Origin of the sequence: Pseudomonas sp. IPO3747 (assembly GCF_013385245.1) — a bacterium.
Taxonomy (GTDB): Bacteria; Pseudomonadota; Gammaproteobacteria; order Pseudomonadales; family Pseudomonadaceae; genus Aquipseudomonas; species Aquipseudomonas edaphica.
In genome coordinates this window covers 234,122-291,792 of record NZ_JACAQL010000009.1, presented here as the reverse complement: position 1 = coordinate 291,792, position 57,671 = coordinate 234,122, and the positions used below count along the sequence as shown (strand labels likewise).

General features: G+C 60.6%; 49 protein-coding genes and 1 pseudogene (1 of these 50 cut by a window edge). 12 read left to right on the top strand and 38 right to left on the bottom strand.

What is annotated here, in order from left to right; all coding sequences use genetic code 11:
- The 18 genes and pseudogenes from mdoH to hutC all read right to left on the bottom strand — a co-directional run.
- Positions 1–1,630, bottom strand: a pseudogene (gene mdoH / locus HX790_RS14535) (glucans biosynthesis glucosyltransferase MdoH); it reaches 1,015 nt to the left of the window's first position.
- A complete protein-coding gene (locus HX790_RS14530) occupies positions 1,623–3,311 on the bottom strand; it encodes a glucan biosynthesis protein G (RefSeq protein WP_170039139.1) in 1,689 nt (562 codons plus the stop codon). The pseudogene mdoH and the gene HX790_RS14530 overlap by 8 nt, the downstream one beginning before the upstream one ends.
- A gap of 323 nt (positions 3,312–3,634) precedes the next feature.
- On the bottom strand, positions 3,635–4,072 hold the full coding sequence (gene dtd, locus HX790_RS14525) for a D-aminoacyl-tRNA deacylase (RefSeq protein ID WP_176991723.1): 438 nt from the start codon (positions 4,070–4,072) through the stop codon (positions 3,635–3,637).
- Positions 4,069–5,040, bottom strand: a complete 972-nt coding sequence (gene pip, locus HX790_RS14520; protein WP_176991722.1) for a prolyl aminopeptidase — start codon at positions 5,038–5,040, stop codon at positions 4,069–4,071. The genes dtd and pip overlap by 4 nt, the downstream gene beginning before the upstream one ends.
- 104 nt (positions 5,041–5,144) lie before the next feature.
- A complete protein-coding gene (locus HX790_RS14515; protein ID WP_176991721.1) occupies positions 5,145–6,074 on the bottom strand; it encodes an alpha/beta hydrolase in 930 nt (309 codons plus the stop codon).
- A 152-nt stretch (positions 6,075–6,226) separates the two neighbouring features.
- Positions 6,227–7,162 carry a choline ABC transporter substrate-binding protein gene (locus HX790_RS14510; protein WP_176991720.1) on the bottom strand — a complete coding sequence of 312 codons (936 nt, stop codon included), beginning with the start codon at positions 7,160–7,162 and terminating at the stop codon, positions 6,227–6,229.
- A 216-nt stretch (positions 7,163–7,378) separates the two neighbouring features.
- The gene (gene hutG / locus HX790_RS14505; protein WP_138450420.1) at positions 7,379–8,179 is read right to left on the bottom strand and encodes an N-formylglutamate deformylase; all 801 of its coding nucleotides are present in this window, start codon (positions 8,177–8,179) and stop codon (positions 7,379–7,381) included.
- Positions 8,180–8,190: 11 nt separating this feature from the next.
- Positions 8,191–9,396, bottom strand: a complete 1,206-nt coding sequence (gene hutI, locus HX790_RS14500; protein WP_017138608.1) for an imidazolonepropionase — start codon at positions 9,394–9,396, stop codon at positions 8,191–8,193.
- Positions 9,397–9,411: 15 nt separating this feature from the next.
- Positions 9,412–10,821 (bottom strand): amino acid permease, encoded by a 1,410-nt coding sequence (locus tag HX790_RS14495; protein ID WP_176991719.1) that lies wholly within the window; start codon positions 10,819–10,821, stop codon positions 9,412–9,414.
- Between the two features lie 220 nt (positions 10,822–11,041).
- Positions 11,042–12,580, bottom strand: coding sequence for a histidine ammonia-lyase (hutH, locus tag HX790_RS14490; RefSeq protein ID WP_099549489.1), 1,539 nt, complete (start codon positions 12,578–12,580; stop codon positions 11,042–11,044).
- Positions 12,581–12,611: 31 nt separating this feature from the next.
- A complete protein-coding gene (gene hutH, locus HX790_RS14485) occupies positions 12,612–14,135 on the bottom strand; it encodes a histidine ammonia-lyase (RefSeq protein ID WP_138450425.1) in 1,524 nt (507 codons plus the stop codon).
- Positions 14,136–14,266: 131 nt separating this feature from the next.
- A complete protein-coding gene (locus tag HX790_RS14480) occupies positions 14,267–15,091 on the bottom strand; it encodes a glycine betaine/L-proline ABC transporter ATP-binding protein (RefSeq protein ID WP_017138612.1) in 825 nt (274 codons plus the stop codon).
- A complete protein-coding gene (locus tag HX790_RS14475) occupies positions 15,088–15,939 on the bottom strand; it encodes a proline/glycine betaine ABC transporter permease (protein WP_017138613.1) in 852 nt (283 codons plus the stop codon). The genes HX790_RS14480 and HX790_RS14475 overlap by 4 nt, the downstream gene beginning before the upstream one ends.
- A 72-nt stretch (positions 15,940–16,011) precedes the next feature.
- On the bottom strand, positions 16,012–16,977 hold the full coding sequence (locus HX790_RS14470) for an ABC transporter substrate-binding protein (RefSeq protein ID WP_017138614.1): 966 nt from the start codon (positions 16,975–16,977) through the stop codon (positions 16,012–16,014).
- Between the two features lie 69 nt (positions 16,978–17,046).
- A complete protein-coding gene (locus HX790_RS14465; protein ID WP_017138615.1) occupies positions 17,047–18,492 on the bottom strand; it encodes a cytosine permease in 1,446 nt (481 codons plus the stop codon).
- A 170-nt stretch (positions 18,493–18,662) separates the two neighbouring features.
- Positions 18,663–20,366 (bottom strand): urocanate hydratase, encoded by a 1,704-nt coding sequence (hutU, locus tag HX790_RS14460; RefSeq protein ID WP_176991718.1) that lies wholly within the window; start codon positions 20,364–20,366, stop codon positions 18,663–18,665.
- A gap of 323 nt (positions 20,367–20,689) precedes the next feature.
- The gene (locus HX790_RS14455) at positions 20,690–21,250 is read right to left on the bottom strand and encodes a HutD family protein (RefSeq protein ID WP_176991717.1); all 561 of its coding nucleotides are present in this window, start codon (positions 21,248–21,250) and stop codon (positions 20,690–20,692) included.
- The gene (hutC, locus tag HX790_RS14450; protein WP_256734687.1) at positions 21,247–21,957 is read right to left on the bottom strand and encodes a histidine utilization repressor; all 711 of its coding nucleotides are present in this window, start codon (positions 21,955–21,957) and stop codon (positions 21,247–21,249) included. The genes HX790_RS14455 and hutC overlap by 4 nt, the downstream gene beginning before the upstream one ends.
- A gap of 147 nt (positions 21,958–22,104) precedes the next feature.
- Here hutC and HX790_RS14445 point away from each other — a divergent pair, with 147 nt between their 5' ends.
- Positions 22,105–23,469: a formimidoylglutamate deiminase gene (locus tag HX790_RS14445; RefSeq protein WP_176991715.1), complete on the top strand. Its 1,365-nt coding sequence runs from the start codon at positions 22,105–22,107 to the stop codon at positions 23,467–23,469.
- A gap of 73 nt (positions 23,470–23,542) precedes the next feature.
- Here the strand turns inward: HX790_RS14445 and HX790_RS14440 are convergent, their stop codons facing one another.
- From HX790_RS14440 to HX790_RS14415, 6 genes are all read right to left on the bottom strand, one after another.
- Positions 23,543–24,112: a lipocalin family protein gene (locus tag HX790_RS14440; RefSeq protein WP_017138620.1), complete on the bottom strand. Its 570-nt coding sequence runs from the start codon at positions 24,110–24,112 to the stop codon at positions 23,543–23,545.
- 30 nt (positions 24,113–24,142) lie between these two features.
- A complete protein-coding gene (locus HX790_RS14435; RefSeq protein WP_017849914.1) occupies positions 24,143–24,397 on the bottom strand; it encodes a hypothetical protein in 255 nt (84 codons plus the stop codon).
- 260 nt (positions 24,398–24,657) lie between these two features.
- Positions 24,658–25,668 carry a class 1 fructose-bisphosphatase gene (locus tag HX790_RS14430; protein WP_003237460.1) on the bottom strand — a complete coding sequence of 337 codons (1,011 nt, stop codon included), beginning with the start codon at positions 25,666–25,668 and terminating at the stop codon, positions 24,658–24,660.
- A gap of 96 nt (positions 25,669–25,764) precedes the next feature.
- Complete coding sequence (locus tag HX790_RS14425) at positions 25,765–27,108, bottom strand: DUF3999 domain-containing protein (protein ID WP_176991783.1); 1,344 nt, start codon at positions 27,106–27,108, stop codon at positions 25,765–25,767.
- On the bottom strand, positions 27,108–30,614 hold the full coding sequence (locus HX790_RS14420; protein WP_017138623.1) for a DUF2339 domain-containing protein: 3,507 nt from the start codon (positions 30,612–30,614) through the stop codon (positions 27,108–27,110). Before HX790_RS14420 ends, HX790_RS14425 begins: the two co-directional genes overlap by 1 nt.
- Positions 30,615–30,819: 205 nt before the next feature.
- The gene (locus HX790_RS14415) at positions 30,820–33,270 is read right to left on the bottom strand and encodes a glycogen/starch/alpha-glucan phosphorylase (RefSeq protein ID WP_017138624.1); all 2,451 of its coding nucleotides are present in this window, start codon (positions 33,268–33,270) and stop codon (positions 30,820–30,822) included.
- A 236-nt stretch (positions 33,271–33,506) separates the two neighbouring features.
- On the opposite strand from HX790_RS14415, the gene HX790_RS14410 reads away from it, so the two are divergent.
- Positions 33,507–33,941 (top strand): YkgJ family cysteine cluster protein, encoded by a 435-nt coding sequence (locus HX790_RS14410; protein WP_053253906.1) that lies wholly within the window; start codon positions 33,507–33,509, stop codon positions 33,939–33,941.
- A gap of 185 nt (positions 33,942–34,126) precedes the next feature.
- On the opposite strand, the gene typA is transcribed toward HX790_RS14410, so the two are convergent.
- Together typA and thiI are read right to left on the bottom strand one after the other, a co-directional pair.
- Complete coding sequence (gene typA, locus HX790_RS14405; RefSeq protein WP_003217997.1) at positions 34,127–35,947, bottom strand: translational GTPase TypA; 1,821 nt, start codon at positions 35,945–35,947, stop codon at positions 34,127–34,129.
- A gap of 139 nt (positions 35,948–36,086) precedes the next feature.
- A complete protein-coding gene (thiI, locus tag HX790_RS14400) occupies positions 36,087–37,541 on the bottom strand; it encodes a tRNA uracil 4-sulfurtransferase ThiI (RefSeq protein ID WP_065930794.1) in 1,455 nt (484 codons plus the stop codon).
- 334 nt (positions 37,542–37,875) lie between these two features.
- On the opposite strand from thiI, the gene glnA reads away from it, so the two are divergent.
- Positions 37,876–39,282 carry a glutamate--ammonia ligase gene (gene glnA, locus HX790_RS14395; protein ID WP_017138628.1) on the top strand — a complete coding sequence of 469 codons (1,407 nt, stop codon included), beginning with the start codon at positions 37,876–37,878 and terminating at the stop codon, positions 39,280–39,282.
- 70 nt (positions 39,283–39,352) lie between these two features.
- Here glnA and HX790_RS14390 read toward each other — a convergent pair whose 3' ends face one another.
- Positions 39,353–39,592 carry a DUF6124 family protein gene (locus HX790_RS14390; RefSeq protein WP_017138629.1) on the bottom strand — a complete coding sequence of 80 codons (240 nt, stop codon included), beginning with the start codon at positions 39,590–39,592 and terminating at the stop codon, positions 39,353–39,355.
- A gap of 347 nt (positions 39,593–39,939) precedes the next feature.
- On the opposite strand from HX790_RS14390, the gene HX790_RS14385 reads away from it, so the two are divergent.
- The 3 genes from HX790_RS14385 to ntrC all read left to right on the top strand — a co-directional run bounded on the left by HX790_RS14385 (position 39,940) and on the right by ntrC (position 43,467).
- A complete protein-coding gene (locus tag HX790_RS14385) occupies positions 39,940–40,575 on the top strand; it encodes a chorismate mutase (RefSeq protein WP_370589419.1) in 636 nt (211 codons plus the stop codon).
- A gap of 373 nt (positions 40,576–40,948) precedes the next feature.
- Entirely contained in the window at positions 40,949–42,034 is a 1,086-nt protein-coding gene (glnL, locus tag HX790_RS14380) for a nitrogen regulation protein NR(II) (RefSeq protein ID WP_017138631.1), read from the top strand.
- Entirely contained in the window at positions 42,031–43,467 is a 1,437-nt protein-coding gene (ntrC, locus tag HX790_RS14375) for a nitrogen regulation protein NR(I) (RefSeq protein ID WP_017138632.1), read from the top strand. Before glnL ends, ntrC begins: the two co-directional genes overlap by 4 nt.
- Positions 43,468–44,006: 539 nt before the next feature.
- Here the strand turns inward: ntrC and HX790_RS14370 are convergent.
- Entirely contained in the window at positions 44,007–44,447 is a 441-nt protein-coding gene (locus tag HX790_RS14370; RefSeq protein ID WP_017138633.1) for a hypothetical protein, read from the bottom strand.
- Between HX790_RS14370 and HX790_RS14365 the strand changes: the two genes are divergently transcribed.
- Positions 44,446–44,901 (top strand): tRNA (cytidine(34)-2'-O)-methyltransferase, encoded by a 456-nt coding sequence (locus HX790_RS14365; protein ID WP_065930799.1) that lies wholly within the window; start codon positions 44,446–44,448, stop codon positions 44,899–44,901. The two genes, HX790_RS14370 and HX790_RS14365, sit on opposite strands and share 2 nt — an antisense overlap.
- A gap of 149 nt (positions 44,902–45,050) precedes the next feature.
- On the opposite strand, the gene secB is transcribed toward HX790_RS14365, so the two are convergent.
- Genes secB through HX790_RS14350 form a run of 3 tightly spaced genes read right to left on the bottom strand, consistent with a single transcriptional unit; the run spans position 45,051 to position 46,242 of the window.
- Complete coding sequence (gene secB / locus HX790_RS14360) at positions 45,051–45,530, bottom strand: protein-export chaperone SecB (RefSeq protein WP_012721755.1); 480 nt, start codon at positions 45,528–45,530, stop codon at positions 45,051–45,053.
- Positions 45,531–45,572: 42 nt separating this feature from the next.
- Positions 45,573–45,827: a glutaredoxin 3 gene (grxC, locus tag HX790_RS14355; protein ID WP_017138634.1), complete on the bottom strand. Its 255-nt coding sequence runs from the start codon at positions 45,825–45,827 to the stop codon at positions 45,573–45,575.
- A 1-nt stretch (position 45,828) separates the two neighbouring features.
- Complete coding sequence (locus HX790_RS14350; protein ID WP_017138635.1) at positions 45,829–46,242, bottom strand: rhodanese-like domain-containing protein; 414 nt, start codon at positions 46,240–46,242, stop codon at positions 45,829–45,831.
- A 151-nt stretch (positions 46,243–46,393) separates the two neighbouring features.
- Between HX790_RS14350 and gpmI the strand changes: the two genes are divergently transcribed.
- On the top strand, positions 46,394–47,920 hold the full coding sequence (gene gpmI, locus HX790_RS14345; RefSeq protein ID WP_176991714.1) for a 2,3-bisphosphoglycerate-independent phosphoglycerate mutase: 1,527 nt from the start codon (positions 46,394–46,396) through the stop codon (positions 47,918–47,920).
- Positions 47,921–48,136: 216 nt separating this feature from the next.
- Here gpmI and HX790_RS14340 read toward each other — a convergent pair whose 3' ends face one another.
- Positions 48,137–48,649 carry a PBECR2 nuclease fold domain-containing protein gene (locus HX790_RS14340; RefSeq protein WP_099549497.1) on the bottom strand — a complete coding sequence of 171 codons (513 nt, stop codon included), beginning with the start codon at positions 48,647–48,649 and terminating at the stop codon, positions 48,137–48,139.
- Between the two features lie 242 nt (positions 48,650–48,891).
- On the opposite strand from HX790_RS14340, the gene HX790_RS14335 reads away from it, so the two are divergent.
- The 4 genes from HX790_RS14335 (at position 48,892) to HX790_RS14320 (ending at position 53,656) form a co-directional block, all read left to right on the top strand.
- Positions 48,892–50,187, top strand: a complete 1,296-nt coding sequence (locus HX790_RS14335) for a murein hydrolase activator EnvC (RefSeq protein ID WP_017138638.1) — start codon at positions 48,892–48,894, stop codon at positions 50,185–50,187.
- A gap of 30 nt (positions 50,188–50,217) precedes the next feature.
- On the top strand, positions 50,218–51,531 hold the full coding sequence (locus tag HX790_RS14330) for a S41 family peptidase (protein ID WP_017138639.1): 1,314 nt from the start codon (positions 50,218–50,220) through the stop codon (positions 51,529–51,531).
- Between the two features lies 1 nt (position 51,532).
- Positions 51,533–52,318, top strand: coding sequence for a divergent polysaccharide deacetylase family protein (locus HX790_RS14325; RefSeq protein WP_099549498.1), 786 nt, complete (start codon positions 51,533–51,535; stop codon positions 52,316–52,318).
- 63 nt (positions 52,319–52,381) lie between these two features.
- On the top strand, positions 52,382–53,656 hold the full coding sequence (locus HX790_RS14320) for a Vps62-related protein (RefSeq protein WP_176991713.1): 1,275 nt from the start codon (positions 52,382–52,384) through the stop codon (positions 53,654–53,656).
- Here the strand turns inward: HX790_RS14320 and HX790_RS14315 are convergent.
- The 6 genes from HX790_RS14315 to hisB all read right to left on the bottom strand — a co-directional run bounded on the left by HX790_RS14315 (position 53,609) and on the right by hisB (position 57,476).
- Positions 53,609–54,364, bottom strand: a complete 756-nt coding sequence (locus tag HX790_RS14315; RefSeq protein ID WP_017138642.1) for an ABC transporter substrate-binding protein — start codon at positions 54,362–54,364, stop codon at positions 53,609–53,611. The two genes, HX790_RS14320 and HX790_RS14315, sit on opposite strands and share 48 nt — an antisense overlap.
- A 66-nt stretch (positions 54,365–54,430) precedes the next feature.
- Positions 54,431–55,201 (bottom strand): imidazole glycerol phosphate synthase subunit HisF, encoded by a 771-nt coding sequence (hisF, locus tag HX790_RS14310; RefSeq protein ID WP_017138643.1) that lies wholly within the window; start codon positions 55,199–55,201, stop codon positions 54,431–54,433.
- A gap of 9 nt (positions 55,202–55,210) precedes the next feature.
- Positions 55,211–55,948: a 1-(5-phosphoribosyl)-5-[(5-phosphoribosylamino)methylideneamino]imidazole-4-carboxamide isomerase gene (gene hisA / locus HX790_RS14305; protein ID WP_176991712.1), complete on the bottom strand. Its 738-nt coding sequence runs from the start codon at positions 55,946–55,948 to the stop codon at positions 55,211–55,213.
- A gap of 39 nt (positions 55,949–55,987) precedes the next feature.
- Positions 55,988–56,245, bottom strand: coding sequence for a DUF2164 domain-containing protein (locus HX790_RS14300; protein ID WP_058421837.1), 258 nt, complete (start codon positions 56,243–56,245; stop codon positions 55,988–55,990).
- Positions 56,245–56,883, bottom strand: coding sequence for an imidazole glycerol phosphate synthase subunit HisH (hisH, locus tag HX790_RS14295; protein ID WP_017138644.1), 639 nt, complete (start codon positions 56,881–56,883; stop codon positions 56,245–56,247). The genes HX790_RS14300 and hisH overlap by 1 nt, the downstream gene beginning before the upstream one ends.
- Complete coding sequence (hisB, locus tag HX790_RS14290; RefSeq protein ID WP_017138645.1) at positions 56,883–57,476, bottom strand: imidazoleglycerol-phosphate dehydratase HisB; 594 nt, start codon at positions 57,474–57,476, stop codon at positions 56,883–56,885. The genes hisH and hisB overlap by 1 nt, the downstream gene beginning before the upstream one ends.
- Between the last annotated feature and the right edge of the window lie 195 nt (positions 57,477–57,671).

The following is a 57,671-nucleotide window of genomic DNA, read 5'->3' as shown; positions in this document are numbered from 1 at the left end:
CCGCCAGCAACGCCGTCGACAGCACCAGGAAGAAGAACCACAACGGCGCCGACAGGTAGGACATCACGCCGGTCAGGAACACCGCACGGTGCACCGGGTGCATGCCTTTGACCAGGAACAGGCGGAAGTTCATCAGGTTGCCGTGGCACCAGCGACGGTCACGCTTGAGCTCATCCAGCAGGTTCGGCGGCAGTTCTTCGTAGCTGCCCGGCAGGTCATAGGCAATCCACACGCCCCAGCCGGCACGGCGCATCAGCGCGGCTTCAACGAAGTCGTGGGAGAGGATCGCACCGGCAAACGCGCCTTTACCCGGCAACGGCGCCAGGGCGCAGTGCTCGATAAACGGCTTCATACGAATGATGGCGTTGTGACCCCAGTAGTGGGATTCACCCAACTGCCAGAAGTGCAGGCCAGCGGTAAACAGCGGGCCATAAACACGGGTGGCGAACTGCTGCATGCGCGCATACAGGGTGTCCATGCCCGACGCACGTGGCGCGGTCTGGATGATCCCGGCATCCGGCGTGGCTTCCATCAAGCGCACCAGGCTGGTGAGGCATTCACCACTCATCACGCTGTCGGCGTCGAGCACCACCATGTACTTGTATTCACCGCCCCAGCGACGGCAGAAGTCGTCGAGGTTGCCGCTCTTGCGCTTTACGCGACGGCGACGGCGGCGATAGAAGATCTTGCCGAAACCACCGGCTTCGCGGCACACATCAAGCCAGGCTTGCTGTTCAGCGATGCAGATATCGGCTTCGTTACTGTCGCTGAGCACGAAGAAATCGAAACGGTCCAGGTCGCCAGTGGCGGCTACCGATTCGAAAGTAGCGCGCAGGCCGGCAAATACCCGGGGCACGTCTTCGTTGCAGATCGGCATCACCAGCGCGGTGCGGGCATCCTTTGGAATCGGCTCGTCACCAGCACTTTTACCGGAGATCCGGTATTTATCGTGGCCGGTCAGCAGCTCCAGGAAGCCCATCAGCGCGGTCCAGAAACCGGCCGAGACCCAGCAGAACAGAATCCCGAACATGATCAGGATGCTGGTTTGCAAGGCGTAAGGCAGCACCTGGGTGGCCGTTTGCAGCAGGGTCTGGTTGCGGATTTCGTCGAAGTCGACCAGCGACCAGCCCTGGTACGGCATGATGCCTTTCATGTACCAGCCGGCCACAATGGTCTGGCCGAGCATCAGCACCAGCAGGATATAGCGACGGATCGAACCCACGGTACGCCAGCGTGCTGCCGGCAATACGCGCTCATCCTTCGGCGGGGCCGGAGGGTTGGTGCGACCGGTCATCCGGCGCCAACCACGCACCAGGATATTGGTACGCCATGGCTCCGGCACCACTTTGGTCCGACGGATCGGCGGCGTGGCCTTCAGGCAAACCCGACCGTTGGCGTCAAGCGCCAGCATCTCGGCGTCTTGCAGCTCTTCGGCGGTATTGAGCGTCAACCGGCGGCCGACCGAGGCTTGGGCAGCCTCGGTGGGTGCGTCGAAAGTCTTTGACGACAAGCGTTCGTGCAGCTCGCTGAAGGAGGTGCAGCCCGCCAGTTCGGCGCGCTGCTCTGCGGTCATCGGGAGGTGCGCCAGGTACTCGGACAGGGTCTCTGGCGTGGCTTGAGAATTACTCATCGGCAGGCAACTGATAGCTCCAGGTTTCGGTCAGGACGTGTTCGGTCTTTTCCGGCTCCGGATTGGCGGGGGCAGCCTCTGGCTGCTTGGCGTCCTTGTCTTTCGCTTCCTTGGCGTCTTTCCTGGCCTGTTTTTCGTGTTGCTTGGCCAGCAGCTTGTCGGCCTTGAGCACCTGGGTCGAAACCTTCTCAGGCTCAGGCTTCACGATGTCCTCAACCAGCGCGGCACGCATTTCGGTGGGCTTGCCTGCGTCCTTGATCTTCATGCGCAGGGTCAGGCGCCAGCCTTTGGTGTGCTCGTTGTAGCGCACGCTGTTTTCAACGATTTCGGCGTTGTCGCCCACGCTCACCTGGCTACGTACTGGCGCATCCGGTGGCAGGTTCTTCAGGGACGGGCCTTCGAAGTCCACCAGGTAGGCCACGCTGCCGTCAGGCTGGCGGATCAGGTTGGATTGCTTCACGTCACCGGTGGAGCGCAAGGTCTGCTTGACCCAGGCGCTGTCGGCCGGGTGCAGGTCTTTCTCGTCCATGGTCCAGTGCAAGCGGTAGCTGACGTCCAGCGGCTCGCCGACTTTCGGCAGCTCGGCCGGGCTCCAGAACGCAACGATGTTGTCGTTGGTTTCGTCGGCGGTCGGAATCTCTACCAGGTCGACAGAACCCTTGCCCCAGTCGCCTTCAGGTTCGATCCAGGCGCTTGGGCGCTTGTCGTAGTTGTCGTCCAGGTCTTCGTAGTGGCTGAAGTCGCGGCCACGTTGCAGCAGGCCGAAACCACGCGGGTTTTCAACGGCGAAGTTGCTGACCGACAGGTGTTTAGGGTTGTTCAGTGGGCGCCAGATCCACTCGCCATTGCCGGCATGGATCGACAGGCCGCTGGAATCGTGCAATTCACGACGGTAGTTGAGCACCTTGGACGGCTGGTTTGCGCCGAACAAGTACATGCTGGTCAGCGGGGCGATGCCCAGTTTGCTGACCTTGTCACGCAGGAACATCTGGGATTTGACGTCGACAATGGTGTCGGTGCCCGGGCGCAGGGTCAGGCGATAGGCGCCGGTTGCGCGTGGCGAGTCCAGCAGGGCGAAGATCACCAGCTGTTTCTCGCCCGGTTTTGGTCGTTCAATCCAGAACTCGGTGAAACGCGGGAATTCTTCACCGGACGGCAATGCAGTGTCGATCGCCATGCCACGGGCCGATAGGCCATAGGCCTGGCCTTTGCCGACGACGCGGAAGTAGCTGGCGCCGAGCATGGTCATGATTTCGTCTTGCTTGTCGGCCTTGTTGATCGGGTACAGCACACGGAAACCGGCATAACCCAGCTGTTCGGTGGCTTTAGGATCAAATTTCACGTCGCCGAAATCGAAACGATTTGGGTCGTACTTGATTTCCTGGACGCTGTCGGCGGTCACTTCGTTGATTTTCACCGGCGTGTCAAAGTGCATGCCCTGGTGATAGAAGGACAGCTTGAATGGCGTGTTCTGATCGGCCCACTCGGCTTTTTCGTTGCGGAAACGAATCTTCTGATAGTCCGCGAATTTCATTTCGCGAAATTCGTTCGGCAGATTGCTGCGCGGAGCTTCGTATTTCTGCCCGGCCAGCTCTTTTGCCTTGGCCGACACATCATCCAGACTGAATGCCCACAGTTGACCCGCCCCGAACAGGCAAAACAGGGCAGAGCCCGTTACCAGTGCGTTTCGTAACCGTTTGGCAGACAATTTTGGTGCATTACAGGGACTAACAATCACGAGCAACCCTCGCCGAAAACAGATCAAAAAACCAACGGCCAGCTATCTATATGCCAGGTTGGCGAGCATTGTTCCGACTCCTCTGGGTCAAAATGATTCCCCAAAGGCCGTCGGACAAGTCTCTACCTAAGTCAAAAATGGACCAATTTACGCTGATCCCCATAGCGCGCGATTATCTAGTAGCCCGCGAAACAACGCATCAGGGACAACGAAGTATTTGTAGCGAAACCCTGCGTTTTTAGGCATTAAAGTCGTTTTTAATACATTCATGTCTGTAAGAGGAAGGTCACAGGGCCATCATTGACCAAATGCACCTGCATATCAGCGCCAAAACGCCCCGATGCCACCTTGCCATGCAATTGTTGCGCTTGTAACAACAAGTGTTCAAAAAGCACGGCTCCCAGGGCCGGTGGGGCCGCTGTGGAGAAGCTGGGCCGCAACCCGCTTTTGGTGTCCGCCGCCAGAGTGAACTGCGATACCAGCAGCAAACCACCGCCAATGTCCTTCAAGGACAGGTTCATCTTGCCCTCATCGTCGCTGAACACCCGATAGTTAAGCAGCTTGTGCAACAGTTTGTCGGCACTCTCGGGCGTATCTGAAGGTTCCACGGCGACCAGCACCAGTAATCCCTGGTCTATCGAGCCTACGACTTCACCCGCCACCTCGACCCGGGCGCCACGCACCCGTTGCAACAGGCCCTTCATGCTTCTTCTGGCGGCAGATCAAGCAGGCGCCGTGCCATCTCGCCGGTCGCACGCACCAACGCATCGGTGATGCCCGGCTCGGATGCCGCATGGCCAGCCTCGCGAATCACCTGCAGCTCACTGTTGGGCCAGGCCTGATGCAGCTCCCAGGCATTATCCAGCGGGCAGATCATATCGTAGCGGCCATGGATGATGACCCCAGGCAGATGGGCGATCTTGTGCATATCGCGAATCAGCTGGTTGGGCTCCAGGAAAGAGTTATTGGTGAAGTAGTGGCACTCGATACGCGCAATCGACAGGGCGCGCTGCGGCTCGGAAAAACGCTCGACGTGCTGCGGGCTCGGGCACAGGCCGAGCATGCGCCCTTCCCAACCGGACCAGGCTTTGGCTGCGTGCATCTGGGCGATCTGGTCGTTGCCGGTGAGGCGCTTGTGGTAGGCGGCAACCATGTCGTGGCGCTCGTCCGCCGGGATCGGGGCAAGGTAGTCCTGCCAGTAATCCGGGAACATGCGGCTCGCGCCTTCCTGGTAGAACCAATGAATATCCTGCGGGCGGGCCAGTAAGATACCGCGCAGGATCAAACCATGCACACGCTCAGGGTGGCTTTGCGCATAGGCCAGCGACAGGGTCGAGCCCCAGGAACCACCAAACAGCACCCATTTGTCGATGCCCAGGTGTTCGCGGATGCGCTCGAGGTCGGCGACCAGATCCCAGGTGGTGTTGTTTTCAAGACTCGCGCGCGGCGTGGAACGCCCGCAGCCACGCTGGTCGAAGGTAACGATGCGGTACAGGTTCGGGTCGAAATAGCAGCGGCTCTGGGCATCGCAACCGGAGCCGGGGCCGCCATGGATGAAGACGACAGGCAAACCTTCGGGGGAGCCACTTTCATCGACGTACAGCGTGTGGGTGTCATCGACTGCCAGATCGTGCCGGGCGTAGGGTTTGATCTGCGGGTACCAAGTCTGCATTGCGCGCTCCATAGGGTGTCGGGTTCATCCCTGAGGGGACGTCTATTATTCTTGCCGTCTGGCATCATAAACCCGAATTGTGCAATGAGCATGTCCTTGAATACTTAGACCTGTGTCAGCCCTTCGCTCCTGAGGTAATGCAGCAGATAGTTATAAAGCTGATCCACCTCCGGGGCTTGGCCGCGCGCGCGCAAGCAACCGTGGACCAGACCTTTGCCGGGATACAGCACGGCGGGCACACCGGCCTGTTGCAGCCGTTCGGCATAGAGCATGCCGTCATCGCGCAACGGGTCGAACTGGGCCACGGCGATCAACGCCTTGGGCAAGCCGCCGAAATGCTCGGCCAACAAAGGCATGGCATAGGCCGATGGCGTGACCGCAGCATGCAGGTACATTGCCAGGTAGCAGTCGGTGTCGGCAGTACTGAGCAGCGGCGCGTCCATGCAGTCACGCCGCGAGGGCAAATCGGCAGGCCCGCCCAGGCCGGGGTAAATCAGCACCTGGGCCATGGGCAGCGGCTGGCCGTCGTCGCGCAGCCCCAGGCACAGCGCCGCCGCCAGATTGCCGCCCGCGCTGTCGCCCATCACCACCAGGCGTTGCAGGTTGATGGCGTGCGGCCCCTGCGCGGCCTGGATTGCCTGCCATACGGCGCGACAGTCTTGGTAGGCTGCCGGGAACGGGTACTCCGGCGCCAGACGGTAGTCGATGGCGATCACCAGGACCTGCAACGCGCTCGCCAGTTCGAAGCAGATGAAGTCGTGGGAGTCCAACCCGCCGACCACCCAGCCGCCACCGTGCATATAAAGGAGACAGGGCCAGCCCTCCGTCGGCGCTGGCGCCGTGGGTAGGTAACTGCGCACGCCTACACCGCCCAGGGAAAAGTCCGACAGTTGCAGCCCTTCAGGCTTCGGTGGCGTGAAGGCCTGGCACATACGGTCGTAGTTATGGCGCAAGCCCGCCAGCGAAGAGTCGTCACTGGTGAAGGATTCGGTTTTGGCGATGAAGGCGGCAAGCTGCGCTGAAATCGGATACATGCTCAATATCCCTGAGAATGGAGATCTAAACGTGGGAGCTGGCTTGCCTGCGATAGCAGTGTGTCAGTCACCTCTTCATTCACTGATACACCGCTATCGCAGGCCAGTCGAATCGTCGCACCGCAGCTCCCACATTTTGCCCGGCGGTGTTTTCAGGGTTTGAGGCTGGCCTGCACTGCCGCCACGCCATCGCTGCCATCAAACGCCTTGACCCCGGCCAACCAGCGCTGCAAATCCTCTGGGTGGTCACGCAACCATTGCCTGGCCACCTCCTGCGGCGACTGGCGTTCCATGATCGGCACCATCAACTGGCTTTCCTGGGCAGCGGTGAAGGTCAGGTTCTGCAACAAACGGTTGGCGTTGGGGCAGCGTTCGCCAAAATCCGGCGCGGTGACGGTGGAAACCGTGGCGCGACCTTCGTCCGGGCCGAACACATCTTCACTGCCGGTGAGGTAGGCCATTTTCATATTGATGTTCATCGGGTGCGGGGTCCAGCCGACGAACACCACGAACTCCTTGCGGTTCACCGCTCGCTGCACCGCCGCGAGCATGCCCGCTTCACCGGAAGCCACCAGTTTGAAGCCGCCCAGGCCGAAATGGTTGGTGTCGATCATCTTCTGTATATCGGTATTGGCGCCACTGCCCGGCTCGATGCCGTAGATCTTGCCGCCCAACTTGTCCTTGAAGCGGGCGATGTCGGCAAACGTCTTCAGCCCGGCATCCGCCACGTATTGCGGCACGGCCAGGGTGGCTTGGGCGTCGGCGAGGCTGGGCGTGTCGAACACCTTGACCTGCTTGGCGGCCAGGAACGGTGCGATGTTGTTATCCATCGCCGGTTTCCAGTAGCCGAGGAAGATATCCAGGCGTTTGTCGCGGATGCCGGCAAAAATGATCTGCTGCACCGCGCTGGTCTGCTTGCTGTCGTAGCCCAGGCCATTGAGCAGCACGTCGGCCATGCCTGAGGTAGCGATGACGTCAGTCCAGCTGACCACGCCCATGCGGACGGCTTTACAGGATGCAGGTTCTGCGGCCATGGCGTTGGCGCTGATCAAAGCCGCGCCGGTGAGGATCAACAACAGTCTTTTCATGGATGAGGTCTCACTGGGCAGCTTTTATTGTGGGAAGTGGCGTCTGGTGCGCCGTACCCACAACCTTACCCAGCGAGACCTGTGCTGACACGAACTGTGGCGACCGGCAGTTGCACTGGGGCGACCCGGAAGGCTCCATCGCAGGCAAGCCAGCTCCCACATTTTGATCTGTGAATACATCCAAATGTGGGAGCTGGCTTGCCTGCGATAGCGATATCAGCCGTAGCGCTTCTGCCCCCAGGCTAACAACCCTTCCAGCAACTGCTTCAACACAACCTGGGTCGGCGCAGCCAAATCAGGGCGATACCGGAACGGCTCAACCTCTTCCATATACGTGCTCTGGCACAGTTCCAACTGCACCGCATGAATATCCTGCGCCGGGTCGCCATAGTGGCGAGTGATATGCCCGCCCTTGAAGCGCCCGTTCAGCACATGGGTGAACTGCGGATGCTGAGCGCAGATGCCTTCCAGCTGGCTGGCCAGCTCGGGGTCACACGCCGCGCCGTTGAAGGTGCCGAGGTTGAAGTCCGGCAGCTTGCCCTCGAACAGGTGCGGGATTACCGAGCGGATCGAGTGCGCATCAAACAGCAAGGCATAGCCGAACTCGGCCTTGAGCCGGGCAAGTTCTTCTTGCAGGGTGCGGTGGTACGGCCCCCAGATCTTTTGCAGATACGTCACGCGTTCTTCTTCGGACGGCACCCGCCCTTCACGGAACAACGGCACACCCTCGAACAGGGTCGCCGGGTACAGCCCGGTGGTGGCGCCGGCGTAGAGCGGCTTGTCGTCGGACGGCCGGTTCAGGTCAATCACAAACCGCGAGTACTCGGCCGACAAGGTGCTGGCGCCCAATGCCTCGGCAAAGTCATACAGCGTGGGGATGTGCCAGTCGGTGTCCGGCAGGCTTTGCGCCTCGGGGATCAGCCCGGCTTCGACCGCAGGCGTCAGGCGCAACCCCGCGTGGGGCATGCTGATCAGCAGCGGCACACGGCCTTGTTTGAAACTCAGAACCTTATCCACAACAACACTCCTCAGACGGTGACGTCGACGCCATGGCGCACGACGCGTTTATCCAGCTCGCCGCCCAGCCAGTAAGCCAGGTCGGCGGGGCGATCAATCTGCCAGGCGACGAAATCCGCGACCTTGCCCACTTCCAGCGAACCGTGGGTGTCACCCATGCCCAGCGCGGTGGCCGCATGTTGCGTGGCGCCGGCCAAGGCTTCTTCCGGGGTCATGCGGAACAGGGTGCAGGCCATGTTCAGCATCAGGCGTACCGACAGCGCCGGCGAGGTGCCGGGGTTGAGGTCACTGGCGATGGCGATTTTCACACCGTGCTTGCGCAGCGCATCCATCGGCGGCAACTGGGTTTCACGCAGGAAGTAGAACGCGCCCGGCAGCAACACCGCGACAGTGCCGGACGCGGCCATGGCGATGGCGTCTTCTTCGGTCATGAACTCCAGGTGGTCCGCCGACAGTGCGTGGTAACGCGCCGCCAGGCTGGAGCCGTGCAATGAGGAAAGCTGCTCGGCGTGCAGTTTCACCGGCAAGCCCAACTGCTGGGCGACCTTGAATACACGCTCCACTTGCTCGGTGGAAAACGCCAGGTACTCACAGAAGGCGTCTACCGCATCCACCAGCCCTTCGGCCGCGAGCGCCGGGAGCATCTCGGTGCAGATGTGGTCGATGTAGTCGTCAGCGCGATCCTTGTACTCCGGCGGCAGCGCGTGAGCCGCCAGGCACGTGGCGCGCACGCTCACCGGCAGCACCTGGCCAAGGCGCCGCGCAACCCGCAGCATCTTGCGCTCGTTGGCCAGGTCAAGGCCGTAGCCGGACTTGATCTCCACCGTGGTCACGCCGTCACGCAGCAAACTGCGCAGGCGCTTTTCAGCGCTGGCAAACAATTCATCTTCCGTGGCGGCACGGGTGGCGCGCACGGTGCTGGCAATACCGCCACCCTTGGCAGCGATTTCGGCGTAGCTCACGCCTTCAAGGCGCTGCTCGAATTCGCCGCTGCGATTGCCGCCGAACACCGTGTGGGTGTGGCAGTCGATCAGCCCGGGGGTGACCCACGCACCTTGCAGGTCATGCACCTGGGCGTAATCCGCCACTGGCGCCTGGCTGCGGGGGCCGATCCACTCGATCAGCGAACCCGCGGTGACCATGGCGGCATCCTCGATGATCGAGTATTTGCCCTGGGCCATAGTTGCGACGTGGCAGTGTTGCCAAAGCGTTTTCATCAACGCCTCCCTAAGTTATCGATGAGACAAAGCCGGGTCGTAATGGACCTTGGCCCCCTGCCCGGCAGCGGTCTTGACCCACAGCAGGTAGGCGAGGACCAGCAACACGATCCAGACGGCGCCGACCAGCAAAGCGGCCTGGGTGTCCGGGAAGTAACCCAGCACGCCAAACACGAACAGCATGAACACAATGGCCGCCGCTGGCGCATACGGCCAGAACGGTACCGGGAATTTCAGCTCGGCCACCTGTTCCCTGGTCATGGAGCGGCGCATGGCGACCTGGGTAAACAGGATCATCAGCCACACCCACACGGTGGCGAAAGTGGCAATCGAGGCGATCAACAGGAACACGTTTTCCGGGATCAGGTAGTTGAGCACCACGCCGCCGAGCAACGACGCGCCCATTACCAGTACGGTCATCCACGGCACGCCTTGCTTGGACAGCTGCGCAAAACCCTTGGGCGCCTGCCCTTGCTGGGCCAGGCCATACATCATGCGGCCGGCGCCAAAAATGTCGCTGTTGATGGCCGAGACGGCGGCCGAGATCACCACGATATTGAGGATGGTCGCTGCCGAGCCGATGCCAAGGTTGCTGAAGATCTGCACGAACGGACTGCCCTGGCTGCCAATCTGTGGCCACGGGTAGATGGCCATCAGCACAAACAGGGTCAGCACGTAGAACAGCAGGATGCGCAGCGGCACCGCATTGATCGCCTTGGGGATCACGCGCTGCGGGTCTTTGGCTTCACCGGCCGTGATGCCGATGATTTCGATGCCGCCAAACGCAAACATCACCACCGCGAACGAGGCGATCAGGCCGCCAATGCCGTTAGGCATGAAGCCGCCGTGGGCCCACAGGTTGCTCAAGCCGCTGGCCTGGGTTTCGCCAGCAGAATGAATGCCAAACAGCATGATGCCAAAGCCGCCGAGGATCATCGCCACAATCGCGCCGACCTTGAGCAGCGACAGCCAGAACTCCATTTCGCCAAACACTTTGACGTTGCACAGGTTCAGGCCGCCGATCAAAAACACGATACCCAGCACCCAGACCCAGCGCGCGACCTCGGGAAACCAGAAGCCCATGTAGATGCCAAAGGCGGTGACGTCGGCGAGGCAGACGATGATCATTTCAAATGCGTAGGTCCAGCCGAGCACAAACCCGGCCATAGGCCCAAGGTAGGTGCTGGCGTACTGGCCGAAGGAGCCTGACACCGGATTGTGCACGGCCATTTCACCGAGAGCACGCATCACCATGAACACGGCAGCGCCGCCGATCAGGTAGGCCAGCAGCACGGCAGGGCCGGCCATTTGGATGGCAGAGGCGGAACCATAGAACAACCCGGTGCCGATCGCGGAACCGAGTGCCATGAAGCGAATATGTCGGGCGCTCAACCCGCGTTTCAAACCCTTTTCTTGCTGGTGCATTTCTCGTCCCTATTATTTTTATGAGGAGAAGATCGTTCCCACGCTCCGCGTGGGAACACATCCTGTGACGCTCCGCGTCACGACTCTTAAAGCGGACGCGGAGCGTCCAGGGCAAAATTCCCACGCAGAGCGTGGGAACGATCGTATGTCAGTCACACATGTTTCAACTAACAGATAGCTATCGCAGGCAAGCCAGCTCCCACACTGGGTTGCATTGCGGTTACAAGCTCGGCAGAAGCTTGGCCGGCACCAGCTCATTCAGGCAGCGGCTGGCGAGCAGTTCGCTGGCGGCATTGATGTCCGGGGCAAAGAAGCGGTCCTTCTCATAAAACGCCACTTTGTCGCGCAGGATCCCGCGGGCTTTTTCCAGCTTGGTCGAAGTCTTCAAGCCATCGCGCAGGTCCAGGCCCTGGCATGCCGCCAGCCACTCAACTGCGAGTACACCACGGGTATTTTCAGCCATTTCCCACAAACGCTTGCCCGCAGCCGGAGCCATGGACACGTGGTCTTCCTGGTTGGCCGACGTCGGCAGGCTGTCCACGCTATGAGGATGCGCCAGCGCCTTGTTCTCACTGGCGAGCGCCGCAGCGGTGACCTGGGCGATCATGAAACCGGAGTTCACCCCGCCATTGCCGACCAAAAACGGCGGCAGTTGCGACATGTGCTTGTCCATCATCAACGAGATACGACGCTCGCTCAGCGAGCCGATTTCGGCGATGGCCAGCGCCATGTTGTCGGCAGCCATGGCCACCGGCTCAGCGTGGAAGTTACCGCCGGAAATCACGTCGCCCTCGGCAGCAAACACCAGCGGGTTATCCGACACGGCGTTGGCCTCTACCACCAGCACTTCGGCAGCCTGGCGGAACTGGGTCAGGCAGGCGCCCATGACTTGCGGCTGGCAACGCAGGGAATACGGGTCTTGCACCTTGTCGCAGTTCTGGTGCGACTGGGACACCTGGCTGCTCTCGCCGAGCAGGTCGCGATAAGCCGCGGCCGCGTCGATCTGACCGCGCTGGCCACGGGCGGCATGGATACGTGCATCAAACGGCGAGCGCGAGCCCAATACCGCTTCCACGGTGAGTGCACCGCACGCCAACGCGCCGGCGAACAGGTCTTCGCCTTCGAACAGGCCGCGCAAGGCATAAGCGGTGGATACCTGGGTGCCGTTCAGCAGCGCCAGGCCTTCTTTGGCCGCCAGCGTCAGCGGCGTCAGGCCGGCAACTTTCAGCGCTTCGGTGGCTTCCAGCCATTCGCCCTTGTAGCGCGCCTTGCCTTCGCCCAGCAGCACCAGCGACATATGCGCCAATGGCGCCAAGTCGCCGGAAGCACCGACCGAACCTTTGAGCGGAATGTGCGGGTACACTTCGGCGTTGATCAGTGCGATCAGCGCGTCGATCACCTGGCGACGAATGCCGGAGAACCCACGGCTCAGGCTGTTGACCTTGAGCACCATGACCAGCCGCACCAGCGCGTCGCTGATCGGCTCACCGACGCCGGCGGCGTGGGACAGCACCAGGGAACGCTGGAGGTTTTCCAGGTCTTCACTGGCAATGCGGGTCGAGGCCAGCAGGCCAAAACCGGTGTTGATGCCGTAGGCGGTGCGGTTCTCGGCGAGAATCTGCTCCACGCAGGCCACACTGGCTTCGATCTGCGCCGTGGCGCTGTCATCCAGAGTGAGGGTTACCGGCTGCTGGTAGATGGCTCGCAGTTGGGCAAGGCTCAGTTGGCCTGGAATCAAATTTAGCGCAGTCACATTCATGCTCCTTTGAATTGTTCTTTTGAATAAGTGTTTAGTGCAAATGGGGAATTGCTGAGCGCAGCAAAGCGGTGTCTTTGAGCAGCGCGGCGGTGGCGGCAATATCTGGCGCCAACCAACGGTCTTGTTCGTAAGGTGCGACCTTTTCGCGTAGCAGACGCCAGGCGCTGTCAGTACCCGCGCCGAAACGCTGGCCCTTCAAAAACTCGAACGCCTGGGCTGCCAGCAGGTACTCGATGGCGAGAATCTGCGTGACGTTGGCCAACAGCTGATGCAGCTTGAGCGCGGCATTGGTGCCCATGCTCAGGTGGTCTTCCTGCAGGCCCGAGGTAACGAAATTGTCGAGCACCGCCGGTTGCGCCAGCTGACGGTTTTGCCCGCACAGCGAGGCGGCGACGTACTGCACGATCATCATCCCGGAGTTGACCCCAGGGTTGCTGACCAGGAACGCCGGCAAACCACTGACGTGCGGGTTGATCAGGCGGTCCAGGCGACGCTCGGCCACCGAGCCGATTTCGGCCATGGCGATGGCGAGCATGTCGGCCGCCAGCGCCACAGACTGCCCATGCGGGTTGGCCTGGGACACCACGCGGTAGTTGTCCGGCGTGCCGAGCACCAGCGGGTTGTCGGTGGCGCTGTTGAGTTCGGTCTCGATCTGGCGTGTGGCGTGTTCCACCTGATCACGCGCCGCACCGTGAATCTGCGGGATCGATCGGATGCTCAGCGCGTCCTGGGTGCGGATGCCTTTGCTGCTGGCGATCACTTCACTGCCGTCAAGCAAGGCACGCAGGTTGATGCCGACTTGCTGCATGCCTGGGTGTGGCTTGAGGGCGATGATGGCTTCGTCAAAGGCGTCGATCTGACCACGCTGGGCTTCGAAACTCATGGCGCCGATCACGTCGGCCCATTGCAGCAGGTGATGCGCGTCGGCCAGGGCCAGGCAGCTCAGGCCGGTCATGCACGGCGTGCCATTGACCAGGCACAGGCCGTCTTTGGCGCCGAGCACCACAGGCTGTAAACCTTCGGCTTTTAAGGCGGCTTGCGCCGTCACGATCTGGCCGCGATAGCTCACATCGCCAACCCCGAGCAAGGCCACGCCAATGTGGGCCATGTGGGTCAGGTAGCCCACCGAGCCCTGGGACGGCACTTGCGGCGTGATGCCATGGTTGAGCAACGCCAGCAACGAATGCACCACCTGCGGGTGCAGGCCGGATTTGCCGTGGCTGTAGTTGATGATGGCTGCGCAGATGATCGCGCGGGTCTGTTCGTCGCTCAGCACCGGGCCGACGCCACAGGCGTGGCTCAGCAGTGTGTTGCGCGACAACTGGCTGAGTTGTTCACCCTTGAGCGACACATTGCACAGCGCGCCCAGGCCGGTGTTCACACCATAGGCGCGTTCGCCGCTGGTGACGATGCGTTGCACGATGGCCTGGGCATTGTCGATACGCGCCCAGGCGTGGCCCGAGAGTTCGAGCACGGCGCCGTGGCGGGCGACGGCGACCACGTCCTGCCAACGCAGGGGAGCGTCGGCGATGATGATTTTTGTTGCCTGGGACATCTTGAGCCTCTTGAATTGATCGTTCCCACGCTCTGCGTGGGAACGCCGCCTGGGACGCTCCGCGTCCCGCTATCAGGTGTGACGCGGAGCGTCACGGGATGTATTCCCACGCAGAGCGTGGGAACGATCAGCTACACCACCGCCGCCCGGCGCTGAACAAACCGGTCCACATACTCATCCGCCGGCGAATGCAGAATCTCGCGCGGCGTGCCGACCTGGATCAGCTTGCCGTCCTTGAGAATCGCAATGCGGTTGCCAATGCGCACCGCCTCGTCGAGGTCGTGGGTGATGAACACGATGGTCTTGTGCAGGGTCTTTTGCAGCTCCAGCAACTGGTCCTGCATCTCGGCGCGGATCAGCGGGTCGAGGGCGCTGAAGGCTTCGTCCATCAGGATGATGTCGGTATCGGCTGCCAAGGCGCGGGCCAGGCCTACACGTTGGCGCATGCCACCGGAAAGCTGGTGCGGGTATTTGTTTTCGTAGCCTTTGAGGCCCACGGTTTCGATCCAGTGCAGCGCACGTTCGGCGCACACCTGCTTGGTTTCGCCGCGCACCTTGAGGCCGTAGGCAACGTTGTCGAGCACACTCTTGTGGGGCAGCAGGCCGAAGCTCTGGAACACCATGCTGATCTTGTGGCGACGGAATTGGCGCAGGGCTTCCATGTCCAGTTGCAGGATGTCTTCGCCGTCCACCAGGATCGCGCCGCTGGTTGGATCGATCAGGCGGTTGAAGTGGCGCACCAACGTGGACTTGCCCGAACCCGAAAGACCCATGATCACAAAGATCTCGCCCGTGCCGATGCTCAGTGACAGGTCGTTCACGCCGACCACGCAACCGGTCTCGGCCAGCACCTGATCCTTGGTCTTGCCCTGACCAACCATCGCCAGGGCTTCCTTGGAGCGGTTGCCGAAAATCTTGAAGACGTTTTTAACTTCAATTTTGCTGACAGTAGTCATTTGCTCGCCTCATGCCGTGGACGACCATAGGCCTGGGTAATGCGGTCGATGACCACTGCAAGAATCACAATCGCCAGCCCTGCTTCGAGGCCACGGCCGACGTTGAGGGTCTGGATGCCGACGAGCACGTCTTCACCCAGGCCTCGGGCGCCGATCATCGAGGCGATCACCACCATCGACAACGCCATCATGGTGGTCTGGTTGATACCGGCCATGATGCTCGGCAATGCCAGCGGCAGTTGCACGCCAAACAGTTGCTGCCAGCGGTTGGCACCGAAGGCGTTGATGGCTTCCATGACTTCGCCGTCGACCTGGCGAATGCCCAAGTCGGTGAGGCGAATCAACGGTGGCGCGGCGTAGATCACCGTGGCGAAAATCGCCGGCACCTTGCCCAGGCCAAACAGCATCAGCACCGGGATCAGGTACACAAAGCTGGGCATGGTTTGCATGATGTCGAGCAGCGGCATCAATACCGACCGCAGGCGATTGCTGCGTGCAGACAAAATGCCCAACGGAATGCCGATCAGCACCGAGATCACCGTGGCGACCATCATCAGTGCCAGGGTTTGCATGAGCTTGTCCCACAGGCCAACCGCACCCACCAGGAACAGCAGACCGACGATCACCGCCGTGGTCACCACCTTGCGGGTGGCATGCCAGGCGATGCCGCCGACAATGGCGAGCATCAGCCACCAGGGCGCTGCACGCAGCAAGCCTTCCAGGTTGACGATGGCCCATAACAGCGTGTCGGAGATGTGCCGGAACACATCGCCGTAGTTGGTGACCAGTGAGTCCACCCAACCGTTGACCCAGTCGGCGATGGAAAACGTAAAACTCTCAGGAAACATAGCGTGCTCTCGATCCAGTGGGTTGTGGCCGGGTGCCCGGCTGGCCCTTGAGGGTAGCCGGACACGCTTGACCTACAAGGCCGCGTCGATTTTCTTGGCTGCGTCGTCGCTCACCCATGCGTGCCAGACTTCAGGATGTTCCTTGAGGAAAATTTTCGCCAGTTTTGGCGACTCAATCCGCTCTTTGGCCATGCGACCGAGGTTCTGGTTAAGCAAGTCGATGGGCAGGTTGACCTTCTCCAGCACCGCCACGAGTTCCGGCGCTTGCTCGTGGAAGGTTTTGGACAGGCCGACCTTGATGCTCACGCTTTTATCCACACCGGGCTTTTCCTGCAACTTGACCAGATCGACCTGGCCCATCAGCGGGGTTGGCGACCAGTAGTAGAACAGGATCGGCTCGCCACGCTTGTAGCTCGACAGCACGGCGGCATCCAGCGCCGGGCCGGTGCCAGGGCGGAAGTTGGTGTAGGTGCTTTCCAGGCCATAGCTTTTCAGCATTTCGCTGTTATCCAGCTCACAGGTCCAGCCGGCCGGGCAGTTGTAGAAGCGGCCCTTGGAGGGCTCTTCCTGGTCCTTGAATACCGAGGCGTATTTGGCCAGGTCGGCGATATTTTTCAGGTCTGGTGCCTTGGGTTCCAGCTTGCGCTTGGCGTCGCCTTCGATCACATAACGCGGCACATACCAGCCTTCGACGGCACCCACAACGGGCGCGCCAACGCCAACGACTTTGCCGGCCTTCTCGGCCTTGTTCCAGACTTCGCTGCGGCCTACCCACTCTTCGGCGAAAACCTGGATGTCGTTGCTGCTCAGGGCGTTTTCCATGGTGATGGAGTTGCCCGGCAAGCTATCGGTTTTGCAGCCGTAGCCTTTCTCCAGCACGGTTTGCAGGATGTCGGTGAGCAACATGCCGCTTTCCCAGTTCAGCCCGGCGAATTTCACCGGTTTGCCGGACTCGCACCAACCCGCCGCCTGGGCGCCGGCAGAGGCCAGCAAGCCTGCAGATAACACGGTGGCCAGCAGGGTTTTATTCATCTTCATTGTTGTGACGCTCCCAATCTTGAAATGGATTACGGCAGTCAGTAGGCGTCCTGCCCTGTCCACGTCCCATCAGGCCTGTGCAGCCAGCCCGTTTGTCGTTGGTGCAGCGCCCTGCTCTATTGGCAGGATCAGTTGATCGGGCACCGTGCCGTGCCATTTTTTCGCACATACGTAATACAGGGCCGCTGGCAGTACCAGGCCGATGATCCAGGAGATATCCACATCACCCAGCGCGGCAACCAAAGGGCCGGTGTAGAACTTGGTGGAGATGAACGGCAACTGCACCAGCACACCGAACACATAGACGCTGATACCGAGCAGGTTCCAGCGACCGTAGCGGCCATTCGGGTCGGCCAAAGCCGGGACGTCATAGCGCTCGCGGGTGATGCAGTAGTAATCCACCAGGTTGATCGCACTCCACGGCGTAAAGAACGCCAGCAGAAACAGGATGAAAGACTTGAACGCGCCGAGGAACGAGTGCTGGCCGAGCAACGCGATCAGGGTTGCAGTGCCGACAATCACCAGCACGAACACCAGACGCTGCAGGCGGGTGACCTCAAGGCGACCACGGAAGCCGCTGACGATGGTCGCAATGCACATGAAGCTGCCGTAGGAGTTCAGGGTAGAGATGGTGACCTTGCCGAACGCGATGCTGAAGTACAGCAGCGCAGCGGTGGCGCCCGTACCACTCAACCCAACGATGTAGGCGACTTCGTGACCGGCAAATTGCCCGTTGGACATGGCCGCGGCAAACACGCCAAGGACCATCGCCACCTGAGCGCCAATGACCGAACCTGCACCGGCGGCGAAAAAGGTTTTCAGCGAAGATGTCTTGCTTGGCAGGTAACGTGAATAGTCCGCCACGTAAGGGCCGAAGGCGATCTGCCAGGAGGCCGCGAGCGACACCGCCAGCAGGAAGCTGCTCCAGCTGAAGTGACGGATCTGCAAAAGCGCGCCAACGTCGGTCTGGCTCATCAAACGACTGAACAGATAGACAAAGGCAATCACGCCAATGACGCTGGCGACCCGCCCAATAAAGTGGATCACCCGGTAGCCCAGCACGGTGACCAGTACGATGACGCTGGCAAAAATCAGGATACCGACGCTGTCGCTGACCCCGAACAACTGGCCCAGCGCCTGCCCCGACAGCACGGTCCCGGTCGCGGTGAAACCGAGGTACATCAAACAGACCAGCACAATCGGGATGGCTGCACCGTAAACGCCGAACTGCACCCGGCTGGAGATCATCTGTGGCAGGCCAAGCTTTGGCCCTTGCGCTGCATGCAACGCCATGACGCCGCCGCCGATGAGTTGGCCGATCAACAGACCGATCAACGACCAGAACACATCACCGCCGAGCACCACGGCCAAGGCCCCGGTGACAATCGCGGTGATTTGCAGATTGGCACCCATCCACAGGGTGAACTGGCTCAATAGACGACCGTGTCTTTCCGCTTCCGGGATGTAGTCGATCGAACGCCTTTCGATCAACGGTGTGGTGTCATTTGCAGCCATGTTGGTCAACCTCTGATGGATTGTTCTGGGTGTGCAGATTGCGGGTTCTACTGTGGGAGCTGGCTTGCCTGCGATGGCATCCCCTCGGTTCTGCCGAGAGACCGAGTCGCCCGCATCGCAGGCAAGCCAGCTCCCACACAAGCCAGCTCCCACAGGAACCAGGCCAGCCGTTATTTGATCATCGGCAGGTTCAGGCCCTGCTCCTTGGCGCAATCGATGGCGATCTGGTAACCGGCATCGGCGTGACGCATCACCCCGGTGGCCGGGTCGTTGTGCAGTACGCGGGCGATCCGCTCAGCCGCTTCATCGGTGCCGTCGCAGACGATCACCATGCCCGAGTGCTGGGAGAAGCCCATGCCCACGCCGCCGCCGTGGTGCAGCGAAACCCAGGTCGCGCCGCTCGCGGTGTTGAGCAAGGCGTTGAGCAGTGGCCAGTCGGACACGGCGTCGGAGCCGTCCTGCATGGCTTCGGTTTCGCGGTTGGGGCTTGCGACCGAGCCGGAGTCGAGGTGGTCACGGCCGATCACTACGGGTGCCGACAGCTCACCGCTGCGCACCATTTCGTTGAATGCCAGGCCGAGCTTGGCGCGTTGGCCCAGGCCAACCCAGCAGATACGTGCTGGCAGGCCCTGGAAGCTGATGCGTTCGCGCGCCATGTCCAGCCAGTTGTGCAGGTGCGCGTCGTCCGGGATCAGCTCTTTGACTTTGGCGTCGGTCTTGTAGATGTCTTGCGGGTCACCCGACAGCGCAGCCCAGCGGAACGGGCCGATGCCACGGCAGAACAGCGGGCGGATGTAGGCCGGTACGAAGCCTGGGAAGTCGAAGGCGTTTTCTACGCCTTCTTCCTGGGCCATCTGGCGGATATTGTTGCCGTAGTCAAAAGTCGGGATGCCTTGTTTCTGGAATTCCAGCATGGCTTTGACGTGCACGGCCATCGACTGCTTGGCGGCCTTGATCACGGCAGCCGGCTCGGTTTTGGCGCGGGCGCGGTATTCGTCCCAGGTCCAGCCGGCAGGCAGGTAACCATTGAGTGGGTCGTGGGCGCTGGTCTGGTCGGTGACCATGTCCGGGCGCACGCCGCGCTTGATCAGTTCCGGCAGGATTTCGGCCGCGTTACCCAAAAGGGCGATGGAGATGGCCTTGCCTTCCTTAGTGTATTTGGCGATGCGGGCCAGGGCGTCGTCGAGGTCGGTGGCTTGCTCGTCGACATAACGGCTGGCCAGACGGAAATCGATGCTGACCTGCTGGCACTCGATGTTCAGCGAGCAAGCGCCAGCCAGGGTCGCAGCCAACGGCTGAGCGCCGCCCATGCCGCCAAGGCCGGCGGTGAGGACCCAACGGCCGGTGAGGTCGCTGTTGTAGTGCTGGCGGCCGGCTTCGACGAAGGTTTCGTAGGTGCCCTGCACGATGCCCTGGCTGCCGATGTAGATCCAGCTGCCGGCGGTCATCTGGCCGTACATGGCCAGGCCCTTGGCATCCAGTTCGTTGAAGTGTTCCCAACTGGCCCAGTGCGGCACCAGGTTGGAGTTGGCGATCAGCACGCGCGGAGCGTTGCTGTGGGTCTTGAACACGCCGACCGGCTTGCCGGATTGCACCAGCAGGGTCTCGTCGTCATTCAGGTTGGTGAGGCTCTCGACGATCTGGTCGTAGCACTCCCAGTTGCGCGCCGCACGGCCGATACCGCCGTACACCACCAATTCTTTCGGGTTCTCGGCCACTTGCGGGTCGAGGTTGTTCATCAGCATGCGCAACGGTGCTTCAGTCAGCCAGCTTTTGGCGGTGAGCTTGTTACCGCGGGCGGCACGGATTTCGACGTCACGGAATTTAGTAGGCTTGGCTTTCGAAAAATCGGTCACAGCTGGACTCCTCGGCATGATGCGCGAACATTGATGGTGCGAAGGAGAGTCTTACGCACACATCTTTACTTGTATGTACAAGCATATGCAATCAAGCGGCCAACTTGGTGAGAGAGCGGGTGAGATTTTTTTGGGAGGTGCGTGAAAGCCTTGGAAATTGAGGCTTTGAGGCTTGGTGAATTTTCTTACAGAGGGAGTTTGCGGACGGGGACATTGTTCAGGACGGCCTGGCATTGCGCCAAGCTGGGGCGTTCGGTAACAAATTGGTGCGCGGCTGGAAACAGCTCTTATGAGCAATGAAAAGCAAATGTGGGAGCTGGCTTGCCTGCTCCCACAGTTTTTTAACCGCGTGCGGTCAGTTCGATTACGCAGCAGCGGCCGGTGACAGAAATATCCAGCAGGTCATTGTTACCGTCGATTTGCAGGCAATCGTGATGGCCGAGCTTTTCACCCAGCACCTTCACTTCATCCGCCACACTGAACACCAACACCGTGTGCGCCGTGCTGAAAAACCGCTGCACGCCGTCAATCCATTGCAACCGTGCGTGGTAACGCTCAGGCGAATAAATCAGGTTGAAATCGCGGATCGGCCCGGTGATCAAGCGGCAGGACACTTCACTTTCACCCTTGAACGCAAACGGCTGCAACGGTAACAGCCCGCGCTGTTCCTCGCCGTCTACGGTCAGGACCATACCCGCACCTTTGATCACGGTGATCACACGCTGGTAGCCGGCGAAGGTAGAAAACCCGCCCGACTCGGCAATATCGGCAATCGACAGGCGCCAGCCAAAGCCATCCAGGCCAGTGCCTGCGTCACGGGTGATTTCTTCGGTGCTGCCGCCGCCGTTTTTCCACGGCATGCGGATGTAATCGGTGGCGCGCCAGACTTTCACTGCACTCATTTACTGAAACGTCCTTCCAGGCTATGACGGGAACCGGGGTGGATCAAACGCGCGGCGGTCACCGGCTGGCGGCCGGACCAGGTGCGGCGGCGAATCAACAGGCAGGGCTCGCTCGGCTTGATCTGCAACAGCTTGCACTCGGCGGCGTCGGCGAGGATGGCTTCAACCACATGCTCGCCCTCGGTCAGGGGCGCGACCTGGTTGAGGTAGGCGTACGGCGTTTGCTGGGTGAAATCCTGCTGCAAGTATTCCGGCGCAACCAGAGCGTTGACGAAGCGGTCTTCGATTTGTACGGGAATGTCGTTTTCAAAGTGCACGATCAACGAGTGAAACACGCGGCCGCCTTCGCGCATTTCCAGGGCCACAGCACGTTCGGAGCCGGCGGCCTCTTCGCCCAGGTGAATAACCTGGCAGGTATGCCGATGACCGCGGGAGGCGATCTCATCGGCAATGTTGTGCACTTCAAACAGCGCCGACTGGCTCTTGGGCTCGGCGACGAAGGTGCCGACGCCTTGCATGCGCACCAGCAGACCTTCGGCGGTGAGTTCGCGCAGGGCGCGGTTGATGGTCATGCGGCTGAAGCCCAACTGGCTGACCAGTTCGCTCTCGGACGGCACGCGGTAATGGGGCGGCCAGTTGCCGTTGAGAATCTGCTGGCTGATCATCTGTTTGACGCGGGCATACAAGGGCGCCGGACTTTCGTCCATGTGGGCAGCCAGGGAAGACTTGGCGGGCGGAGTCGGCACAGGGAATCCTTGCAGGGGGAAAAGATGCATAGATTGCCGGAGTTTACCGAGCAGGCAAACGTCTGTATATGTATATACAAATAAACACACGACCGGGGTGCCTTGATCATGTCCGCTTTCTTTGCCGAACGCGCGCTGCTGCCTAATGGATGGGCCAACGATGTACGCTTTGAAGTCAGCGCCGATGGCGTGCTGACCCAGGTTGAGCCCAATGCCAGCGCAGACAACGCCGAACGGCTCAGAGGCCCGGTTTTGGCGGGCATGCCCAACCTGCACTCCCATGCGTTCCAGCGCGCCATGGCCGGGTTGGCCGAAGTGGCCGGCAACTCGAATGACAGCTTCTGGACCTGGCGCGACTTGATGTACCGCATGGTCGGCAAGATCACCCCGAAACAACTGCAGGTCATCGCCCGCCAGCTTTATATCGAGATGCTCAAGGCCGGTTACACCTCGGTGGCCGAGTTTCATTATGTGCACCACGACGTCAGCGGCCAGGCGTATGCCGATCGCACGGAGCTGTCGCGGCAGATCAGCCAGGCGGCCGCCAGCAGTGGGATTGGCCTGACATTGCTGCCAGTGCTCTACACCCATTCCGGCTTTGGTGGCCAGGCGCCGAATGAAGGCCAGCGGCGCTTTATCAACAGCACCGAAGATTACCTGGACCTGCAAGCACGCCTGAAGCCCATTCTGGCGGCGCAGCCAGCGCAGCAACTGGGCCTGTGTTTCCACTCATTGCGTGCCGTCACACCCGAACAGATCAATGAGGTGCTGGCCGCCAGCGACAAGGCTTGCCCGGTACACATCCACATCGCCGAGCAGCAAAAAGAAGTCGATGATTGCCTGGCCTGGAGCGGCAAACGCCCGCTGCAATGGCTGTATGACAATGTTGAAGTGGATGAACGTTGGTGCCTGGTACACGCCACCCATGCTGACGCCGATGAAGTCACGCGCATGGCCAAGAGCCGGGCAATCGCCGGCTTGTGCCTGACCACCGAAGCCAACCTGGGCGACGGGATTTTCCCGGCGGTGGATTTCCTCGCTCAAGGCGGGCGTATGGGTATCGGTTCCGACAGCCATGTGTCACTGAGCGTGGTGGAGGAGTTGCGTTGGCTCGAATATGGCCAGCGCCTGCGGGACCAGCGGCGCAACCGCCTGTATCGCAGTGATCAACCGATGGTTGGCCGCACGCTGTTCGATGCTGCACTGGACGGCGGCGCCCAAGCGTTGGGGCAGCCGATTGGTCGATTGGAAGTCGGCAAGCGGGCAGATTGGATTGTGCTGGATGGCAATGACCCGTACCTGGCGACGGCAACCGAGGATGGCATCCTCAATCGCTGGCTGTTCGCCGGTGGTGATCGCCAAGTGCGCGATGTGCTGGTCAACGGCAAATGGGTGGTGCGCGATGGGCATCATGCCGGCGAAGAAGAAAGCAGCCGGGCGTTCACCCACGTTCTGAGAGACTTGCTGGGCTAACAGCCGACACAAAACAAATGTGGGAGCTCCCAATTCAAGCCAGCTCCCACATTGGATTGAGGGTGACCTCAGGTTACTGCGAGGTCTTCGCCATCTGCTTGTCCGACGTGCGGAAGATCAGTCGCGTCGTGTCATACCCTTGCTGGCGCGCCCTGCTCAGCAGGTCTTCGCGGGTGTCGGCGCTCACCGTCGGTGTGCGCGACAAGATCCACATATAACGCCGGCTCGGGCTACCGACGATGGCGGTCTTGTAATCATCACTCACGTACAGCACCCAGTAATCGCCCTTGGCGACGCCTGGCAGCAACGCGGTGAACCAGTTATTGAATTCCACCCAGAGCTTGTCGGTCTTGCCCGGCACTTGCGGCGTGGCCGTGCCCTTGGCTTCTTCCCACTTCCACTCTGTGGTCAGGCAGCGGTTAAACACCGACATATCGCCATCCGGCAGCAGGGTGTAGCGAGCCTCGGACTGCGCGCAGTTACGCTGGAAGTACATCGGCAATCGGGCCAACTCATACCAGGTGCCCTGGTAACGCTTGAGGTTGACGTTGCTCGCGGTCTTGGGTTGCAGATCATCGCCAGAATGGCTGGCGCAGCCCGCCAAAAACAGACTGGCGCAAAGAAACAAAACAAAACGCATCATTCTTCTTCTCCCGCAGGCTCGCGCCCCGGTTTACTTCAGGCCTTGCCCGGAAAACATCAGAACTTTGTCACCGGCGTACTGCACGCTGATAAAGCTGTTTTTATCGCCCCACGTGCAACTGGACATGCCCAGCGCACCGGAACAATCGGTCGGCTTACCCAGCAACGACTCCACCTCGGCCTTGGCCATGCCAGCCGACAGCTTCGCGTAATTTTCTTGATTGACCTTGCTGCACGCGGCTAACAGCACGCAAAAAGCCAGCAGGGCGAGACGGCGTAAAGACATGGAAAAGCTCCTGGAGAGACAAAGCAGCTGGGGTATCTGCCAGAAGCTTAGAAGGGAAAAGAGGTGTCTGGTTCCCGATGAGCAAAAACAAAAAAACCCCGAAAACGCTGAAACGTTTCGGGGCTTCTTCTCATTCAAAACTTCAAGTCTTGAATGCTTCTGTGGCGAGGGAGCTTGCTCCCGTTCGGGTGCGCAGCGCCCGCAAGCTTTTTGGGGCCGCTTCGCAGCCCAACGGGAGCAAGCTCCCTCGCCACAGAGGTTTACTTCTTGTGATAAGCCGTCACACGCTCAACTTCTTCCTTCGAGCCCAGGAACACTGCCACACGCTGGTGCAGGCCTTCCGGCTGGATGTCGAGGATGCGCTGGTGGCCGTCAGTGGACGCGCCGCCTGCTTGCTCAACCAGGAACGACATCGGGTTGGCTTCGTACATCAAGCGCAGCTTGCCCGGTTTGGAAGGTTCTCGGCTGTCACGTGGGTACATGAACAGGCCACCACGGGTCAGGATGCGGTGCACGTCGGCAACCATCGCAGCGACCCAGCGCATGTTGAAGTTCTTCTTCAACGGGCCTTCTTCGCCGGCCATCAACTCGCCCACGTAGCGGGTCACAGGCTCTTCCCAGTGACGCTGGTTGGACATGTTGATCGCAAATTCCTGGGTGGAAGCAGGAATGGTGATGTCTTCGTGGGTCAGTACGAAGCTGCCCATTTCGCGGTCCAGGGTAAAGCCTTTGACGCCGTCGCCCAGGGTCAGCACCAGCATGGTCTGCGGGCCGTAGATGGCGTAACCGGCAGCAACCTGTTCGGTGCCTGGCTGCAGGAAGGCCTTTTCGTTCAGGGCTTCGTTCTGGCTCAGGTATTCGTTAGGGCAACGCAGTACCGAGAAGATAGTGCCGACCGGTGCGTTGATGTCGATGTTGGACGAGCCGTCGAGTGGGTCGAACACCAGCAGGTACGCGCCTTTCGGGTATTTGCCCGGGATCTGGTAGGCATTGTCCATTTCTTCGGACGCCATGCCGGCCAGGTGGCCACCCCATTCGTTGGCTTCGAGCAGGATTTCGTTGGAAATCACGTCGAGCTTCTTCTGCACTTCGCCTTGGACGTTTTCAGTGCCCATGCTGCCCAGAACACCACCCAGTGCGCCTTTGGACACGGCGTGGCTGATTTCCTTGCAAGCACGCGCCACCACTTCGATAAGGAAGCGCAGATCGGCAGGCGTGTTGTTGCTGCGGGTCTGCTCGATCAAATAGCGACTCAGGGTAACGCGGGACATGGAAGGCTCCGGAAAATGGGGGGCTTAAAAACCCGCGCAGTTTAACGCGAGTCGAGGGTTATTTCCTCTAATCAGAGGATTTAACCCCAATAGAGTTCACGGCTTGGCCGCCGGTGCACGCAACAAACTGTAGGCCATCGCCCCTAGCGCCGCTACACCCAACAGGAGCACGGCCCACAGGCCGAGTTTCTTCCAGTCGGTGCCCGCTTCGGGTGAAACGGCAATCGCAGGCGATTTGACCGTCACGTCGCCTGTGACCGTGGCCTGCCCCAAGGTCTTGATACGCTCGGCGCTGTAGTCGGGAATCAGCGTCGACAGCGGCAAGTTAGCGGCCTTTACCGACGGGTTGCCCAACGCCAGGGTAAACGGCGGCTCGCCCCGCGCCAGGAACACCAACTGCGTGGCGCGCACAGCAAAACGCAATGCCGGCGCTTCCACGCCCAGGCCGCCGCCGCGCTCGTCCACCTGCAACTTGAGTTCGCCCACGGCCACGCCTGGCAATTGCAATTCATCCTGCACCACGTCCTGGCCGTTCTGGGCCAGGCGATACAACAAGCCATTGCTCAAAGGCTGCCAGGCTTGATTGGCTTCCCGCCGCCCCGCCAACGTCACGGGCGCCAGCGTGTTGGGCTGCTTGAGCTCGACGCGCAAGCGCTCCACATGCAGCCCCGTCGGCAACTGCCAGCTGTATTCACCCGCCTTGAGCCGCGTACCCGACAACGGCTGCGACCACACCAAGGGCATTGGCAGGCTGCTGCTGGTGGCGCTCACAAGCTTGGCCGAGGTCAGCGTCGGCGCGGCCTGGCCTTGCCACAGCAGGCGCAGGTAACGCGCCGATTGCCCCGGCAGGCTCACGTCATGTTGCTCGACCCGCTCATCGGCAAACGATAGGCGCGCCACCTGGCCATCGCCCCAGGGTTCCCAGTGCTGCAGGTCATCGCTGGCTTCAATGCTGAAACGCTGGAAGCCATCCTGTTCGCGACTCCAGTCCAGGCTCAGTTGCTGCAGCGGCGCCTTGATCGCGCTGGCGTCCAGTACCCAGCCTCGCAGCACCTGTTTGCCGGCCTTGGACGGGCGCACTTCCAGCAGCGTGCCTTCGGCGGTGGATTTCATCACCACGTCCGGCACACTTTGGCGGGTGTCGGCGGCGTACAACGGGAACCACTTCACGTCGGCGACCGTGCGACTTTCGGTGCGTTGCGCTGATTGGCGCGACAACGCGTAAGCCTGGGGCTCGCCGGCGGCGTTGAACACGCGCACATCACCAAGATCCGCCTGGCGCGCGCTCAATTGCACCGACAGCGGCAACTCCAGGCGATACCAAGGCCCGTTGCCACTTACCGCCAACGGCACCTGTGTGGTGAAGTCGGCGGGCGTTTCTTGCGCCCACGCCGACAACGTCGAACACATGCCCAACGCGATCACGCTCAACTTACCGATCAAGAGGATGCTCCTTCAGTTTCCAACACCGGCTCGGCGCGTTTGGGCGGCAGCGGTGCGAAGTAACCCACCACCAGCAACAGCCCGCCCACACCAATAAACGATACGATCCGCGCCAGCCCGCCACGGTTGCTCAGCTCGACAAAGAAAAGCTTGGCGACCACCACCGCAATCAACGCCGCGCCGATCAGCCACACTTCGCGACGATGGCGCAGGTGGCCGCCGATCATCAGGCCCAGGGCGATCAGGGTCCAGACCAGCGACAGGCCAGCCTGCACCCACATGGACGCCAGCAAGGTATCCAGTTGGAACGGCACGCCCGCCCAATGGTGGGCGGTGCGCATCACCAAGGCCGTGAAGAAGGCAAACAGCGAAGCACCTGCGACACCTTGGGCGATCAGTTCAGCACGCGGCCCGCGCTGCGGCGCCACGCTGCGCGACCACAGGTAAATACCCAGCAATGCGAACAGCAGGCCCACGTCCAACGGATTGAGCAATGGCACGTACGGCAGTGGTTTCGCCGTGCCGTCGCTGAAGATGTTCGCCAACCAGAACCAGCCGAGCATCAATACCGCCAGCGGCAACGCGGCCAGCACACGGTATTCACGCGGGTTTGCCGACACCGGCCACGGCCAGCTGCGCGGTGCCGCCGCCAGCACCAGGTACAGGCTTGGCAGAATCGCCCAACCCAGCCAACGCCAGGCGTTGTACTCACTCGACAGCAGCAACAGGCCGTAACGCAGCTCCAGCGCCAACACACCAATCAACATCCAGCAGCCGAACACATGAGCGATGCTCAATACCTTGCCCGGCACCACCGCCGCCAAACGGCGCAGCGCGATAAAATGCACCACAAACACCGCCAACCACGCCAGCCAGCCGTAATGCGCTGCCGGGTGATAGTAATCATGGGCAGACACCAGCAACACCACGCCCGCCGCCGGCATCAGCAAGGCGCACAGCATGCCCAGAGATGCCCAGCGTAAACGTGCGGCCAACAGCGCCCAGATCGCCACGCTCACCGCAGCGATGCCAAGCAAAAATGCGCCTTGCAGCGCTTGCGGGATAAACCGCAGCACTTCGCCGATCAACGCCAATGCCCACCAGGCCGCGCCCCACACCAGCAGCAGGTCGGACAGGCGTTGCAATTTCAACACGGCAAACACCGGCGCCTGCGACTCACGTTGCAAGCGCCAGGCGCCCACCATTGCCGCCAGGCCCAGCACCATCGGCGTCCAGAAAGCGCTGTGCGCCAAGGGGCGCAAGCCCTCGCTGTTCAACGGCCCGAGCAACTGCGGCACCGCCAACAGGAACGAAGCACCACCGATCAGTTGCAGCAGCAAACCAAACACGAAACTCACGCGTTGTTGCAGGTACAGGCTCAACCAGATGATCAGCAAGCCACTGGCCGCCCACACGCCGCTGGCGCTTTCCCATGGCAGCACAAACAGCACCGCAAGGTTGATCAGCACCAGACCCGCGAGCAGCACCACCGACAAGCCGCGCAGCAGCCGCACATCGCTGCGCACCATGTCATCGCGCGCCGCCATCAGCATGCCGCCGACCAACGCCAGGCCGATCAGCGAGGCGGTCAACAAGCCGGTCCAACCGGCACTGAATACCGCAGCCCCATCACCGCCCTGCAAACGCAGGAGGAACAACACCCCACCGAGCAATTGCACAGCAAAGGCAGTGAACAGGAAGGTGCGCGAGCCAATGCGCAGGCCGACAAACAGCGTCAGCAGCCCGGCGATTGCCCAACTGATGGCGGTGCCTTGGGTCAACAACAACAAGGGTGCAAGCAGGTACAAAAAGGTCAATCCCAGGCTCGCCAGCACGGGCAGACCGGTGCGCTCCCATTGCGCCGCTTGTTCGGTCGATGCCTTGCGCAACTGATCGAAGCTGAACAACAGGGCCGCGCCCAGCAACAGCGCGCCCAGTGGTGCACCGTTGAGCAAGGTCAACTCGCCAACGCGCAGTTCGCTGAGGAACGCCAGCGCTGACCCCAACTGTAACAACAGGCCAAACGCACGAGCCAACGGCCGCTGCTGACGCAAGCCAAGCCAGAAGATCCCGGCGCCCTCCACTGCCCAGGCCGCCGCCGTCCAGCGCGCGTCGAGGCCCAGCGGAATCGCCAGGCTGGCAAAGATCACGCCCAGCGCCAGGCAAGTTTCGGCCAGCAGCAAGGCGCGCCCGCCACTCAGCATCCGCGCCAAGCCCATGTAGATAAGGCCTAAACCGAGTGCACTGAACGCGGCGGCAAACTCCAGGTGCTGCACCACGGCGAACTGCAAGCCAAAGCCTACCAACGGCGGGCCGAACAGCATGCTGCCATCGACATAATCACCCTTGGCCGCCGACCAGCGCAGCAGCGCCTCACGGCCTTCGGGGGCATCGCCCACCTCCTGCAGCTTGCGGCGGGCGAACAACAGGCCGATGGCCAGGTACATCAGGAAAAACAGGATCAGGAACGGCTCGGTGCTCCACAGCAGTTCCGGTGTGTAGGAGCGCATGCCCCAGGCGAAGCCTATGCCGAAGGTGCCGACAAACCCGATCAGGTTGAGCAGACGCCAGGCCTTGAACCACGCGATGGCCAGAATGCCGGCGTTGAGCAATGCAAAGTAACTGAACAGCGCCACATGATTACCGGCGCCGGTTGAGGTCAGAATCGGCGCGGCAAACCCACCCAGCGCCGCTGCGCAGGCCAGGCCGAGGGCATCCTGGGTGATCGCCAGGATTGCCGAGAACACCGTGACCGCCACCAGCAGGCCGAGTGCCGCGCCTGGGTCGATCAACGGGTGCAGGCGCATCGCAGCAAACACCGTCAGGTACAACACGGCAATCCCGGTACCCTGCAGCATCAGCCCGTAATTGCTGTTGCGCAGCCGTAACCACCAACCCAGGCCCAGCAGGCCGATGGCGGCAGCGGCAACCCCGGCGTAACGCAGTTCAATCGGCACCACCACGCCTTCGGTGGCATAACGCAGCAAGAAGGCCAGGCCAAGGAACAGCAGCACCACGCCAACGCGCAGCACGGTGTTGCCGCCGAACAGCCAATTACGGGCGCCGCCGATGGCGCGCTCGATCAGGTTGGGGCCACGGGGGATGGCAGGTTCTTTCGGTTTTGGTGCTGGGGTCCAGACGTCCTCCGGCAGTGGCTGTCTCGCCTCGGCCATCACGGCGACGGGCGCCAGTTCGGCGGGCAGCTCCCAAACAAGTTCGGGCTTGGCAACGGCAGGTGCAGGTTCAGGGATGGGGGCTTCGACAATCACGCTGTTTGTAGGCGCGGGCACTTCCAGTTGCCGCAGGCGCTCACCCAGGGCTATCAATGCCTTCTGCGTGGTCTCTAACTGAAGCGCTTGCTGGTCTGCCTGGGCGGACAGCCTCGACAGGCGAATCGCCTGACCAATGCCCAAGCCCAATAGCGCACCGAAGCCGGCATCGGTGAACGACTCATCGAGTGTCCAGCCGAGCACCAGGCCAATCAGCATGAAAATCCATTGCATGGTCGATATCCCTAAGCAGCCCGAGGCGGGCAAACCGAGGCCTAGTATATCGACGCAAAGCTAATGTGGGAGCTGCTTTTGTGGCGAGGGAGCTTGCTCCCGTTCGGGTGCGAAGCGCCCGCAATAGCCGGCGGCTGCTACGCAACCGAACGGGAGCAAGCTCCCTCGCCACAGAAGCCCGCTCCCACATGGGTTTTTGCGGTGTTTAGTCGAGGGCTTTCCAGATCTCGGTGGCGTATTCGCGGATGGTGCGGTCCGAGCTGAACCAGCCCATGCGCGCCGTATTGAGCACAGCCGAACGCCACCAGGCCTTGGAATCGTGCCAATGCGCTTCGACCCGCGCCTGGGCGTCCCAGTAGGCGTCAAAGTCGGCGCACACCAGGAAACGGTCGTAGTCGATCAACCCGTCGATCAAGCCCACATAGCGGCCTGGATCATCCGGCGAGAACACCCCGCCGCGGATCGCTTGCAACACATCGTTGAGACGATGGGAGGCTGCCACATCCGGCCCGGCGTGGAATTCACCGGCGTGCTTGCGGGCTTCCACTTGTTCGGCGCTGAGGCCGAAGATAAACATATGCTCGGCGCCCACGCGCTCGTGCATCTCCACGTTGGCGCCGTCCATGGTGCCGATGGTCAGCGCGCCATTGAGGCCGAACTTCATGTTGCTGGTGCCAGAGGCTTCAAAACCGGCCGTGGAAATCTGCTCGGACAAGTCCGCCGCCGGGATGATGCTTTCCGCCAGGCTGACGTTGTAGTTGGGCAGGAACACCACCTTGAGCAAGCCGCGCACGGTCGGGTCGTTGTTCACGGTGCGGGCGATGTCGTTGGTCAGCTTGATGATCAACTTGGCCTGGTGATAGCTGGCCGCCGCCTTGCCCGCGAAGATTTTCACGCGCGGCACCCAATCGGTGCCTGGCTCGGCGCGGATTGCCTGGTACAAGGCCACGGTGTGCAGCAGGTTGAGCAGTTGGCGTTTGTATTCGTGGATCCGCTTGACCTGCACGTCGAACATCGCCGCCGGGTTCACCGAAATGCCCAGGCGCTCGTGGATGATCTCGGCCAGTGCCCTCTTGCTGTGCAGGCGCTGTTCGGCGAAGGCTTTGCGGAACACCTGCTTCTCGGCGAAGGTCTCCAGCTCCGTCAGGCGGGTTTCCATGGTGTCGAGGATGTCCGGCCCCAGAGCCTCCACCAGCATCTCGGTGAGCTTGGGGTTGGCCTGGTACAGCCAGCGGCGGAAGGTGATGCCGTTGGTTTTGTTGTTGATGCGCTCCGGGTACAGCTTGTGCAGTTCGGAGAACACCGTGCTGCGCATCAGTTGGGTGTGCAAACCGGACACACCGTTAACGCTATGGGAGCCAAGGAACGCCAGGTTACCCATGCGCACGCGGCGGCCGTTGTCTTCTTCGATCAACGACACCGCACGCAATACGTCAAAGTCGTGGATGCCCTTGGCGCGCAGCGAGTCGATGTGCTGGGCGTTGATCAGGTAGATGATCTGCATATGCCGAGGCAGCATGCGTTCCATCAAACCGACAGGCCAGGTTTCCAACGCCTCGGGCAACAAGGTGTGGTTGGTGTAGGAAAGGGTTTCGACGGTGACATCCCACGCGGCTTCCCACGGAATGTCATGCAGGTCGACCAGTTGGCGCATCAACTCAGCCACGGCGATGGACGGGTGGGTGTCGTTGAGCTGGATCGCGGCGTGTTCGCCCAGGCTGAGTACCGAGCCGTGCATGTTCTTGTGGCGGCGCAGCAGGTCTTGCAGCGAGGCCGAAACAAAGAAGTATTCCTGGCGCAGACGCAATTCCTGCCCCGCTTCGGTGCTGTCGGCCGGGTAAAGCACTCGGGAGATGCTTTCGGCGCGAGCCACTTCGGCGACGGCGCCCAAGTGGTCACCGGCGTTGAAGCGCTCCAGGTGCAGGTCTTCTACCGCCCGGGCGCGCCACAGGCGCAGGGTGTTCACGCTGGCGCCGCGCCAGCCGACTACCGGCGTGTCGTATGCCACCGCGCGAACTGTTTCGTTGGGCGTCCACACCTGGATCATCTTGCCGGAGGCGTCCGCCAGGGTTTCGACGCTGCCACCAAAGCCGATCGGGTAAATCACCTCGGCGCGCTCGAACTCCCACGGGTTGCCGAAATCCAGCCAGCGTTCGGTCTGTTCCTGCTGCCAGCCGTCGACAATCGCCTGGCGAAACAGGCCGTGTTCATAGCGGATGCCATAGCCGTGGCCGGCAATGCCCAGGGTCGACATGCTTTCCATAAAGCACGCGGCCAGGCGGCCCAGGCCACCGTTGCCGAGCGCCGCGTCGGGCTCCAAGAGGCGGATGCGCTCCAAATCCACACCCAGCTCGGACAAAGCTTCGCGGGCAATCTCCAACACGCCGAGGTTGCTAAGGCTGTCGTAGAGCAAACGGCCGATCAGGAACTCCAGCGAGAGGTAATACACCCGCTTCTGGCCTTTGCGGTAGATGCGCCGCGTGTGGTTCATCCAGTGGTCGACCATCTGGTCGCGGGCGGCCAGTGCAATGGCTTCGAACCAGTCGTGGTCGAAGGCGTGATCCGGGTCCTTGCCCACCGCGTAGGTAAGTTTGGTCAAGACAGCATCGCGGAATGCGGCTACCTCTGCTTCTCGTGCAAGCGGTTCCTGAGACATCGGTGCGACCTCGGGCGAGATTGAAGGAGTTGCTAGAGCCTAGTCGGTCTGACAGACGGTAGACGTGCTGGTTCGGCAGTTTTTTAACTCATTCACCATTGCTGGAAATTGATGCAGGGGCCGTGCCTGCTTTTCTCCCCTGCACCGTTGGAGATGAAATCTGCAAAATATTGTTCAAAAAACCACCAATCCCGGTATGATCGCGCGCCCGGATACTGCCCCACCTTGGAACCTTGATGAAGCCTCAACTGATCGCCGCCGCTGAACTCGACCGTCTCGAGACCTGGCAGAAATATTCCGCCCACATGTGCGGTGGCTGCGTGTCCAGCTGCTGCACGCTGCCGGTCGAGGTGAAGATCAAGGACCTGATCCGCATTGGCATCGTCGATGAGTTCGAGCGCGGCGACCCGCCGAAGAACATCGCCAAGCGTTTGCAGAAGGAAGGCATCGTCGAGCGCTACAATTCCAAATCCGAAATTTTCACCCTGCAGCGCATGAGCAATAACGACTGCCTGTACCTGGATCGTAAGACGCGCTTCTGCACTATTTATGACAAGCGCCCGGATACCTGCCGCAACCACCCGAAAATCGGGCCGCGGCCGGGGTATTGTGCGTATAAGCCGAAGGAAGTGGTGCGCGAGACCAATTTCCGGACTCTCGACAAGTTCTGATGATCATGATGATCGTTCCCACGCTCCGCGTGGGAATGCAGCCCTGGACGCTCTGCGTCCGCCCTTAAAAGCGGGACGCGGAGCGTCCCAAGCGGCATTCCCACGCAGAGCGTGGGAACGATCAGGCATAAAAAAACGCCCCCGGCCTTTCGACCGGGGGCGTTTTTCATTCAGCCTGAGTTAACTCAGTTCTTGGCTTTCTTGGCAGCGCGGGTACGCTCGCCTTCGTCCAGGATCTTCTTACGCAGGCGGATCGACTTAGGCGTAACTTCGCACAGCTCGTCGTCCTGGATGAATTCCAGGGCCTGTTCCAGGGTGAAGCGAACAGGTGGGACCAGAGCGATGGTTTCGTCTTTGCCCGAAGCACGCATGTTGTCGAGCTTCTTGCCTTTGGTTGGGTTAACGCCCATGTCGTTGTCACGGCTGTTCAGACCAACGATCTGACCGTTGTAGATCTCTTGACCGTGTTCAACGAACAGCTTGCCACGCGCCTGCAGAGTTTCCAGGGAGTAGGTCAGCGCCTTGCCGGTTTCTACCGATACCAGAACACCGTTCTGACGGCCGGACATGTCGCCGGACTTCATGGTGTCGTAGCGATCGAAGATCGAGGTCAGGATGCCAGCACCGTTGGTCAGGGTCAGGAACTGGTTACGGAAACCGATCAGACCACGCGCAGGGATGTTGTATTCCAGACGTACACGGCCTTTGCCATCCGGCACCATGTTGGTCAGGTCGCCCTTACGCAGGCCCATCTCTTCCATGACCTTGCCCTGGGATTCTTCAGGGGTGTCGATGGTCACGTTTTCGAACGGTTCCTGCTTCACGCCGTCAACCTGACGGATGATCACTTCTGGACGACCAACGCCCATTTCGAAGCCTTCGCGACGCATGGTTTCGATCAGTACCGAGAGGTGCAGCTCACCACGGCCGGAAACCTTGAACTTGTCAGCCGAGTCGCCTTCTTCAACGCGCAGTGCAACGTTGTACAGCAGCTCTTTGTCCAGACGTTCCTTGATGTTACGGGAAGTCACGAACTTGCCTTCTTTACCGCAGAAAGGCGAGTCGTTTACCTGGAAGGTCATGGAGACGGTTGGCTCGTCAACGGTCAGAGGCTTCATCGCCTCAACGTTGTCTGGCTGGCACAGGGTGTCGGAGATGAACAGCGAGTCCATACCGCTCACGCACACGATGTCGCCGGCGAAAGCTTCTTCAACGTCGATGCGGTGCAGGCCGTGGTGACCCATCAGCTTCAGGATACGACCGTTACGCTTCTTGCCGTCGGCGCCGATGGCGACAACTGGAGTGTTCGGCTTGACGCTACCACGCGCGATACGGCCAACACCGATAACACCCAGGAAGCTGTTGTAGTCCAGTGCCGAGATTTGCATCTGGAACGGGCCTTCACGGTCAACTTTTGGTGCCGGTACGTTGTCGACGATCGACTGGTACAGCGGGGTCATGTCTTCAGCCATGTCGGTGTGTTCCAGACCGGCAATGCCGTTCAGGGCCGAGGCGTAGACCACTTTGAAGTCAAGCTGTTCTTCGGTAGCACCCAGGTTGTCAAACAGGTCGAAGATCTGGTCCAGAACCCAGTCCGGACGCGCGCCTGGACGGTCAACCTTGTTGATGCACACGATCGGACGCAGGCCGGCTTCGAAAGCCTTCTTGGTCACGAAACGGGTTTGCGGCATAGGGCCGTCTTGAGCGTCAACCAGCAGCAGAACGGAGTCAACCATCGACATTACGCGTTCTACTTCGCCGCCGAAGTCGGCGTGGCCCGGGGTGTCCACGATGTTGATGTGGTAGCCGTTCCAGTTGATAGCGGTGTTTTTAGCCAGGATGGTAATACCGCGCTCTTTTTCCTGGTCGTTGGAGTCCATCACGCGCTCGTCGTTGAGCTCGTTGCGCTCCAGGGTGCCGGATTGACGCAGGAGTTTGTCTACCAGGGTGGTTTTACCATGGTCAACGTGAGCAATGATGGCGATGTTACGTAGATTTTCGATCACTTGTGTATCTCGATCAGAGGATTCGGTGTGCTGACAGGTCGTGGCAGCGATTAACAGTAGAGTCAGGCCTTGCCGTTACAGCTTGACGGCAGAGTCGGGGGGCCGGTGACGCAGGCCACAGGCAAACAGCCCCGGGCTCTTAGCTCGGTCGATAAACGCGCACATTGGCATACCCCTCACTGAGCAAATGGTGGGCATGCAGGCGACTCATCACGCCTTTGTCGCAATACAGCAGGTACTGACGGCTGTTATCCAGTTCCTTGAAGCGCGCGTTCAATGCGTAGAACGGCAGCGCTTGCACGTCGATGCCAGCGATTTCCAGCGGCTCATCCTCGGCGGCATCCGGGTGACGGATGTCGACGACGATCTGGCCGGCCAGGGCTTCGCTGACTTCTTCGATTTGCACATCCTGGCCCAATTCATCGATAACACGATCGATCGGGACCAGTTTGGCGTTCTCGAGCGCACGCTCCAGAATCGCCATATCAAACTGTTGTTCTTCATACTCCACGCGGTTGCGCTTGGCGTGGGTCTTGGGGTTCACCGAAATGACCCCGCAATATTCAGGCATGTGCTTGGCAAAGTCGGCCGTGCCGATTTCTTCTGCCAGGTCGATGATGTCCTGTTTGTGGCTGGCGATCAGCGGGCGCAAGACCAGCTTCTCGGTGACGCAATCAATCAGCGACAGGTTGGGCAGCGTCTGGCTGGACACCTGGGAGATCGCTTCACCGGTCACCAACGCGTCGATCTGCAACTGATCGGCGATTCGGGACGCAGCGCGCAACATCATACGCTTCAATACTACGCCCATATGACTGTTATCGACTTTGCCGAGAATTTCGCCCAGCACTTCCTCGAACGGCACGCTTACAAATAGCACGCGTTGGGAGCTGCCGTACTTCTTCCAGATAAAGTGCGCGACTTCCATCACGCCCAATTCGTGTGCACGCCCGCCCAGGTTAAAGAAGCAGAAGTGGCTCATCAGGCCGCGACGCATGATCTGGTAGGCCGCCACCGTGGAATCGAAACCGCCGGACATCAGTACCAGGGTCTGTTCCAGTGCGCCCAGCGGGTAGCCGCCGATACTGTTGTGCTGGCTGTGGATCACAAACAACCGTTGGTCGCGAATTTCCATGCGCACTTCAATTTGCGGCGCTTTGAGGGAAATTCCGGCGGCGCCGCACTCGCGACGCAGCTTGCTGCCGACGTATTTCTCGACATCCATGGAGCTGAAGGTGTGCTTGCCGGCGCGCTTGCAGCGCACCGAAAAGATCTTGCCTTCAAGCGACTCACCGTAGTGCTGCTTGCACTTTTCGGTGATGTCGTCGAAGTCGCCCAACGGGTACTCATCGACCTGCAGGAAATGCGCGATGCCCGGCATGCAGCTCAGGCGCTCGGTCATGTCCTTCAAGGCTTTGGCGTCGGTAATGCGGGTTTCCAGCTCGAGGTTGTCCCACACGCCGTTCACCACCACAGCCGGGTCCAGGTCTCGGAGCACGGCACGGATGTTCTTGGCCAACTGACGGATGAAACGCGTCCGTACCGGTCGGCTTTTGATGGTGATCTCGGGGAAGACTTTTACGATTAATTTCATGGAAACAGCGCGCGCCGGGCCTGCTGAAAAAGGGGGGCGCGGATTATAGCGGAAATCGCTCAAGGTTTAACCAGTTAATATGCATCACAGACGCAACGCACCAAAACGGGTCATTTGCGCAAATTAACGCTACATTGCAGTGCGTTATTTATTCCGCTTCAGCGGATTGCACCGTTATAGGGGCCATTTTGAGGCAAAAAGGCCATGTTGGCGCACTGGCATGCAATTTGCTCTCTTGTGAGGCAGGTTGCCTTGGTCGAGTATTCGCGCCGGCATCACCCACATTCTAAGGGCTAACTCCACTACCCCAGCCCGAAGCCACCCGGAGGACACCATGTCGAAGTCGGTTCAACTCATCAAAGATCATGACGTTAAATGGATTGATCTGCGCTTCACGGACACTAAAGGTACTCAGCACCACGTGACCATGCCGGCTCGCGACGCGCTGGATGATGCGTTCTTCGAAGAAGGCAAAATGTTCGACGGTTCCTCCATTGCCGGCTGGAAAGGCATCGAAGCTTCCGACATGATCCTGATGCCGGACGACAGCACTGCCGTACTCGACCCGTTCACCGAAGACCCAACCCTGATCATCGTCTGCGACGTGATCGAGCCTTCGACCATGCAAGGCTACGACCGCGACCCACGTGCGATCGCCAAGCGCGCTGAGGAATACCTGAAGTCGACCGGTATCGGCGACACCGTATTCGTAGGCCCGGAGCCAGAGTTCTTCATCTTTGATTCGGTCAAGTTCAAGTCCGACATCTCCGGTTCCATGTTCAAGATCTTCTCCGAACAAGGTTCGTGGATGTCTGACCAGGACATCGAAGGCGGCAACAAAGGCCACCGTCCAGGTATCAAAGGTGGTTACTTCCCGGTTCCGCCGTTCGACCACGACCACGAAATCCGTACCTCCATGTGCAACGCCATGGAAGAGATGGGCCTGGTCATCGAAGTTCACCACCACGAAGTGGCGACTGCCGGCCAGAACGAAATCGGCGTGAAGTTCAACACCCTGGTAGCCAAGGCTGACGAAGTTCAGACCCTGAAGTACTGCGTACACAACGTGGCTGATGCCTACGGCCGTACCGCTACCTTCATGCCTAAGCCACTGTACGGCGATAACGGTTCGGGTATGCACGTTCACCTGTCCATCGCCAAAGATGGCAAGAACACCTTCGCTGGCGAAGGTTATGCCGGCCTGTCCGACACTGCCCTGTACTTCATCGGCGGTATCATCAAGCACGGTAAGGCCCTGAACGGCTTCACCAACCCGTCGACCAACTCCTACAAGCGTCTGGTGCCAGGTTTCGAAGCACCGGTAATGCTGGCCTACTCGGCGCGTAACCGTTCCGCTTCGATCCGTATTCCTTACGTGTCCAGCCCTCGCGCTCGCCGTATCGAAGCGCGCTTCCCGGACCCGGCAGCTAACCCATACCTGGCCTTCGCTGCGCTGGTAATGGCTGGCCTGGACGGTATCCAGAACAAGATCCACCCAGGCGACGCCGCCGACAAAAACTTGTACGACCTGCCGCCTGAAGAGGCCAAAGAGATCCCACAAGTGTGCGGCAGCCTGAAAGAAGCCCTGGAAGAGCTGGACAAGGGCCGTGCGTTCCTGACCAAAGGCGGCGTATTCAGCGACGACTTCATCGATGCCTACATCGAGCTGAAAAGCGAAGAAGAAATCAAAGTACGCACCTTCGTACACCCACTGGAATACGAGCTGTACTACAGCTGCTGATCCGGTAGCGCTGCTTAACGCGGCGTAACGAAAAAGACCTCCTTCGGGAGGTCTTTTTTTTGCCTGGCGTTTAGCGAGCCGGGGCGTGGCGGTCGAGCATGTTGCCCACCATCAAGGTGCCGAGGGCACTGAGCTGGTGAATGGCCAGGACGGTATCGCGGTGTTTGCCTTCCAGCGCCTCGGACAAATCAAGCAACAAGGTGCTGACCGAGGAGAAGGCTTCGAAGCTGTTGATCAGCAGGGATTCGTCGTCGCTGCCAGGGTCGATGGTGAAGACGGATGGAGGCGGATTTGGCGTTGGTTTGAACATTTTCTACATTCCTCTAATGAGGCCGCCTTCGCTTCGCTACTAAACGAAAGGGTGGCGGCTGTGCGCAGGTTAGTAGACCGGTGAATGTAGAAGCCCGGCGCATCCGAGGATGCCCTGCGCACAGCCACCATCAAGCACAGATTTGGGAAATCTGATTGATGGAGAATGCACGGCCTACAATTCGAATCCAGGCTACTAAACCTGATCGCTGATGAGCAGCGACCGAGCAACCTTAGAGACGACAAGCCAGCCGTACAAGCCGGCGGATTCTGGCGCACCTGTAGGCAAGCACGCAAGCTAAGGTAGCCTCTGGCTGACACTGCCCAAAATCTGCAAACCCAATCAAAATGTGGGAGCTGGCTTGCCTGCGATGGCATCCGCTGGGTATACCTGATGCCCCGAGTTGCCCGCATCGCAGGCAAGCCAGCTCCCACAGGAGATCCGCTTTGAAACATCGACTTGTGTTCGCTCTGTTATTTGTCAGCGTCAGTGCCAGCGCAGCGCCGCCCACTCTGGAGCCTTTGCTCAACAGCATCGCCGAACGCCTGGAGATTGCCGATCAGGTGGCCCTGAGCAAATGGGACAGCCACAAGCCCGTAGAGGACAAAAAGCGCGAACAAGAGGTGATCGCCAGCGTCGTCGCCCAGGCGCCCAACTACAAACTCGACCCTTCTGCCGCCGAGCAGTTTTTCTCGGCGCAGATCGAGGCCAATAAACTGGTGCAGTACACCCACCTGTCCGACTGGCAGTTCCAGGGCAAAGCCCCGGACGACCCGCGCCCGGATCTGGTGAAGCAGATTCGGCCGCAACTGGACCAACTGCAAAAAAACCTGCTGCAGCAACTGGCCGACTTCACCCCGCAGCGCACCGACCCGCAATGCCCGCAGTGGCTGGCCACCGCCGTGCATGAGCCGCTGAATGATCCGCTGCGCCAACTGGCAATGATCCGCGCCACCGCCGAGCTGTGCATCTACAAAGGTTAAAGCCTGCAAACCCAATCAAAACTGTGGGAGCTGGCTTGCCTGCGATAGCAATGGTGAATGTGCCACCGCTATCGCAGGCAAGCCAGCTCCCACATTGACTCCGCTCCTCCAGACAATTTTTCGCCAGCCACCACTTCCTGAACAACCTTCACAAAACCGCACTATATTGGTGCGACAGCCTGCACACTTCCCACCCGTCCAGCCCATTTTGGTTCGATTCTTCTCGATCAAGCTGGCAGAACGCCACAGTTTCGCGCCTAAAACCCTTATTTCAGGGGTTTAACGCTTCTTTTCGGAGCCTTGGTTTGGTTTTTGCATTTTCCTTGTATCAGCGTGTGCCTCAAGCCCGCGCCTTGCTCCAAAAGAGGTCCCGATGACCATCAGCGATGCACTGCACCGTTTGTTACTCGACAACCTGACCACCGCGACCATCCTGCTCAATGACGACCTGCGTCTTGAGTACATGAACCCGGCGGCGGAGATGCTCCTGGCCATCAGTGGTCAGCGCAGCCATGGGCAGTTCATCAGCGAATTGTTCACCGAGTCGGCCGAGGCCTTGAGTTCGTTGCGCCAGGCCGTGGAGCAGGCGCACCCGTTCACCAAGCGCGAAGCGATGCTCACCGCCCTCACCGGCCAGACCCTGACGGTCGACTACGCCGTGACCCCGATTTTGAGCAACGGCGCGACCCTGCTGCTGCTCGAAGTGCACCCGCGCGACCGTCTGCTGCGCATTACTAAAGAAGAAGCGCAGCTGTCCAAACAGGAAACCAGCAAGATGCTGGTGCGCGGCCTGGCCCACGAGATCAAGAACCCGCTCGGCGGCATTCGTGGCGCGGCGCAATTACTGGCCCGTGAGCTGCCGGAGGAACACCTCAAGGACTACACCAACGTCATCATCGAGGAGGCCGACCGCCTGCGTAACCTGGTGGACCGCATGCTCGGCTCCAACAAGTTGCCGTCCCTGGCGATGACCAACGTGCACGAAGTGCTGGAGCGCGTGTGCCAGCTGGTCGAGGCCGAAAGCCAAGGCTGCATCACTCTGGTGCGCGACTACGACCCAAGCATTCCCGACGTATTGATCGACCGCGAGCAGATGATCCAGGCGGTGCTCAATATCGTGCGCAACGCCATGCAGGCCATCAGCAGCCAGAACGAACTGCGCCTGGGCCGCATCAGCCTGCGCACCCGCGCCCTGCGCCAGTTCACCATCGGCCATGTGCGCCACCGCCTGGTCACCAAGGTCGAGATCATCGACAACGGCCCCGGCATTCCTGCGGAACTGCAGGAAACCATCTTCTTTCCCATGGTCAGCGGCCGCCCGGACGGTACCGGGCTGGGCCTGGCCATTACCCAGAACATCATCAGCCAGCACCAGGGCCTGATCGAATGTGAAAGCCATCCCGGCCACACCACGTTCTCGATCTTCCTGCCATTGGAACAAGGAGCCCCCACGACATGAGCCGTAGTGAAACTGTCTGGATCGTCGATGACGACCGTTCTATCCGCTGGGTCCTCGAGAAAGCCTTGCAACAGGAAGGCATGACCACCCAGAGCTTCGACAGCGCCGACGGGGTGATGAGCCGCCTGGCGCGTCAGCAGCCGGACGTGATCATCTCCGACATCCGCATGCCCGGCGCCAGTGGCCTGGACTTGCTGGCGCGGATCCGCGAGCAGCACCCGCGTTTGCCGGTGATCATAATGACCGCGCACTCGGATCTGGACAGCGCTGTCGCGTCTTATCAGGGCGGCGCCTTTGAATACCTGCCTAAACCGTTCGATGTGGACGAGGCCGTGGCGCTGGTCAAGCGCGCCAACCAGCACGCCCAGGAACAACAAAGCCAGGAAGCCCCGCCAGCCCTGACCCGCACCCCGGAAATCATCGGTGAAGCACCGGCGATGCAGGAAGTGTTTCGCGCCATCGGGCGTTTGAGCCACTCCAACATCACCGTGTTGATCAACGGCGAGTCGGGCACCGGTAAAGAGCTTGTCGCTCATGCGCTGCACCGTCACAGCCCACGGGCGGCTTCGCCGTTTATCGCGCTGAACATGGCGGCGATTCCGAAGGACTTAATGGAGTCCGAGCTGTTTGGCCATGAAAAAGGCGCGTTCACCGGCGCGGCCAACCTGCGTCGCGGGCGCTTTGAACAGGCGGACGGCGGCACGCTGTTTCTGGATGAAATCGGCGATATGCCGGCTGACACTCAGACGCGCTTGCTGCGTGTACTGGCTGACGGCGAGTTCTACCGCGTCGGCGGGCACACGCCGGTCAAGGTCGACGTGCGCATCATTGCGGCGACCCACCAGAACCTCGAAACCCTGGTACACGCGGGCAAGTTCCGTGAGGACTTGTTTCACCGCCTCAACGTAATCCGCATCCACATCCCACGCATGTCGGACCGCCGCGAAGACATCCCTACCCTCGCCCGCCACTTCCTCAGCCGCGCCGCGCAAGAATTGGCGGTGGAGCCGAAGCTGCTCAAAAGCGAGACCGAGGAATACCTCAAGAACCTGCCGTGGCCGGGCAACGTGCGTCAGTTGGAGAACACCTGCCGCTGGATCACGGTGATGGCGTCCGGGCGTGAGGTGCACATCAGCGACCTGCCACCGGAGCTGTTGAGCCTGCCGCAGGATTCGGCTCCTGTGACCAACTGGGAGCAAGCGCTGCGCCAGTGGGCCGACCAGGCTTTGGCACGCGGCCAGTCGAACCTGCTGGACAGCGCCGTACCGGCCTTCGAGCGCATCATGATCGAAACCGCCTTGAAGCATACCGCCGGCCGCCGCCGCGACGCCGCCGTGCTGCTCGGCTGGGGCCGTAACACCTTGACGCGCAAGATCAAGGAGCTGGGGATGAAGGTCGATGGCGGGGATGATGATGAGGGTGATGAAGCCTAACTGCTGATCGTTCCCACGCTCGGCGTGGGAACGCCTCCCCGGACGCTCCGCGTCCGAGGCTCACCGCAAGTTCAGATCTGTGCACTGGTGACGCGGAGCGTCACACGATGCATTCCCACGCGGAGCGTGGGAACGATCAGGTGGAGTGCACCGCTTCAATGCACCATGAACTAGCATCGCGCACATCCAGCCAGCCTGAAACACCCGCCGAATCAAGAAAACATCAAACCGCAAAAACACCAAAGCCCCGTATTCCGGGGCTTTGCGCTTTCTGGCGAAATTTTTTGGCACACATTGCAACTTCTGGCACGCGCCCTGCAATAACCCTTACATCACCCAGTTTCGGGGACCTTGGTACAGGCAGGCCGAGAATCCCCTCTTTACACCCGGGGTGCTTGATGCGGATCGCGTCGCGCCCCACACCCGTTTCGGGAACCTCGGTACAGGCAGGCCGGGGATTCCCTCTTTAACACCGAAGCCTTGCAAGGCTTCACCCCGTTTTGGGAGCCCTGGTACAGGCAGGCCGGGAACTCCCTCTTTTATTCCTCGCGCAGATGGATCTGCAGCCGCCAGCGACCCTCGGCCTTCTCCCCTTTCCATTCCCCGCGCAACGGCCGAGCCGCCACCAGGTTCAGCAGCAGGCCGCCATCGGTCTTGCGAACGCGCCAATTCACGTCCTTGTCGTTGACCTTGAGTTGCCCGCTGGCAGCCTTGCCTTGCGCGCCGAACAGCAGCGCCACGGTGCCGTCGATATGTTCGCCGTGCAGCTTGGGTTCACTGTTGAACCACACCACCACGCCGTCTGCCGCTGTTTCTACCTGCTGCAACTCAACCGGATCCGGCGTGGTCAGGCGACCGATCATCAGCCCAATCATCAAGCCAACAATCGCCAGTGAGCCCATCACCCGTGGCAATAGCTTCGGCCTTGGGTCGTCTTCAGGGGTAGAATGCAACGCATCTTTGCCTTCGGAGCCGTGCATGTTTCACGTCATCCTTTTTCAACCAGAAATTCCGCCGAATACCGGCAACGTTATCAGGCTGTGCGCCAACAGTGGCTGCCACCTGCATTTGATCGAGCCGCTGGGCTTTGACATGGACGACAAACGCCTGCGCCGCGCCGGGCTGGACTACCACGAGTACGCCACGCTCAAGCGCCACGCCGATTTGGCCAGTTGCCTGGAAAGCCTCGGCCACCCACGGCTGTTCGCGTTCACCACCAAGGGCTCGCGGCCGTTTCATGATGCCAGCTTTGCCGAAGGCGACGCCTTCCTGTTCGGCCCGGAAAGCCGTGGCCTGCCGGCCGAGGTGCTCGATGCCCTGCCCGAGGGCCATCGCCTGCGTTTGCCGATGCGCGAGGGTTGCCGCAGCTTGAACCTGTCCAATACCGTGGCCGTCGCGGTCTATGAAGGCTGGCGCCAGCTCGGCTTTAAGTAACGCATAAACAAAATGTGGGAGCAGACCTGTGTGGGAGCTGGCTTGCCTGCGATGCAGTCACCTCGGTGTATCAGTGATACTGAGGTGATGCTATCGCAGGCAAGCCAGCTCCCACACAAGCCCGCTCCCACATTTTTTATCGCGTCAACTTACTGAACAGTCGACGAACCTTCCTGTTGCATGCGCTGCAGCTCTTGCGCGTACAGGGCATCGAAGTTCACCGGCGCCAGCATCAGCGCAGGGAACGAGCCACGGGTGACCAGGCTGTCCAGGGTCTCACGGGCATACGGGAACAGGATGTTCGGGCAGAACGCGCCCAGGGTGTGGCTCATGGACGCTTCGTCCAGGCCCTGGATCAGGAAGATACCAGCCTGTTGCACTTCAGCGATGAAGGCTACTTCTTCGCCGTTCTTAACAGTCACGGACAAGGTCAGCACGACTTCGTGGAAGTCGCCTTCCAGAGCCTTTTGACGGGTATTCAGGTCCAGCGCAACGCTTGGGGTCCATTCCTGACGGAAGATGGCCGGGCTTTTCGGCGCTTCGAACGACAGGTCACGCACGTAGATCCGCTGCAGCGAAAACTGTGGGCCTTGAGCTTCTGCTGCTTCGGTGTTCTGTTGGTCAGTCATCGCAGATCCTTCTTGATCTTGGGGTCTTTTAGGGTTTAGGAGTCAGACGAGCAGCAGCGCATCGAGTTTACCGGCGCGCTCCAGAGCGAACAGGTCATCGCATCCACCGACATGCTTGTCACCGATCCAGATCTGCGGCACGGACGTGCGTCCCGCTTTCTTGGTCATTTCGGCGCGCACCTGGGGTTTGCCGTCGACCTTGATCTCTTCGAAGGCAATGCCCTTCTTCTCAAGCAGGGCCTTGGCCCGCATGCAGTAGGGGCACCAATCGCTGGAGTAAACGACAACCTGGCTCATATCACTTCACCAGCGGCAGGTTATCGGCCTTCCAGCTGCCAATACCGCCGGACAGTTTGGCGGCGGTGAAACCGGCTTTGAGCATCTCGCGGGCGTGGGTGCCGGCGTGCTGGCCTTGGGCGTCGACCAGAATAATGGTCTTGGCCTTGTGTTTTTCCAGCTCGGGCAAGCGTGCGATCAGCTTGTCCTGTGGAATGTTCAGGGCGCCGACGATATGGCCGGCGGCGAAATCCTTGGCCGGGCGAATATCCACGACAACGGCCTCATCCTTGTTGACCAGCGCGGTCAGCTCCGACGTGCTCAGGCTGCGGCCACCGCGGCTCATTTCATGAGCGATCAGCAGCGCCAGCAGGATGACGAAGGCACCCGCGAGCAGGTAGTGGGCAGTGGCAAATGCAATCAGGTGATCAACCATCAAGGAGGTTCCAGGGCGTTAAAATGGCGGTAAGTATACACAGCCGTCAGGGGCGGCCAACCCCCGTAAAGCGGTGACGTGGTCGGAACTTCGCTTTAAACTGCTACTCCCTTTTAGATTGCCTTCCTTTATTACCGCCGCGAGAGGATCTATGACTACTACGCCTAAACCTTTGGTCCTGATAATTCTCGATGGCTTCGGACACAGTGAAAGCCACCACGACAACGCCGTGTACTCGGCCAAGAAGCCGGTACTCGACCGCCTGACCGCCACCGTGCCCAACGGCCTGATCTCCGGTTCCGGCATGGATGTAGGCTTGCCGGACGGCCAGATGGGCAACTCGGAAGTCGGCCACATGAACCTCGGCGCCGGACGAGTGGTATACCAAGACTTCACACGCGTGACCAAATCGATCCGCGACGGCGAGTTCTTCGAGAACCCGACCATCTGCGCGGCGGTGGATAAAGCCGTAGCCGCCGGCAAGGCCGTGCACTTCATGGGCCTGTTGTCCGACGGCGGCGTTCACAGCCACCAGGATCACTTGGTCGCCATGGCCGAGCTGGCCTTCAAGCGCGGCGCCGACAAGATTTACCTGCACGCCTTCCTCGACGGCCGCGACACACCGCCTAAAAGCGCGCAGTCGTCCATCGAACTGCTCGACGCCACCTTCGCCGCGCTTGGCAAGGGCCGTATCGCCAGCCTGGTCGGCCGTTACTTCGCCATGGACCGCGACAACCGTTGGGACCGTGTCTCCCAGGCTTATAACCTGATCGTCGACGGCCAGGCCGAATTCAACGCCGCCACCGCCCAGGAAGGCCTGGAAGCCGCCTACGCGCGTGGCGAGAGCGATGAGTTCGTCAAAGCCACCACCATCGGCGAGCCGGTGAAAGTGGAAGACGGCGACGCCGTAGTGTTCATGAACTTCCGCGCCGACCGTGCCCGCGAACTGAGCCATGTATTCGTTGACGCCGGTTTCAAAGACTTCGAGCGCGCCCGCCAGCCGAAGGTCGAGTTCGTCATGCTCACCCAATACGCCGCCAACATCCCGGCCCCGGCAGCTTTTGCCCCGGGCAGCCTGGAAAACGTGCTGGGCGATTACCTGGCGAAAAACGGCAAGACCCAGCTGCGCATCGCCGAAACCGAGAAATACGCCCACGTGACCTTCTTCTTCTCCGGCGGCCGTGAAGAACCGTTCCCGGGCGAAGAGCGCATCCTGATCCCGTCGCCCAAAGTCGCCACCTACGACCTGCAGCCGGAAATGAGCGCGCCGGAAGTCACCGACAAGATCGTCGATGCCATCGAACACCAGCGTTACGACGTGATCGTGGTCAACTACGCCAACGGCGACATGGTCGGCCACAGCGGCAACCTGCAAGCAGCTGTAAAAGCCGTGGAATGCCTGGACCTGTGCGTCGGCCGTATCGTCGACGCCCTGGAGAAAGTCGGCGGCGAGGCACTGATCACCGCCGACCACGGCAACTGCGAGCAGATGTCCGACGAATCCACCGGGCAAGCCCATACCGCCCACACCACCGAGCCGGTGCCGTTCATCTATGTCGGCAAGCGCGACCTGAAAATGCGTGAAGGCGGCGTGCTGGCGGACGTGGCGCCGACCATGCTGAAGCTGATGGGGTTGGAGAAGCCGAAAGAGATGACCGGTACTTCGATTCTGGTCTGAAACAGTTCGGGGGTTGCTCAAAGCGAGTAGCCCGTCAATAATGAAGGTGAGCGCGAAACCAGTTGCCTCCAGCGGCGATAACTGGCGTAGGAACCCCGTTGATGACTGGACATCAGCGTAGGGTGAGACCTCCACACCCCTGCTTGAGGGTGTGTATATGAATATCAAGCGCTCTAACTTAGGGCAGTTCGAGAGAACTGCCCTTTTCTTTGCCTGTTATAAAAGTTGGTAGCGTTTGTAAAGCAGCTCCCCATGGCGATGCTTATTCAGCGCCTTGGCATCGGTCTGCATGAAATTCCACAACACATTGCCTGCCTGGATATTCACCACCACCAGCATTTGTCGCTTGGTTTCATAAGCACCGATGAACGCCAGCCGAGCCGAGCCGTCGCTATAGGCGACACGCCAGATTTCCAGAGGCCCTGTCAGCGTATCCAGCGCGAATTTTACGTATCGTTCTCTGGCATCCTGCCGCTTTTCAACAATGTGCCCCAGCGTCGTGCGCTGGATCAACACCCTGCCCAGAGGGGAATCTATACAAACCTGAGGGCATGTCGAATCGGTAATCCCCAGATTTGAAGCTACGATATCGACAGCATCGGCAATGTCTTTGCCCGCCAACACCTCCTCGAGTGCGCAAGATCGTAGAGCCCGATCAAGGCTACGCAGGTCGGGCAATCCGTAATCGAGCCAGGTTTGCTGGCCTTTTGACTCATGAACACCGGACATTGCCGATCGCGCCAACTGACTGATTAGAGGGCTCGTGAGTCTATTCTCAGCAGCAAAAACCAGTGCAGGTGGAGCGTTTCAAAGCGTTTCTTCGATAGTGTTTAACCTTCAAACCGCCCAATTAAATCGCCCTGAAAGGCTTTTTATGACGAACGCCTCAAAGCAGATGGCGTTGAGGCGTTTTTTTTGCGGCGCTTGGCGGGCATACTAGGCCGTCCATTTCCCTGGTGTCGCCCGCCTCTATGCTTCGCGCCTTGATTTCCCTCGCTCTTGTCTGCCTGCTCCAACCGGCGTTTGCCGATGAGCGCGCACAAACCCAACAACAGTTGGACGCTACGCGTCAGGACATTACCGAGCTGAAAAAGCTGCTCGGCAAGCTCCAGGAAGAAAAATCCGGGGTGCAGAAAGACCTGCGCGGCACGGAAACCGAGATGGGCAAGCTCGAGAAGCAGGTCCAGGAGCTACAAAAAGAATTAAAGAAGAGCGAGTCGGAACTGGAGCGACTCGACGCTGAGAAAAAAAAACTCCAGAGCGCACGCGTTGAACAGCAACGCCTGATCGCGATCCAGGCCCGCGCCGCCTACCAGAGTGGCCGCCAGGAATACCTCAAGCTGCTGCTCAACCAGCAGAACCCGGAGAAATTCGCGCGCACCCTCACTTACTACGACTACCTGAGCAAGGCGCGCCTGGCACAATTAAAGGGTTTTAATGAAACCCTGCGCCAGTTGGCCAATGTCGAGCAGGAAATCGCCGACCAGCAGTCGCAACTGATGGATCAGAAAACCGCCCTCGACACTCAGCGCGACCAGTTGGACAAGGTGCGCAAGGAGCGCCAGCAAGCCCTGGCCAAGCTCAACAATGACGTGAAGGCCCGCGACGCCAAGCTGCAGGCCCGCGAACAAGACCAGGCCGACTTGGGCAAAGTGCTCAAAACCATCGAGGAAACCCTGGCTCGCCAGGCACGTGAGGCTGAAGAAGCGCGGCAAAAAGCGCTGATTGCCCAGCAGGAAGCAGAAAAAAAGCGCCAGCGTGAAGCCGAGCTGGCCGCTACCACTGATGCGCCAGCGCCGCGTAAACCGGCGCGTGCAGCGCCCGGGCCGCTGGTTTCCAGCTCCGGCGAGAACTTCGGCGGCCCTTTTGCTTCAGCCCGCGGCAAACTTCCATGGCCCGTTGATGGTCGACTGCTGGCACGCTTTGGTGAAACCCGTGGCGATGACACCCGCGCCAAGTGGGATGGGGTGATGATCAGCGCCGCCGCCGGCAGCCAGGTCCACGCCGTTCACGGTGGCCGTGTGGTGTTTGCCGATTGGCTGCGCGGGGCCGGTTTGTTGGTGATTCTTGACCACGGCAATGGCTATTTGAGCCTTTACGGCCACAATCAGACATTACTCAAGTCGGCAGGTGATGTTGTAAAAGCCGGTGAATCCATCTCCACTGTCGGTAACAGTGGTGGCCAGGACACCCCGGCGCTGTACTTCGCTATTCGTCAGCAGGGCCGCCCGAGCGACCCTGCACAATGGTGCCGTTCCCAAGGATAGGGCTGCACCTACATTAGGAGTTCGTTCGACATGCTGCATTTGTCCCGCCTCACTTCGCTGGCCCTGACGATCGCCCTGGTGATCGGCGCGCCGCTGGCTTTTGCCGACCAGGCTGCATCGGCACCCGCCGCCACCGCAGCGACCACCAAGGCGCCGCTGCCGCTGGACGAGCTGCGTACCTTTGCCGAGGTCATGGACCGGATCAAGGCAGCCTATGTCGAACCCGTAGACGACAAGACCCTGCTGGAAAATGCCATCAAGGGCATGCTCAGCAACCTCGACCCGCACTCCGCCTACCTGGGGCCGGAAGACTTTGCCGAGCTGCAGGAAAGCACCAGCGGTGAATTCGGCGGCCTGGGCATCGAAGTCGGCTCCGAAGATGGCCAGATCAAAGTGGTCTCGCCGATCGATGACACGCCTGCGTCCAAGGCGGGCATTCAGGCCGGCGACTTGATCGTGAAGATCAACGGCCAACCAACCCGTGGCCAGACCATGACCGAAGCCGTCGACAAGATGCGCGGCAAGCTCGGCCAGAAAATCACCCTGACCCTGGTACGCGACGGCGGCAACCCGTTTGACGTGACCCTGGCCCGCGCGACCATCACGGTCAAGAGCGTGAAGAGCCAGCTGCTGGAGTCGGGCTACGGTTACATCCGTATCACCCAGTTCCAGGTCAAGACCGGCGACGAAGTGGCCAAGGCCCTGGCCAAACTGCGCAAAGACAACGGCAAGAAACTCAACGGCATCGTGCTCGACCTGCGTAACAACCCAGGCGGCGTGCTGCAGTCGGCGGTTGAAGTGGTCGACCACTTCATCACCAAAGGCCTGATTGTTTACACCAAAGGCCGTATCGCCAACTCCGAGTTGCGCTTCTCGGCCACCGGCAACGACCTGAGCGAAGGCGTGCCACTGGCCGTGCTGATCAACGGCGGCAGCGCTTCGGCGTCGGAAATCGTCGCCGGTGCCCTGCAAGACCAGAAACGCGGCGTGCTGATGGGCACCACCAGCTTCGGCAAAGGCTCGGTGCAAACCGTATTGCCGCTGAACAACGACCGCGCCCTGAAGATCACTACGGCGCTGTACTACACGCCGAACGGTCGCTCGATCCAGGCCCAGGGCATCGTGCCGGACATCGAGGTGCGCAGGGCCAAGATCACCAACGAGGTCGACAGCGAGTACTACAAAGAGGCCGACCTTCAAGGTCACTTGGGCAATGGCAACGGCGGCGCCGACCAGCCGACCGGCAGCGGCAGCAAAGCCAAGCCGATGCCGCAGGACGACGACTATCAACTGGCCCAGGCGCTGAGCCTGCTTAAAGGCCTGAGCATTACGCGCAGCCGTTGATATGCGTTTTGCCCTGATTATCGCTGTGCTGTGCAGCCTGGCCGGAATCGCCCATGCGACTCCGGCCGACGCGCCTCGCAAAGCCTACCTGACCCTTATCATCGACGACCTGGGACAAAACCTGCCCCGGGACCGTCGTGTGCTGGCCCTGCCTGGGCCGGTGACCACGGCGATCATGCCCGACACGCCCCACGCCGCCGAATTTGCCCGTGAGGCGCACAAGGCCGGCAAGATCGTGATCCTGCATATGCCCATGGACCCGGCCACCGGCCCGTTCGCCTGGCACCCCGACTTGCCTATCGAAGAACTCGGCAAACGCCTGGACGCCGCCTTCAAGGTTGTGCCCTATACCGCCGGCATCAACAACCATATGGGCAGCCGCATGACCGCCCAGCCAGCGGCGATGGCGTGGCTGATGGCTGAGCTGCAACGGCGCAACAAGTTCTTTGTCGACAGCCGCACCAGCGCACAGACCGTCGCCGCCGCCGAGGCGCAGAAGATCGGGCTGGCGCATGTGTCGCGGGATGTTTTCCTGGATGACGAACGCACCGAAGCGGCGATTGCCACACAACTGCAAACCGCGATCAAGCTGGCCCACAAGCAGGGCTCGGTGGTGATGATCGGCCACCCTTACCCGCAAACGCTGGCGGTACTGGAGCGTGAGTTGCCCAAGCTCAAGGCCCAGGGCATCGACTGGATTGATATCAAGTTGATGATCAGCGTGCGCAGCAACCTAGCCATGGCTGCACACGGTAAAAACGGGACGTATCTTCCGGCGCGTAGATAGTTACCGCTCGGTACCGAGTGCACTGCTCGATAGTTGATGCTCCCATCAACTGGAGAGCCCTCCATGAAGCCTCTGCAATTCAATGACCTGCTCATCAGCTTTACCAGCGAGTTTCTGCCGCTGTGGAACGACAAGGGGTCGGGCGCGCACAAAGCCGTCGGCCTCTGGCGGCCGAGCACCGCCTCCGATGCACTGAGACCGTTTTTTACCTTGGGTGATATTGCGGTCGACCACTATCGCAATATCAACCACGGCAACGTTGTCGCCGTCGTCAGCGACGCGAACAACGTCGACGGCACGGCCCTGCGTGCGCCCGTCGATTATCAATTGGTGTGGCAGGATGAAGGCTCCGGAGCGCTGAGCAATGCATCTATCTGGCGCCCGCTGCCGCCAGAGGGCTATGTGGCGATGGGGCTGGTGTACGGCGTGGACTACGACAAACCCTCACGCCATGCCGTGCGGTGCGTGCGAAAAGACCTGGTGATGGCCGCTCAAACGGGCGAATTGATCTGGGACGATAAAGGCAGCGGCGCCACCAACGACTTAAGCCTCTGGTCGGTGACACCTCCCGATGCACCCGCCGGCGAAATATACCTCGCCCCCGGCACCTTCATAGGCCATGGCGACTATGCCAAGCCAAGCCTTGAGGCCTATTCACTGCGCCTGACATTGACAGCGCAACTGCACGACCTGCCGCCACCGCCCGCGCTCAGCGGGTACGAAAGCCCGGGCAATGATGAATCCGTCCACACGCCTCAGGTGTGTGAGCTGCCATGGTTCTGTGTCAAAGACCCGGAGTTGGCCGTGATCGAACAGTTTCAGGCATCGCCCACCTACCGCCTGGAGCGCACGGACCGCCACCTGTGTGTCGGCTTTGGGCACAACACCGAAGCTACCAGTCAGCCATTCATGTGGACGGCCGCGAAAGGTGAAGTAAGCGGGACTGCCAAGGCACTGGCGGCCAACACCAGTATCGGTCTGGGCAAAGAGTGGCCGGTGGGCGAACACGTCTTCGAATTGAGTTTTTCGGCGCACCTGGATCGCGACTTCACACACACGCAGCGCTCGGCGAAAGGCTGGGACCAGGCTTCGTCGCTGGAAATCATCACTTATGTTCCGCCGAAAAAAGCCGTTGCGGCGTACCTTGTCCAAAGCGAATACCGCCTGCTGCGACAAGACGGCAGTCAGGTTTCAAGCACCGCCAGCTATACCAATGGTGACCACGTGTACATGAGCGAGTCTCCAAACGCAGAGGTGCTGCCTGATGAGTCACCTCAAGCAGAGCCCGAACTAGAGGTAACGGGCCATGATCTGATCGACACCACCCTCACCCCGTAACTGCTCGAGTGCCGCCTGAAGCTTGGCCACCACCTCATCCGGCACGTCTTTGTTCAGCGCCAGGTACAACTGGGCGCTGTTGAAGCGCAGCACGGTTTTCAGCTGGGTCACCCCCACCTGGCGAGCCAGATAACGGCCCGCCGGATCACCGGTGGCCCACAGGTCGATCTGCCCATCCACCAGTTTTTGCGCATTGTCCTGATCACGCAGCGCAACGATGGGCTTAAGGCCCTGCTTTTCCAGGGTCTCGGCAATGGCATCACCTTTGTAGGCGCCGACCTTGTATCGACGAGCCTGTTCAAGGTCTGTCAGCTCAATCTTGCTGTCGGCCTTGGCCAGCATCACCCAATCATCCGGGCCGATGGGGCCGACCCATTTGAACAGGGCTTCGCGGTCTGGCAGGCGCGCCATCACAAAGACACCGTAGCCGGGCTTTTCCAGGGCGAGTTTGTAGATGCGCTCCCAAGGGAAACGCAGAGTCAGGTTGTAGGAAATGCCCGCACGCTTGAACGTCTCGCGCACGATATCGACGGCGATGCCCTCGATGTTTTCTTCCTTGGCGAAGTTCTTGCCGTTTTTCGCCATGTTGTAAGGCGGGAAGTTTTCCGTCAGCAACACCAGGGAGGCGTCAGACGGTTCTTCGGCGTGAGCCGAGCCCGTCAACAGAATGGACGTACTGGCGAGAGCAAGCAGAAGGGTCTTGAACATGAAGGCTACCGGAATCCATGGCAAGCGCAGAGAGTGCCCCGCGCCTGCCAGGGTGTCCAGCAGCGTTTAGCGAACGACGATACCGCGCGCGGCCATATAGGCTTTGGCCTCAGGCACGGTGTATTCGCCAAAGTGGAAAATGCTCGCCGCCAGCACCGCACTGGCGTGGCCTTCGATCACGCCGTCGGCCAGGTGCTGCAGGTTGCCGACGCCGCCGGAGGCGATCACCGGAATGCCCAGCGCATCGCTGATGGCGCGGGTCACGCCCAGGTCGAAGCCGTTTTTCATGCCGTCCTGGTCCATGCTGGTCAGCAGGATTTCACCGGCGCCCAGGGCTTCCATCTTCATCGCCCATTCCACCGCGTCCAGGCCGGTCGGCTTGCGACCGCCGTGGGTGAAGATCTCCCAGCGCGGGGTTTCGCCCGGGCCGGAGACCTTCTTGGCGTCGATGGCGACCACGATGCATTGCGAGCCGAAGTGCTGCGCGGCTTCGCCGACGAACTCCGGGTTGAACACGGCGGCGGTGTTGATCGAGACCTTGTCCGCACCGGCGTTGAGCAGGTTGCGGATGTCTTGCACGGTACGCACGCCACCGCCCACGGTCAGCGGGATAAACACCTGGCTGGCCATGCGCTCGACGGTATGCAGGGTGGTGTCGCGGCCGTCGACGCTGGCGGTGATGTCGAGAAAGGTAATCTCGTCGGCACCTTGCTCATCGTAGCGACGGGCGATTTCCACCGGGTCACCGGCATCGCGGATGTTCTCGAACTTGACGCCCTTGACCACGCGACCGTTGTCGACGTCCAGGCAAGGGATGATGCGTTTGGCCAGCGCCATGGTCAGTCCTCAGCCGTTGTAGGCGTCGCAGTAAGCCTGGGCTTCGGCGACGTCCAAAGTACCTTCGTAGATCGCGCGACCAGTGATGGCGCCGATGATGCCGGGCGCCTTGGCGTCCAGCAGCGACTTGATATCGCCCAGGTTGTGAATGCCACCGGAGGCGATCACCGGGATCCTGGCTGCAGCGGCCAGCGCAGCGGTGAACGGCACGTTGCAGCCCTGCATCATGCCGTCTTTGGCGATGTCGGTATAAACAATGGCGGACACGCCGTCGGCTTCGAACTGCTTGGCCAGGTCGATGACCTGCACGGTGCTGATTTCAGCCCAGCCGTCGGTGGCGACGAAACCGTCTTTGGCGTCCAGGCCCACGATGACTTTGCCCGGAAACGCGCGGCAGGCTTCGGCGACAAAGGCCGGGTCTTTCACGGCCTTGGTGCCGATGATCACGTAGCTCACGCCAGCCTTGACGTAGTGCTCGATGGTTTCCAGGGAGCGAATGCCGCCGCCGATCTGGATCGGCAGGTTCGGGTAGCGCTTGGCGATGGCAGTAACCACTTCGCCATTGACTGGCTGGCCTTCGAAGGCGCCGTTCAAGTCCACCAGATGCAGACGACGGCAGCCCCCTTCTACCCATTTGGCAGCCATGCTCACCGGGTCATCGGAGAACACGGTGGAGTCTTCCATGCGGCCTTGGCGCAGGCGTACACAAGCGCCGTCCTTGAGATCGATAGCGGGGATAATCAGCATCTGGCAAACCTTATTCGATATTCAGCAATGCTTGGGAAATCAGGGTTTCTCAAGCGACCACAGGTCGCTTTCGATGCTTTCGAACCTTTCTTTAAGGAGCGTCTGCGTGTCGAAAATCGCCCTGTTGTAATAGTGCGGCGCCACTTCGGTGGTGAACAGCTCAAGAATCTCGGCGACCTCGAACGAGCCCAACTTGAGTTCGAAGCGGTCCTCCATGAAACGCTTGATCTTGTCGGTCGCCTCACGCTCCTGTTCGGGCGCGAGGTTCAAGATCGGCGGCTTCGGCTTCTTGGCCATTACCAGCGACCATCCCACGCGGCGAAGTTCTGCAGCAATTGCAGGCCATGGGTATGGCTCTTCTCCGGATGGAACTGCACGGCAAAGCGCGAACCGTCGGCCAGCGCTGCGGCGAAGTCGACGCCATAATGCCCGCCACCCACCACTTGGCGCGGGTTGCCAGCATTGATGTAGTAGCTGTGCACAAAGTAGAAACGCGCCAGGTCCGGAATGTCGTGCCACAGCGGGTGATCGACGGTCTGGCTGACTTCGTTCCAGCCCATATGGGGCACTTTCAAGTGCGCGCCGTCTTCGTGCAGGTCTTTGCCAAAGAACTTCACCTGGCCGGGGAACAGGCCGATGCAGTCGACGCCGCCGTTCTCTTCACTGCTGTCGAGCAAGGCTTGCATGCCCACGCAGATGCCGAGGAACGGGCGGTCCTGGCTGACTTCGCGCACCAGGCTGTCAAAGCCCAGGCGGCGGATCTCGGCCATGCAATCGCGAATCGCGCCGACGCCGGGGAACACCACGCGGTCGGCTTCGCGAATCACATTGGCGTCGCTGGTGATCAGCACCTTGCCGGCGCCCACGTGCTCGAGCGCCTTGGCCACCGAGTGCAGGTTACCCATGCCGTAATCGATAACCGCGACCGTCTGCATTACAGAACGCCCTTGGTCGACGGCATTTGCCCGGCCATGCGGTCATCCAGCTCTACGGCCATGCGCAGTGCGCGGCCGAATGCCTTGAACACGGTTTCGATCTGGTGGTGGGTGTTGGTGCCGCGCAGGTTGTCGATGTGCAGGCTGACGAGTGCGTGGTTGACGAAGCCCTGGAAAAACTCCTGGAACAGGTCGACATCGAAGCCGCCCACGGTAGCGCGGGTGTACGGCACATGCATCTGCAGGCCTGGGCGGCCGGAGAAGTCGATGACCACACGCGACAGCGCTTCGTCCAGCGGGACATAAGCGTGGCCGTAGCGACGGATACCTTTTTTGTCGCCGATGGCCTTGGCAAATGCCTGGCCGAGGGTGATGCCTACGTCTTCCACCGTGTGGTGGTCGTCGATATGCAGGTCGCCCTTGCTGACGATATCCAGGTCGATCAGCCCATGACGGGCGATCTGGTCCAGCATGTGCTCAAGAAAAGGTACACCGATATCAAATCGGGCCTTTCCGGTGCCATCCAGGTTGATCGAGGCTTTGATCTGGGTTTCCAGAGTGTCGCGCTCGACGGATACCTTACGTTCGGCCATCACCAGCTCCGCAAAATCATTGGGCGAAAAAGGCAGCCATTATAGGGGCGCGGGCGCTAAACAGAAACATCGAAGGGGATAAGACTGATGGAGTGTCGGGGATAGACATGTGCATACAAGCAGGCGCTCCAGGATGGTGCGCCCCGCCGCTGTCTTGAAACAAGTAGAGATCCAGTGTGGGAGCTGGCTTGTGTG

Excerpts from the sequence above, each read along its gene's own strand:
- dtd (WP_176991723.1), bottom strand. The coding sequence starts at position 4,072 with ATGAAGGGCCTGTTGCAACGGGTGCGTGGCGCCCGGGTCGAGGTGGCG.
- pip (WP_176991722.1), bottom strand. The coding sequence starts at position 5,040 with ATGCAGACTTGGTACCCGCAGATCAAACCCTACGCCCGGCACGATCTG.
- HX790_RS14515 (WP_176991721.1), bottom strand. The coding sequence starts at position 6,074 with ATGTATCCGATTTCAGCGCAGCTTGCCGCCTTCATCGCCAAAACCGAA.
- HX790_RS14510 (WP_176991720.1), bottom strand. The coding sequence starts at position 7,162 with ATGAAAAGACTGTTGTTGATCCTCACCGGCGCGGCTTTGATCAGCGCC.
- hutI (WP_017138608.1), bottom strand. The coding sequence starts at position 9,396 with ATGAAAACGCTTTGGCAACACTGCCACGTCGCAACTATGGCCCAGGGC.
- HX790_RS14495 (WP_176991719.1), bottom strand. The coding sequence starts at position 10,821 with ATGCACCAGCAAGAAAAGGGTTTGAAACGCGGGTTGAGCGCCCGACAT.
- hutH (WP_099549489.1), bottom strand. The coding sequence starts at position 12,580 with ATGAATGTGACTGCGCTAAATTTGATTCCAGGCCAACTGAGCCTTGCC.
- hutH (WP_138450425.1), bottom strand. The coding sequence starts at position 14,135 with ATGTCCCAGGCAACAAAAATCATCATCGCCGACGCTCCCCTGCGTTGG.
- HX790_RS14480 (WP_017138612.1), bottom strand. The coding sequence starts at position 15,091 with ATGACTACTGTCAGCAAAATTGAAGTTAAAAACGTCTTCAAGATTTTC.
- HX790_RS14475 (WP_017138613.1), bottom strand. The coding sequence starts at position 15,939 with ATGTTTCCTGAGAGTTTTACGTTTTCCATCGCCGACTGGGTCAACGGT.
- HX790_RS14470 (WP_017138614.1), bottom strand. The coding sequence starts at position 16,977 with ATGAAGATGAATAAAACCCTGCTGGCCACCGTGTTATCTGCAGGCTTG.
- HX790_RS14465 (WP_017138615.1), bottom strand. The coding sequence starts at position 18,492 with ATGGCTGCAAATGACACCACACCGTTGATCGAAAGGCGTTCGATCGAC.
- hutU (WP_176991718.1), bottom strand. The coding sequence starts at position 20,366 with ATGCCGAGGAGTCCAGCTGTGACCGATTTTTCGAAAGCCAAGCCTACT.
- HX790_RS14455 (WP_176991717.1), bottom strand. The coding sequence starts at position 21,250 with ATGAGTGCAGTGAAAGTCTGGCGCGCCACCGATTACATCCGCATGCCG.
- hutC (WP_256734687.1), bottom strand. The coding sequence starts at position 21,957 with ATGGACGAAAGTCCGGCGCCCTTGTATGCCCGCGTCAAACAGATGATC.
- HX790_RS14445 (WP_176991715.1), top strand. The coding sequence starts at position 22,105 with ATGTCCGCTTTCTTTGCCGAACGCGCGCTGCTGCCTAATGGATGGGCC.
- HX790_RS14440 (WP_017138620.1), bottom strand. The coding sequence starts at position 24,112 with ATGATGCGTTTTGTTTTGTTTCTTTGCGCCAGTCTGTTTTTGGCGGGC.
- HX790_RS14435 (WP_017849914.1), bottom strand. The coding sequence starts at position 24,397 with ATGTCTTTACGCCGTCTCGCCCTGCTGGCTTTTTGCGTGCTGTTAGCC.
- HX790_RS14430 (WP_003237460.1), bottom strand. The coding sequence starts at position 25,668 with ATGTCCCGCGTTACCCTGAGTCGCTATTTGATCGAGCAGACCCGCAGC.
- HX790_RS14420 (WP_017138623.1), bottom strand. The coding sequence starts at position 30,614 with ATGCAATGGATTTTCATGCTGATTGGCCTGGTGCTCGGCTGGACACTC.
- HX790_RS14415 (WP_017138624.1), bottom strand. The coding sequence starts at position 33,270 with ATGTCTCAGGAACCGCTTGCACGAGAAGCAGAGGTAGCCGCATTCCGC.
- HX790_RS14410 (WP_053253906.1), top strand. The coding sequence starts at position 33,507 with ATGAAGCCTCAACTGATCGCCGCCGCTGAACTCGACCGTCTCGAGACC.
- thiI (WP_065930794.1), bottom strand. The coding sequence starts at position 37,541 with ATGAAATTAATCGTAAAAGTCTTCCCCGAGATCACCATCAAAAGCCGA.
- glnA (WP_017138628.1), top strand. The coding sequence starts at position 37,876 with ATGTCGAAGTCGGTTCAACTCATCAAAGATCATGACGTTAAATGGATT.
- HX790_RS14390 (WP_017138629.1), bottom strand. The coding sequence starts at position 39,592 with ATGTTCAAACCAACGCCAAATCCGCCTCCATCCGTCTTCACCATCGAC.
- HX790_RS14385 (WP_370589419.1), top strand. The coding sequence starts at position 39,940 with ATGTGGGAGCTGGCTTGCCTGCGATGGCATCCGCTGGGTATACCTGAT.
- glnL (WP_017138631.1), top strand. The coding sequence starts at position 40,949 with ATGACCATCAGCGATGCACTGCACCGTTTGTTACTCGACAACCTGACC.
- ntrC (WP_017138632.1), top strand. The coding sequence starts at position 42,031 with ATGAGCCGTAGTGAAACTGTCTGGATCGTCGATGACGACCGTTCTATC.
- HX790_RS14365 (WP_065930799.1), top strand. The coding sequence starts at position 44,446 with ATGTTTCACGTCATCCTTTTTCAACCAGAAATTCCGCCGAATACCGGC.
- HX790_RS14370 (WP_017138633.1), bottom strand. The coding sequence starts at position 44,447 with ATGCACGGCTCCGAAGGCAAAGATGCGTTGCATTCTACCCCTGAAGAC.
- secB (WP_012721755.1), bottom strand. The coding sequence starts at position 45,530 with ATGACTGACCAACAGAACACCGAAGCAGCAGAAGCTCAAGGCCCACAG.
- grxC (WP_017138634.1), bottom strand. The coding sequence starts at position 45,827 with ATGAGCCAGGTTGTCGTTTACTCCAGCGATTGGTGCCCCTACTGCATG.
- HX790_RS14350 (WP_017138635.1), bottom strand. The coding sequence starts at position 46,242 with ATGGTTGATCACCTGATTGCATTTGCCACTGCCCACTACCTGCTCGCG.
- gpmI (WP_176991714.1), top strand. The coding sequence starts at position 46,394 with ATGACTACTACGCCTAAACCTTTGGTCCTGATAATTCTCGATGGCTTC.
- HX790_RS14340 (WP_099549497.1), bottom strand. The coding sequence starts at position 48,649 with ATGTCCGGTGTTCATGAGTCAAAAGGCCAGCAAACCTGGCTCGATTAC.
- HX790_RS14335 (WP_017138638.1), top strand. The coding sequence starts at position 48,892 with ATGCTTCGCGCCTTGATTTCCCTCGCTCTTGTCTGCCTGCTCCAACCG.
- HX790_RS14330 (WP_017138639.1), top strand. The coding sequence starts at position 50,218 with ATGCTGCATTTGTCCCGCCTCACTTCGCTGGCCCTGACGATCGCCCTG.
- HX790_RS14325 (WP_099549498.1), top strand. The coding sequence starts at position 51,533 with ATGCGTTTTGCCCTGATTATCGCTGTGCTGTGCAGCCTGGCCGGAATC.
- HX790_RS14320 (WP_176991713.1), top strand. The coding sequence starts at position 52,382 with ATGAAGCCTCTGCAATTCAATGACCTGCTCATCAGCTTTACCAGCGAG.
- HX790_RS14315 (WP_017138642.1), bottom strand. The coding sequence starts at position 54,364 with ATGTTCAAGACCCTTCTGCTTGCTCTCGCCAGTACGTCCATTCTGTTG.
- hisF (WP_017138643.1), bottom strand. The coding sequence starts at position 55,201 with ATGGCGCTGGCCAAACGCATCATCCCTTGCCTGGACGTCGACAACGGT.
- hisA (WP_176991712.1), bottom strand. The coding sequence starts at position 55,948 with ATGCTGATTATCCCCGCTATCGATCTCAAGGACGGCGCTTGTGTACGC.
- HX790_RS14300 (WP_058421837.1), bottom strand. The coding sequence starts at position 56,245 with ATGGCCAAGAAGCCGAAGCCGCCGATCTTGAACCTCGCGCCCGAACAG.
- hisH (WP_017138644.1), bottom strand. The coding sequence starts at position 56,883 with ATGCAGACGGTCGCGGTTATCGATTACGGCATGGGTAACCTGCACTCG.
- hisB (WP_017138645.1), bottom strand. The coding sequence starts at position 57,476 with ATGGCCGAACGTAAGGTATCCGTCGAGCGCGACACTCTGGAAACCCAG.